Source organism: Paraburkholderia sp. SECH4, assembly GCF_030511745.1.
Taxonomy (GTDB): domain Bacteria; phylum Pseudomonadota; class Gammaproteobacteria; order Burkholderiales; family Burkholderiaceae; genus Paraburkholderia; species Paraburkholderia madseniana.
The window spans coordinates 57,672-115,219 of the sequence record NZ_JALOCP010000006.1; the positions used below are offsets into that span (position 1 = coordinate 57,672).

Sequence of the window (57,548 nt, forward strand, 5' to 3'; positions counted from 1 at the left end):
AGCCAGGCCGGTAACAGCACGTAACCATCCCGACACGCTAAGTAACACACCTCCGCCTCCCCCCGCATTACCCTTTCAGTTTCCCGCGCCCAAGCGGTCCCATACGCTAACATCCCGGCAGAGCCATGATCTCGCCCGGTCGGCAGTGCAGCCATCGGCCGCACTGCGGCGTCCAGAAGGAATCCATTGCATGCAGTTTGAACGAATCTCGCGCGCGCGGACGCTTGCGCCCCGCGCCCTGACTATCGCGGTAGCCGCGGCCCTCGCCACCGTGCTGGCTGGTTGCGTGGTCGGCCCCGACTACAAGCGGCCCGCGGCCGAGATCCCCGCGTCCTACAAGGAAGCCGCGCCCGGCTGGAAAGTCGCCCAGCCGGCCGATCAGCACGACCGCGGCGACTGGTGGACTATCTACCAGGACCCGCAACTCAACGCGCTCGAAGACCAACTGAACGCGTCGAACCAGACCGTCGCCCAATTTGCAGCCGCCTATCGCCAGGCACGTGCGCTGGTGGGCGAAGCACGCGCGGCATATTTCCCGACCATCGGTGCATCGGCAGGCGCCACGCGCTCAGGCAACGGTTCGTCGTCCAGTGGCAACTCAACCCGCTCCAGCGTCAGCAACAGCTTCAACGCGCAACTCGACGCAAGCTGGGAGCCGGACCTGTGGGGCTCGGTCACGCGTTCGGTCAATTCGCAGAAAGCCGGTCAGCAGGGCGCCGCCGCCGATCTGGCGAATGCGCGGCTGTCGGCCCAGGCTACGCTCGCGCAAACCTATTTCTCGCTGCGCTCGCTCGACTCCACCCAGAAGCTGCTCGACGACACCGTCGCGGCCTATCAGCAGTCACTGCAACTCACGCAGAACCAGTACGCGGCCGGCGTCGCCGCGCGCTCGGACGTGATCCAGGCGCAAACGCAGTTGCAATCGGCCCAGGCGGCCGCGATCGACAACGGTGTGCAGCGCGCGCAGGACGAGCACGCGATCGCCGTACTCGTCGGCGAGCCGGCCTCGACCTTCTCGATTCCGCCGATGCCGCTCACCGCCACGCCGCCCGCCGTGCCCGAGCAGATGCCGTCGGCGCTACTCGAGCGGCGCCCGGATATCGCATCGGCTGAGCGCAAGGCGGCGGCGGCGAACGAACAGATCGGCGTCGCGATCGCCGCGTTCTTCCCGACGCTGACGCTGTCGGCCACGGGTGGCTTCCAGAGTTCGGTGTTCTCGCAATTGCTGACCGCGCCGTCGCGCTTCTGGACGCTCGGCCCGCAACTCGCCGCCACGATCTTCGACGCCGGCCTGCGAGAGGCAAAGACTGAAGCCGCACGCGCTGCCTACGACCAGAACGTCGCGGCGTACCGTCAAACGATTCTGGCCGCGTTCCAGGACGTCGAGGACAATCTCGCCTCGCAGCGCATCCTCGAACAGGAAATCGTCGTGCAGCAGCAAGCGGTGGATTCAGCGCGTCAGGCGCTGGCCATCGTCACGAACGAATACAAGGCGGGTACGGTCGGCTACGTCAACGTGCTGACCGCGCAGACCACGGCCTTCCTGGCTGAGCAGAAGCTGGAGAACATCGCCGGGCAGCGCATGGTGTCGTCGGTGGGTCTGGTGAAGGCGCTTGGCGGCGGCTGGGACGCGTCGCAAATGAACCGCGAAACGGGCGACATGGCGGCGCCCGCGCCGCAGCCGGCAGCGTCGGCGACGCCGGTGGCACAAAGCGGAGCCGCGCCGCAATCGGCGCAGAGCAACTAGGCACGGGACTCGTAAAGTCAAAGCAAAAGAGGCATAGCCGCGCAATGCAGCCATGCCTCTTTTTCTTGCAACCGGCGCCTCAGTGCGCGAACGTCAACGCGACCGTATCCGGTCCGCTTGGCCGGCCCAACAGATTCAGCAGTCCCGCGAGGTTGTCGCGCGCTTCCGGGGCGGCGCTGGCCGTCCCTCGAAACGATGTCGAGGCGGCTGACACCGTGCCATTGCCAGTCAGCATCAGTGGCCCCTTCAGGGTCGTCAGATCCAGCGTGGACGACGCACCCTGCGCCTGGAACAACAGCCGGTAAGAACCCAGTGGCTTGACCAGCGAGACGCGCGAACTGACATCGTTCAGGGTCACGGTCAACTGGCCGAACGCTTCCTGATTGAAACTGCGCCAATCGGACCATGCGAGGCGCACGTCGCCTTGCAGATCGAGCGTATTGAACGGCGCGCCGAGGCCGCTCAGCAGCGAAGCCGGCACCGCCATCGCACCCGGCGTAATGGTCGCGCTGCGCAGGGTCGCATCGACGGTGATCGGGTCGGGCATCGCTTCGCTGTGCCGCATGGTCATCCGCACACGGCCGGTGAAGAGCGGCCAGAACGCCGTGCGCCATTCGATCCGCCCCGGCAGCAGGGTCGCCGCGCTCATGTCGGAACCGGCGGCGAGCATCAGCGTGGCCGAGCCGTGCCACAGCGAACCGGACGGATTGACGAGATTGACGTGGCCATGGGTTTGTCTGGCGAACTGCGGCGTAATCCAGGCGGCCGGCAACAACGTGAGCATCACGACTGCGTTCGCCAGCACCGCGACCGCCAGCCAGGGTAGCGCGACGCGCAGGCGCCGCATCCAGTAAGTCATGCGAAATCCTGTAACGGCGCGGTCATTTCGCGGTAGATGGCTGCATCGACGCCGTTAGATCCACCTGGCCGTCTTCCTTGAGCGCGGTCACGTGCGCCTCGGCGACCTGCACCTTGAACTGCTTGCGCGCATCGTCGACCCAGCTCGTCCACGCCGGGAACGCCACGTTCTTCATCTGGATCTGCACGATGTTGCCGATCACCTGGACCTGGGTCGCGGCAAGGCCATGATCGCCGAGCGAGGCGGTGAGCGCGTCCTTCAGCGCCGCGCCGGTCGGCGCGACACCTTGAGCCGCAGCGGAGAGCTGGCGCGCTTCGTTCGCCTGCGCAGTCATCTGCGCCAACTGACGCTGCAAGGTTGGCAGCGATTCACGCAGATGCGCGCGGCCATCGTGCGCCGGCGCCCACAGCACCGACCACGCGATCACCACGGCCAGCACCCCGCCGCCCCATGCCAGCAGCGTTTTTTCGCGTTCGGTGCGCTGGTCCCAGAATCCAGCCCAGCTTTGGGCGAGTTCAGCTTTCATTGTCCGTTCCTGATGGTCCACTTGCCGGTATTGCTGTCGATCGCGCCGGTCAGGCCGTTGCGCGCGAGACGTTTGGCGAAATCGGGATCGAGTTTCACCTCGGGCTTGAAGGTCACATCGAGCCGCCGGTCGTGATAGTCGAGCGCGGCGATACCGTTGACCGGCACCGGCGCCAACGAACGCGCGAGGCCATCGGCGAGCGATAGGAAATCGTCCGGCGACAACTCACCCGCCGCCACCCGCAACTGTTGCAACTGCCGCGACATCTGATCGGGCGCATCGAGCACGACCGTCGTCTTGGGGAAGGCGTTGAGGAGCAGCTCGGTCATCTGCGTGTTGATCGCGTCGCGCTGACGCGCGAGCATCAGCCACTGCACGTTCGCGCCGATAATCGCGATCACCAGCGCGCCGACAGCCAGCGCGACCGGCAGGCGCAGACGCCGCAGCGTCGCACGGTCGAGCCGCCACGGCTGCGAGGCGAACTCGAACTGACACAGGTCGAAGCGGCACTCCAGCGCGCGGCGGGCGAGTTGCTCGAACGGCAGCGGGCTGGCCCCATGGATATGAGCCGCGAGCTTCGCCGGGCTGGCTGCTGCGAGACTCGGCTCGTTGCCGGGCACTTCCGTCAGCATGTACAGCGAAATTGGCGCCGCGCCGGCGAGCGCGCTGAGCGTCGCGTTCACGGCGTTAGCCGGCACCGCCAGCCCTTCGCCTTGCACGCCGCGCGCGATAGCCAGCTCGACGCGCGGCGTACCACTGAGCGGCGCGCTTTCGACCGCACTCCCGAGCAGCAATGCGGGCGCGGTCTGGGCGACGGCGCCGAGCACGGCCGCCACCATCGGCACGACCGACGCGACGCCAGGCGCCATCACCGGCGCCACGCCCGGCAGCGACGTTGCCACGCTCGCCGAGCCCGCCATGACCGGCTCGCCTGCGTTGACCATTTCCGCGACTTCGGCGGGCGTGTCGAGCGCGACGGCTTGCGGCAGACAGCGCGTAACCGGCACAGCGCGCACGCTGCGGTGGCCGGCGGAGGCAAAGGCCTCGCAGATGAAGCGGAACCAGCCGCGGTCGATGATCGCGAGCAACTGCCGGCCGCCCGCGATCGGTTGCGGATCGACGGCGATGTGACAGGTTTGCGGGTCCTGGATCAGCTGATCCTCGACGACATTCGGCAGCGCCTGACGCAACCTCGGGCCGCGCAAGGGCGGCAGCTTGGCGGGCATCATCAGCAGGTCGCGGGCGGCGACCATCAGCACCGTCGACGCAGCGCGCGGCAGCAGCGCGAGCGCCGAGCGGCCCGCGCGTTGGGTGCGGCCCGACTTGTCGAGCAGCACGAACGGCAACTCAGGCAGTTGCCATTCCTGCGATGGCACCGCCGGATCACGCGGCGGCAGTAGGACGATCAGTGTGCTCAAAGGCCACTCTCTCTGGGAAAGGCGTTATTCATAGTTGGTCTTGTACCCGCACGATACGCGTAGTGTGAGTCAATGCGTCGCGATAGACGAGGGTCGTGCGGTCCACTTCCGCGCGTTCGTGCTGCACGCGGCCGTGGATCAGAAAGTAGTTCGTGTTGACGTCCATTTCACTCGGGTCGACCGAGACCGACTGTACGCCGGCGCCGCGCAAGGCGAGTTGCACATCGCTGACATTATGGAAAAACACTGTCTGCCGACGCGCGACGAAGGCCTGCGCGGCGGACAGGTTCATCCCCGGCACGATCGCCGCGATCACTTCGGCGGAGGCCGTATTCATGTTGACCGCCGACACCGTCGGCAGCACGGTGACGAATGGCCGCAAGCGGGCGATCATTTCCGGCGTATAGCCGGGGATATCCAACAGCGAATCGACGCTGGTCATTTGCAGCGGCGCGACGGCCGCGTTGTCGTCGCCGTCTTCCATACCGGGTTTGTCGGTGAAGCTGCCGCTCGTGGCGCCGCCACCCGCGGTAATCGGAGCTGTCGACGCGCCGGTAGTGGACGTAACGGTCTGGAAGCGTGTCGCCGATTGACCGAGGCTCGCGCGCATCTGCACGGCGGTGCTTTTTGCCAGTTGGCTGTTCACGCCGAGGGATACCAGCAGGCGCTGATAGGCGCCGATCTGCTCCGTGTTGATCTGCATGACGCCCGGCGCGGGGCTCGAGACCAGATTACGGAGGTTGAATTTCGCCTGGGCGTCTTCGATTGAACCTGAGAGATAGGTTGCCTGGCCTTGTTCGGCTCTGATTTCGCCTATTTGTCCAAGGAAATCCGACAGGCGTGTTTTGGCGATGGGGACGCCCCATAGGCCGCCCAGGTAGGTGATGCCTGCCGAGGTGTCGCCCTCGGAGCGGAGGATCAGACGCGTCCAGTCCAGCGCGCCGCGGGCGACCCATTGCGCCTGGGAGAGGAGGCGTTGGTTTTCGATCCTTCGGATTTGGACTTGCTGGCGCCAGAGCATGCCCGATACTAATATCGCTGATAGCGCGACTACTAGTAGGGCGCTGATGATGGCTGCTCCGCGTTGGGTTGCCTGCGCGGCGCTTGGGTGTTTGCCTACGGTGTTGGTCTTTGATTGGCTTTTTTGCTTAGTCGGCGCTTTTGTCTGTGCGCTTATGGCGTTGGCCTTTCCTTGATTTGTTAGTGGTCTATTAGCGTTCCCCCTGTGCGGGGGGGCACCTACTTTTCTTTGCCGGCTGCAAAGAAAAGTAGGCAAAAGAAAGCAGCTCAAACCGCTAATGCTAAGCGGGAACCGCAGCTCAGAACCGCTAGTGGCTCCGTGGAATCTGTGTTCTCTCACATTCGGCGTTAGTGACAAGGGCGTCATACTTCCGGCGGCGCTGCGCGCGCCGAAGAGTAATTCCGAAAACCAGGGGGCGGGCTCCCGCGTCGCGGGAGCCGTCGGCGTTGCACGCGCGACCCAAGCGAAAGGCGGCAATTGCGAGTGGGGCAGAACCAAGCGAACCACTGGTTTGTCGAATTGCTCTTCCGGCGAGCACGCAGTGCGAGACGGGAAGTATGACGCCCTTGTCACTAGCGCATGCAGGGGCACGAACACAGATTCCAGATGCACCACTACCCCAAGCAAACTACGGTGCCCACTTAGCATTAGCGGTTTGAGCCGCTTTCTTTTGCCTACTTTTCTTTGCGGCGGCAAAGAAAAGTAGGTGCCCCCCCGCACAGGGGGAACGCTAATAGACCGATAGCAAATCAAGGAAAGGCCAACACCGCAAGCGTGCAGACAAAACCGCCAAGCAGGCAAAGAAGACCAAACCGAAAGGCACGCGCGCACGCGCCCAAACCCAGAGCGTCGCGAAGACAACAAAAAACCCAAAACCCCAGAGCGTCGCGGAGACAAAAAAGAGAACCTCATACTCATTCTCCGACGAGAAAAACCCGCGTTACAGGCCGCGCCAACGACTTACCCCCAACACTCACTTCCAGCCCAGTCACCGACCGCGGCAGCGGCGCATTCCCCAACTGGGGCACCTTCAAATTATTATCGTTCTCCGTAATCGCACTCTGCACATCCTTCATCTGCGTGGTCCAGCCAACCTTCGGCACATACAGCCGCGCAGAAATAGCCCCGACGCCCCCCATCAAAGGCACCGCCGTCCACCCATTCCCCTCACCACCGCGCAGCGCGCCCCTTAACTCGCCTACATTCCCCAGCGGCGGCGACGCATACCGCACCACGCGCCCCTCGGACACGCGATACCTCACCACCTGCAACCGCGGCGCCGTCCCCGGCAATACCATCTCCCGTACGATCTGCAGCACGCTGCCGCTGACCGAGACGGCCGCCTGCCCAGACTCATCATCCGACGCGGCCTGCCGCACGTCGATCCGCATCTGGTCGAACAGTTGCGCAAAGACGCGCTCGTCTTCCATCGCGTTCGTGATCGTCTCCCGGCCACGAATGATCTGGTCCAGCCCGCGCCACGACAGCACGGCAATCACCGCCATGATCGCAATCGCGACCAGCAACTCGATCAGCGTGAAACCACGCGCGCCCGATCGGCCGCGGCGCTCAGAGCGAACGGTTGTTTTCATTCGCGACCACCGTGACCATCTGGGCGAGATTGCCGGAACGCCCCGGCGTCGTCACCGTCACTTCCACCCGACGAAACACCGGATTCGGCGTCGCCGTCACATGCTCGGTACAGATCAACTCCAAATTGCCCTGCGAGCAGTCAAAGCTCGTCGAGCCAACGTTCGGCCAGCCATGCGTCAAATGCAGTTGCGCCAGCGTATTGTCGGCGCTCCATCCCGCCAGCAGCCGTCGATGCAAATCGGCTTCGCCGCTCGCCAGACTCCCCACCGCGCGCAACGACGCCGCCAACGCAATCGCGATGATCGCCAGCGCCACCAGCACTTCGATCATCGTAAAACCGCGCTGCGCGCCGTGGACCATCTCGCGAGCGCCCCTGTCCCTGCAACGACGCATCTCAGTGCACCTCATAGCGGCCATTGCCAGTGCCGATGATCGTCGCGCGCCCCGCGGCAGAAAACAGCGTGATCTGCACGGGCACGTCGATCCCTTCAGTGCCGAACACGACACGGCTCGGGTGCGAGTCCGATCCGGGGTAATCGATCGTGACGCCGGTCACACCACCTTCCCAGTTGCGCGGCCCAAGCAGATCGTCACGCAGCGGACGCCAACCGTCTTCAGTACGCAGATCGAAACGAAAACCGCCATCGAGCGGCTGCCACGCGATCGGCCTTGCGCGCACCTGGGCTTCGTCGCCGGCCGATTCGAACAGCAGCGCGAGACGCTGCGCTTCTTCGTTCAGATCGGTACGCGGGTTGCGAGTCATCGTCAGCGCGGTCAGCGATACCAGAATGCCTGCGATCACCAGCACCACCATCATTTCCAGCAGCGTGAAACCCGCTGCACGCTTCCTGCCGCCCGCACTGAAATCACGTGCGCCGCGCACGCGCGCGCCGGCGCACGCCGTGTCCGGCAGCGACGCCGTACACGGAGTGTCCACACGGGACTTGCAAGCGGACAGTCGCATTGTGCCGGCCACAAACGATGAACTACTCGACTACTGCCACGACCCTACGTCGGCGTCGTTACCTTCGCCTCCCGCTTTCCCATCGGCGCCATAGCTGAACACATCGATCTCGCCATGCACGCCGGGGTTCAAATACTGATAGCTATTGCCCCACGGATCGTTCGGCAGACGTTCGAGGTAGCCGCCGTCCTTCCAGTTGTTCGGCGCCGGATCCGTGCTCGGCTTTTCGATCAGCGCGCGCAGGCCTTGCTCCTGAGTCGGATAACGGCCGTTGTCGAGACGGTAGAGTTTCAACGCCTGCATCACGGTGCCGATGTCCTGCTTGGCGGCGACACGCCGCGCTTCGTCCGGACGGCTCATGATTTTCGGCACGATCAGCGCGGCCAGAATACCCAGAATCGCGATCACGACCATGATTTCAATCAGCGTGAAACCGCGTTGACGACCGCTGCGCGGACCCGCGATTTCATGACGGCGAAGGGTCGACAATTGCATAGCTTGCTACCTCTTTTCAGGTGAAATTTCGATCGGGCGGGATTCGCGCGTCAGGCAATCAAGGTGCCATTGAACACGCCCGGCCGGTCATTTTAATGTCATGTTCTTGAAGGGTTGCGGGAAACCGCCAGGCACCCCAACGCAATTTTCACAATAGTCCGTACAATATGCGCATGAACGCTATCCAAATCCGCCTTCTGTCGCTCGCACTGTTCGCCGTGTTCTGCGCGACGCTGACCTACTGGGTCATCACGATCTCCACGACGTCCGGCGCGCCGTTGCCCGCTGCCGCCGCGCATACGCAGGTGTCGACCGATCAGGCTGCCACGCTGTTCGGCGGCCAGCTCACCCGCAGCGCCAACCAGGACGTGCATCTGTTCGGCATCCTCGCTTTGCAGGAAGGGGCCGCAGCCATCGTCAGCGTCGGTGGCGAACCGCCGCATGCGGTATCGCTCGGCAGCGCGCTCATGCAAGGCGCCAAACTCTCCGAAGTCCGCGCCCGCTCGATCATCATCGACCGCAATGGCGCGCATTCCGAAGTGTTCCTGCCGGCCAACGCGCCAGGTCCTACCATCTACGTGCGCTGACCCAGGCGTTCTGCCTGGCTTCAGCCTTACTGCACCAGGTTGTTCAACTCGATGATCGGCAGCATCACCGCCAGCACGATCACCAGCACCACGCCCCCCATCGCCAGAATCAGCAACGGCTCGAGCAGGCTCGTCAGGAACATCGTGCGACGCTCCAGCTCACGTGCTTCGCCGTCGGCCGCACGATCGAGCATGGTCGTCACGTCGCCGGTCGCTTCACCCGAACGGATCAGGTGAACCAGCACGGGCGGAAAGGTCTTCGTATTGCCGAGCGCACGCGATAAGGACGTGCCTTCGCGCACACGCACGATCGCATCGTCGATGTTCTCGCGCATCGCGACGTTGCTGAGCGTTTCGGCTGCGGCTTGCAGCGCGCGCAGGATCGGCACACCCGCCGCCGTCAGAATGCCGAGCGTGCTGGCAAAGCGCACGGTGTTGTAGCCGCGCACGAGTTTGCCGAGCAGCGGGGCGGTCAACAGCCACCGGTCGAAAGCGAGGCGCGGGCCGGGCTGTTTCAGGATCGAACGCACCAGATACACCAGCACGACCACGCCGATCAGCATCGCCCACCACCAGTGCCGCACGAAACCGGACAGCGCCATCATCATGATGGTGAGGATCGGCAGTTGCTGTTTGGTGCTGGCGAACACGTTCACCACTTGCGGCACCACGTAGCTCAACAGGAACGTGACGATGCCGAAGGCGATGAGGGTCACGATCGCCGGGTAGGTGAACGCGAGCACGATCTTCTGCTTGAGCGCGTTGCGTTGCTCGATGTAGTCGGCCAGACGCGAGAGGACGAGACCGAGCTTGCCGGTATGTTCACCGGCAGCCACCAGCGCCCGATAGATCTCGGGGAAGTCTTTGGGATGCTGCGTCAGCGCGTTCGCGAGCGAATGGCCGCCGAGCACTTCGGCGCGAATCGACGCCATCAGCTCGCGGATGTAGTCGCGCTCCGATTGCTCGGTCAACACCGATAACGCTTCATCGAGCGGCAGACCGGCAATCAGCAGGCTGGCCAGTTGCCGCGTGAGAATCGCCTGCTCGCGCTGCGACAAACGCCGTCCCAGCGACAAGCGTTGGTTGCGCTCACCACGTGTGCGCGTCGCAGCCGGTTCGACGACGAGTGGCGTCAGTCCCTGCGAACGCAGATTGGTCCGCGCGCCGCGCGCGCTGTCCGCGTCGAGCACGCCTTTTTGCGCTTTACCCGCTGCATCGATCGCTTCGAAACGAAATGCCGGCATGCGCTTATGCTCCGCCCGTTACGCGGATCACTTCTTCGAGCGACGTCAGCCCGGAGGCGAGCCAGCGGTCCGAATCTTCGCGCAGCGTACGCATGCCTTGCGCGCGGCCCGAAGTGAGAATTTCCGCATCGGATGCGTTGCGGTGAACCAGCGTGCGGATTTCGTCGTCAATCAGAAGCAGTTCGTAGACACCGCGACGTCCCGCGTAACCCGACTGGCCGCATTTCTCGCAACCGACCGGATGCCAGCGCACGCTGCCGTCCTCTTCGACGCGTTCTTCGCGGCATACCGGGCACAGGCGCCGCACCAGCCGCTGCGCCAGCACGCCGAGCAGCGATGACGCCAGCAGATAGGGTTCGACGCCCATGTCGGTCAAACGCGTGACGGCCGAAGCCGCATCGTTCGTATGGAGGGTCGCCAGCACAAGGTGACCCGTGAGCGACGCCTGCACCGCGATCTGCGCCGTTTCCAGGTCGCGGATTTCGCCAATCATGATGACGTCCGGATCCTGCCGCAGAATCGAGCGCAGCGCCCGCGCGAAAGTCATGCCGATCCGTTCGTTGACCTGCGTCTGGCCGATGCCTGAGAGGTCGTATTCGATCGGGTCTTCGACCGTCATGATGTTGGTGGTCGCGGTCTCGAGCCGCGACATCGACGCGTACAGCGTGGTCGTCTTGCCCGAGCCGGTCGGGCCGGTCACCAGCACGATGCCGTGCGGTTTGCCGATCAGTTTGTCGAACTTGACGAGCGTGTCGGGGGCCATGCCGAGCGCTTCGAGATTCAGGCGCGAGGCGTCTTTTTCCAGCAGACGCAGCACCGCGCGTTCACCGTGGCCGGTCGGCAATGTGGAGACACGCACGTCGACCGGACGTCCGCCGACGCGCAGCGTGATCCGGCCGTCCTGCGGCAGACGCTTTTCCGCAATGTCGAGCTGCGCCATGATCTTGATCCGCGAGATCAGCGCGCCGTGCAGCGCTTTTTTCGGCCGCACGACATCGCGCAACGTGCCGTCGACACGGAAGCGCACCACAGAAGAAGTCTCGAACGGCTCGATGTGAATATCCGAGGCCTGTTCGCGTGCGGCCTGCGTGAGCAGCGCGTTGATCATGCGGATGATCGGCGCGTCGTCTTCCGACTCGAGCAGATCCTCGATCTCGGGAATGTCCTGCATCAAACGCGACAGATCGACTTCACCTTCCACTTCGCCGACCACCTGTGCCGCACTGCCGTCCTGGCGCGCGTAAGCCTGGTTGATCGCGAGCGCAAGTTCGTCGGCCGGCACACGCACCACGGACAACGCGCCGAAGTTGCGTGCGACTTCGGCAAGCGCAGCATCGCTGGTGCGTTCGCTGATCCAGACTTCGAGACTATCGGCGTGCTGATGCGCGACCAGAATCTGGCCGCCTCGGGCGAAGCCGTAGGGCACGAGCCGTGCGGCGACCGCCGACGGCGCGATGCGTTCGGCATGCTCCGCCACGACAGCGGGCGAAATCGCCCCGGCTTGCGTCGATGCAGCGACGCGCGCCGCTGCGGACGATCCCGGAGCTGACGGCGGCGTGGACGGCGTGCTCACGGCTGCACTCCAGGCGACGCCGTGGACGGTGCCGTGGGTACCGGATTCGTCTGCACAGCACCGCCATTCGTGACCGGATTCGTCTGCACAGCGCCACCATTCGTGACCGGCGGCGGCGCCATCTGCTGACGACGCATCCTGTCGAGATCGAACAGATTCATCGCAGGCGAACCACCTTGGCTCGGGCCGATCGGCATCGGCGGAACCACCGGATCATCCTTGTCCTTGATCAGGTTGTTGTCCGACTTGTACGCACCCGTCACGCCCTGGACGTAGTCGTAACGGTTCGACGTCACGGCCTGCGCGGTATCGCGATCGGTGATGATCACGGGGCGCAGGAACACCATCAGGTTCGTCTTGGCGCGGGTCTTCTGTTCCGAACGGAACAACTGGCCAAGCCACGGAATATCGCCCAGCAACGGCACCTTGCTGTTGCTGACCTGGTAGTTGTCCTGCATCAGGCCGCCCAGCACGATGATTTCGCCGTTATCGGCGAGGACCGTCGACTGGATCGAACGCTTGGTGAACTCGGGACCAGCCGGATTGGTCGCCGCGTTGGTCGTGCCGTTCACGATCGCCGAGTCTTCCGTGTAGAGCTGCAGCTTGAGAATCCCGCCCTCGGTAATCTGCGGTTTGATGTGCAGCGTCAGGCCGACATCGACGCGGTCGAACGTATTGAATGCGTTGCTGGTAGTGCCGCTCGTGAGGTTCGAATACGAACCCGTCTGGATCGGCACGTTCGTACCGACGACGATTTTGGCTTCTTCGTTATCGAGCGTGATGAGGTTAGGCGTCGACAGCACGTTCGCATCCTGCGTCTGCGAAAGTGCCTGCAACAGCGCGCCGAGTCCCTGCACACCGAAAATGTTGTGAATCCAGCCGACGTTGAGGCCCTGCTGGATATTCTGGGTTGCGAGCGCCCCGGCGAGACCGCCGGTAGCGCCCGTCGCTGCGGCCGCAGCCGTCAGATTGATGATGCTGTTGCCGGTGCCGGTCGCCAGGTTGGTGCCGGCAAAGATCGAATTGTTCGCGACCTGCCACTGAATGCCGAGATTGGCGTTCGTGTTCGAGTTCAACTCGACGATCAGCGCCTCGATATAGACCTGCGCGCGCCGCGCGTCGAGCTGGTCGATCACCGCTCGCAGGTTGCGGTACACCGGCTCGGCCGCCGTGATGATCAGCGAGTTGGTCGCGGAGTCCGCCTGGATCATGCCGCCCGGCTGATTGTCGTCGCTCTTGTCCTTGTCGCCGCCGAGCAGGCCGGCTGAACCCGACCCGCCGCTCGAACCGTATCCGCCCCCGCCACCGCCCAATGGTGACGCTCCCGAGCTGCTGTTGAGTCCGCCCGACGGCAGCGGCGGCGTACCCGACGTGCCCGTCGAATTGCTGCCAAAGCCACCTCCACCACCACCGTTCTGGTTGAACGAATTCGCTTCGTTCGAGCCACCCGATGAGCCGGTGTCGCCGCCTTTACCGAGCATCCCGCGCAAGGTCTTCGCGAGCTTGGTCGCGTCAGCGTTGCGCAGCGCCACGACGTGCATGTTGCCGGGCATGGTGGTCGGCGAGTCGAGTTCCTTCGCCAGTTGCTTCGCGGCTGCTAGCCGGCCGCCGTTCGACGCGCGAATCAGCAGCGAGTTGGTGCGCGGGTCCGCGGTGATCGACACCTTCAGCGTCGCGTCGGTGCTGCCGATCGCGCCCGGGTCGAGCATCTTGGTCAACTGCGTGGCGATGTCGATCGCGTTGGCGTTCCTCAACTGCACGACCGCTACCGACTGGCCGGCGGCCGTATCGACACCCGCGATGATCTGTGCGATACGCCGCACGTTGTCGGCGTAATCGGTCACGACAATCGAGTTGTTGGCCGGGTAGGCCGCCACGGTATTGTTCGGCGAGATCAGCGGACGCAACACCGGCAACAGGTTATTGGCCGACTCGTTCTTCAACACGAACACCTGCGTGACCACCTGATCGCCTCGCGCCACCGGCGTATTGCCGACGTAGGTCGGCACGCCTTGCAGCTTGGCATCGGCCTCGGGTACGACCTTCAGCACGCCGTGGTCCTGAACCAGCGCGAAGCCCTGCATCCGCAAAGCGGATTGCAAGGTCTTGAGCGCCTGATCTTCAGGCACGGCGTTTTCCGACACGAGGTTGAGCTGACCCTTCACGCGTGGGTCGACGATGATCGTTTTGCCGGTCGCCGCGCCGATCGCCTTGGCCACCTGGTCGATATCGGCGTTCACGAAGTTGAGTGTCACCTGTGCCTGTGCTGTCTGCGCGGTGATCAATCCAGCCACCAGCAGCGCCGTTGCGACGCGACGCAATGCCATACGATTTCTTCTCATGGAATGTGGGATCGATGCCGACGGCCACAGCCGCCAACGGTCATGCAGTGCGAACATTTGAGCAGGCCGCCGCCCTGTCGGTCTGCCAGCCGGCTTCACAAGCGATCAACGCCTTGGATGCCGGACATCCAATGCCCGAAAAAAAGGAACAGTAACAGTTTTTCATGTCGGATTTGTCACAAAACGAACGGCGCCGTGCGATTACTCTAAAGACCGTCGCAGACTGTCAATCAATTGAAAGCAAACGCGCTTGTGTGCGCCGAACCGCAGAAGCGCTTCGTTTTACGCTTGATTATGTCGGTTAGCCAACTTGACGCATGTAACTCTGTCGGTATGATACGAGCCGTTCGAGGTACTGGTTGTGACTTGCCAACACGGGTTTTCCCCGATGGCCGACGAAAGCCCGGCCAGTACGCCTCACCGGCTGCCAGAGACTGAAGTATGGCCGATGTATGGCCTTACCAAATCTTACCCTTGCGATTTGTTTAGTCGTCTTGACTGATGAAACGAACCTTTGTCACCGTCGCCGCAGGACTTGCCGTGCTGATCGCAGCAGGGCAGGCACGCGCCGATTGCTTTGACGAAGCGGCGAAGTATCAGAAGGTCAACCCATTGATTCTGCGCGCAATTGCGTGGCAGGAGTCACACAATCGGCCGGACGCGCAGCACAAGAACGCAAACGGCTCGACCGACTACGGCGTGATGCAGATCAATTCGATCCATCTGCCCGTGCTCGCGCAGTACGGTATCTCGCAAGGCACGCTGATGGAGCCTTGCAAGAACGTCTATATCGCGGCATGGCATCTGCGCCGCCAGATGAACAAGTACGGCAATACCTGGCAGGCGGTCGGCGCGTATCACTCCGAGACGCCGGCACTGCGTGATAAGTATGCGATGCAGATCGCCGCGATCCTGCGCAAGTGGAATCTGATGCCGGCTGCTGCACGCTGACTCACCCGCGTCCCGATCCGGCCCGTCACGCGGCCGCCCCCCGTTTGATGCACAATGCGGCTTCGTGCTGCCGTCGGTGTTCGGCCGTCTTCCGGCCCCGGAGTCATGCGACCCCAACCCGGCACGCCTTCCAATCCTCTTGTTTTACCGTACTGCGATGAACCAGCCGCTATTGCCCGTCACCGTGCTCTCCGGTTTTCTGGGCGCCGGCAAGACCACGCTCCTGAACCACATCCTCGCGAATCGCGCCGGTTTGCGCGTCGCCGTGATCGTCAACGATCTGGCCGCCGTCAATATCGATGCAACGCTCGTGCGCGACGCCGCCGCGCTCTCGCATATCGAAGAGCAGCTCGTCGAACTGTCGAACGGCTGCATCTGTTGCACGTTGCGTGACGACTTGCTGGTCGAGATCAAGCGGCTTGCCGGTGAAAAGCGCTTCGATGCGATCCTGATCGAGTCGACCGGCGTGGCCGAACCGATGCCGATCGCCGAAACCTTCACCTTTGTCGACGACGACGGCGCGTCGCTGTCCGACGTTGCACAGCTCGATACGATGGTGACGGTGGTCGATGCGTTCAACTTCCTGCGCGACTACGGTTCAGCCGACGCACTCTCCGAGCGGGGCATCGCGGCGACTGAAGAGGACGATCGGACGCTGGTCGAATTGCTGATCGAGCAAATTGAATTCTGCGATGTGCTGGTGGTGAACAAGGCCGATCTGGTGAGCGCGGATGAACTCACGCGTTTGCAGCGCATCCTCGCCCGCATCAATCCGCGTGCAGTGCAGGTGGTGAGCCGTTTCGGCGAAGTGCCGCTGGCCGAAGTGCTGAACACCGGGCGTTTCGATTTCGACGAGGCATCTAGCGCACCGGGCTGGCTGGCGTCGCTTAACGACGAACATGAGCACGACCATGAACACGGCCATGCCCATCACGGTGAAGCAGACGAATTCGGCATCGGCAATTTCATTTACCGCGCGCGGCGGCCGTTTCACCCGGAGCGCCTGTGGGCGTTGCTGCATCAGGAGTGGAAGGGCGTCTTGCGCAGCAAGGGCTTCTTCTGGCTCGCAACGCGTAACGACATCGCCGGTTCGCTGTCGCAGGCGGGTGGCGCTTGCCGGCATGGTCCGGCGGGGATGTGGTGGGCCGCGCAGGATCGCAGCGAATGGCCGGACGGCGATGACGAGCTGGCCGCCGAAATTGCCGCCGACTGGTACGGCGATCCGGACGATCTGAGCATCGGTGATCGCCGCCAGGAACTGGTGATGATCGGCGTCGGCATCGACCCGGCTGTCTGGCAAGCGAAATTCGACGCATGCCTCCTGACCGATGAGGAATACGCGGCGGGACCGCAAGCGTGGCAACAATTCGCCGATCCGTTCCCGACATGGGACTTCGACGAAGACGACCATGATCATGACCACGATCACCATGATCACGACCACGACGGTCATGGCCACGGCGAAATCGTGCATCGCCACGATTAAGCTCGAGCGGCCTTTCCGCTTGGTGCTGACTGTTTAACCGCGACGCCCGTCGCGGCTAAACAGAAATCGCAGACGAAAAAAAACCCGCCGTTGGCGGGTGTCAACTGCCAGGCAGTAATCTGCTTAGCGCTTGTTGACTGCGTCCTTGAACGCCTTACCAGCCGTGAACTTGACGGTCTTGGCGGCCGGGATCTTGATAGTTTCACCGGTCTTGGGGTTACGACCCGTACGTGCTGCGCGCTTGCCCGAACCGAAGCTGCCAAAGCCGATCAACTGGACCGCGTCACCCTTCGACACAGACTTCTTGATCACTTCAAGCAACGTGTCCAGCGTCTCACCGGTTTGAGCCTTGCTGGCGCCGGTCTGTCCTGCGACGGCGTCGATCAGTTCCTGTTTGTTCATTAAGGTTCCTTTCTGAGTTTAGGTTGACACGAACAGCGCGAACGCGCCGATTATACGTGCGCGGGCCGCGCCGTCGAGCAGCTGCGGCTCCGGATCCCCTCCGGACAATTAGCGCCGGGCAGTGACTGCCCGTCGGCCGTGCTGCCGCTCCCTTCGCGGCGCTTGCTATGATAGCGCAGCGCAAACCCAATCAGGATAAGGGTTTCGAAGATTTAAGCGGTTCTGGGGCAGATATCGAGGGGAAACCCTCCTTTTTCCTCCTCGCAGAGCCCAATTGAAGGCTGAAACCCAGTATGGACGGGGCTTAGCGTTGGTTTTTGCCAACGTTGCAGCGCGTCTTTTTCGCCGCCCGGCGAGCTGCGCGCGCTGGCGGTAACGTCTGACTCGCTCTTTCGAGCGTCATTTCCGCCGCGCATGACCGATCCGCTGATCCCCGCCGTCCTCGCTTTTCGCGACAACGGCACGCCTTTTTCGCCGTTCTACGACGACATCTATCACAGCGCTGTCGGCGGTCTCGAACAGGCTGAATACGTCTTTCTCCGCGGCAATGGACTGCCGCAGCGATGGCAGGACCGCCGCGTCTTCACCGTGCTCGAAACCGGCTTCGGCATGGGGATCAACTTCCTGATGACCTGGGCCGCCTGGCGTGCCGATCCGGCGCGCTGCGAGCGCTTGCACTTCGTGTCGACCGAGAAGCATCCGTTTACTCAAGCCGATTTGCGCAGCGTCTATGCGACGACGATCTCGAATCCCGAGATCGCCGCGCTCGCGGAAACGCTGGCAACTGAATGGCCGATGCTCGTCCCCGGCACGCACCGGCTCGAATTCGAGGGTGGGCGAATCACGTTGACACTGGTGTTCGCTGACGCCGCGGAGAGCCTGCCGGCGTTGAGGCTGCGCGCCGATGCGTTCTATCTCGACGGCTTCGCCCCGGCAAGAAACCCAGAAATGTGGACGCCGGCGATCTTCAAGGCGCTCGCCCGGATGGCCGGCGAGAACGCCACATTCGCAACCTACAGCAGTGCCGGCGACATCAAGCGCGCGTTGACGCAAAACGGCTTTGTGTACCAAAAAGTCGATGGTTTCGGCTGGAAACGCGCGATGCTGGTCGGCCATTTCGCGCCGCGCTGGCGTGTCCGCCGCTATGAGCCGCCCGCGCCACTTGAAGTCGATGAGCGGCATGCGATCGTAATCGGCACCGGCCTCGCGGGTTGCGCGGCGATCGAGCGGCTGGCCGCACGCGGCTGGCGCGTCACGTCGCTGGAGCGGCACGCGTCGGTGGCTCAGGACGCCTCGGGTAATCCGGCCGGCGTGTTCCATCCCATGATCTCGCGCGACGACAGCGTCGCTTCGCGCGTCACGCGCGCGGGCTTTCTCTACACGCTCAGACGCTGGGCCGCGCTCGAACGGCTTGGTTACCGTCCATTGCGCGGCGCGCCAGGGCTGTTGCAGATCGCCGCGGACGACGAAGAAGCCCGCTCGATGAGCGAGGCAATCGCCGCGTTCGGTTACCCGGCGGAATATGTGACGCCCGTTTCGCTGAACGAGGCGCAAAGGCTTGCGGGCATGCCGCTCGCGCGAAGCGGCTGGCTTTTCCCCCAAGGCGGCTGGATCGACCCGGCGTCGCTTTGCACCGCGCAGTGCGCAGCCGCGGGCGGGCTGCTCGAACGCCGCTTCGGAGTAGACGTGGCGCGCCTCGAACGGTCCGGCAATCAATGGACCGTCTTCGACGCAACTGGGCAAGCCATCGCGCGCGCGCCGGTGGTCATTGTCGCGAGCGCGCACGACGCCGCGCGGCTCGCCGGTTTGCAGTACGCGCCGACCCGCAGCATCCGCGGCCAGTTGACTTTGCTGCCGCCGGGCACGGTGCTCACACTCGAGATGCCGGTTATAGGCGAAGGCTACGCGGTCCCGCTCGCCGACGGCGTCACGCTGACCGGCGCCACCTACGAACTCGACGACCCCGACACCGCGTTGCGACCGGATGGCCATCTGGAAAACCTCGAGCGCGTTGCGCAGATGCTGCCGGCCTTTGACGGCATCGTCGACCCGGCAGAGGCGGTGAAGCTCGCCGGGCGCGTCGCGTTTCGCTGCGTCACGAGCGACCGGATGCCGATGATCGGCAACTTCGCCGACGAAGCCGCCTCGGCCCGCGATGCCCAGCGCCTGCGTGGCGCATGGCCGCTCGATCTGCCACGCGTCGACGGCTTGTACGGCGGGTTCGCGTACGGTTCTCGCGGTCTGGTATGGGCGGCACTTGGAGCGGAGCTGATCGCCTCGCAGATCGAAGGTGAACCGTGGCCGCTCGAACGGGATTTGGCCGAAGACATCGATCCTGCCCGCTTCCTCTTGCGTGCGTTGCGCCAGGGTACGGTGAGTTAACCCGTAGTTAACCGCGCGCACCGAACATCGGCGCCAAGAAAAGTTATCCACTGAAACTTGTGGATAACCGCGCCGTTTACCGGCGCAACTCATGTGGAACCGTTGTGGACGTAAACGGGGTAACTTTGCCGCGGCCGAAAATCGCGAAAAGTTACCCTTGTATACCCTCCGCTGCCGCACACGCTGTGCATCCTGTTATGCGAGCGGCAAGCCGATGAATCAATTCGGTAAACCGGAGTTATCCACAGAAAACGAGTCACCTTGTTAACTGTTACTACGTATACATACGGTAAACCTGTAAACAGAAAGGCCGTCCCGAGATCGAGCGCAATCGTTGAGCCCGAAGCGTCGAAAGTTGAAGGAAAACGCCGCCGGCCGTGTGCCAGGAAACACATCTGCAACGTCGAATCTGTACGCTATGAGAGCCCGACCCGGTTTTAAAACGGTCGCTTTTTCCTCATCTCGCGAAGATAACGTACGTTTTTACCGTTTTGCCTGCATGTTCCTGTCTTTTCGGTCAAGTCTGAAAAAGCTATGGCACAATCGCCGTTCTTTTCCGCGTCGTGCCTCGCCGCTGGCCGCACACGCTGCAATGGAACGGTGCCGCGCAATCAGAATCTGATTCAAAGTCGACGGCGTTCTTTCACCGTGCCGGGCCGGTAGCTACGGCCGCCCCCAGAATGCGCTGCGCCCCTTGCGGCTGCGGCACATTCAGATCATCCGATCGTTGAAAACTCGCAACGCGGGTCACGCGAAGCGATCGCGACAGTGAGCGCCTCATGCGTTCATCCGCTCGCCGGTGTTTGCGCCGGTTCGTGTTGTCTGCCGTTGCTGCCAAGGAGAACCCATTACGATGAAGTCGGCGTTTTCATTTTTTCCAGCATGGCCACTCACACCCGACGCCATTTTTTGGGCTGGTCTTGCATTGCTCGCCGCGGGTCTGTGCGGTGAACTGTGCTACCGCGCATGGCGTTTGCCGCGCATTTCCGGGTATGCGGTCATTGGCCTGGTAGCCGGCGCAGCCGGTTTCGGCGTGATCGACGCTGATTCCGCGAGCGCCGCGCGGCCTTTGCTCGACGTAGCGCTCGGTTTGTTGTTATTCGAACTGGGCAGCCGGCTCGATTTGCGCTGGATTCGCCGCAATCCCTGGCTGATTCTGTCGAGCGTCGCGGAAGCCACGCTGACGTTCGCACTGGTTTTGCCGGTTTTGTTGTTCCTGAAGGTGCCGCTGATGGTGGCAACGGTGCTCGCCGCGATTGCCATGGCGACTTCGCCGGCAATGGTGATCCAGCTCAAAACCGAGCTGCGCGCGGAAGGCCAGGTCACGCAACGGTTGTTGACCCTTACCGCGCTGAACAGCATGTACGCGGTGGTGATCGAAAAACTGGTCTCGAGCTGGTTGCATCAGGAGGTTTACGGCAACGTCTACGCCACGATTCTGCAGCCGCTTTATTTGCTGGTCGGCTCGCTCGTGCTGGCCTATCTGCTGGCGCGCACCTGCACGTTTTTTTACCGTCGTCTGAACATGCAGGACGAGCATTCGTTCGTCGCGCTGTTCGGCCTCGTGCTGCTGGCCATTGCGGTGGCGCATGTGTTCAAGCTTTCCACCATTCTCGCGTTGCTGGCCGCGGGCATCATCGTGAAGAATCTTGAAGCGCGTCCGCAGTTGTGGCCGGAACATTTCGGCACGGCCGGCTGGTTGTTGACCGTGATTCTGTTCGTGCTGACGCTCACTTCGTTCGAATGGAAAGACATCGCGCTTGGCGGTGTCGCGGCGCTGGGTCTGATTGTTGCGCGTCTGGTCGCGAAACTGGTGGGCGTGATGGCCTTCGCCAAGCCGAGTGGCTTGAACTGGAAGCAGGGCATGGCGCTCGGTTTGTCGTTATCGCCCATGTCGGCGCTTGCGTACCTGCTCGTCGACGATACCTACAACCTTTATCCGAATTTCGATCCGCAACTGCGCGCGATCGTGATGTGTTCAATTTTCGTGCTGCAGATTCTCGGGCCGTGGCTCGTGTATCGCAGCCTGGCGCTGGTGGCTGAACGGCGCGAAGAGTAAGCGCACGGTAAGGGCACGCCGCTGTCCGATGCGCTGTCCAATGCTTTACGCGCCTGATTTGCGCGCTTTATCCAACTTATTCGATTCAAAAACGGCCGGGTGTGTGACACAGACATGTGACACACATCGGCCGACCTGACTCTGGGGACGCCATGTCACTCGAACCCTTCATCGATTCGAAACCGTTCACATTCGGTGTCGAACTCGAGATGCAGATCGTCAATACGCACGACTATGATCTGACCAAAGCCGGCTCGGATCTGATGCGCCTCATCAAGGACGAAAAAATTCCCGGCAACATCACGCCGGAAATCACCGAAAGCATGATCGAGCTGTCGACCGGTATCTGCACGACGCATGAACAGGCCGTCACCGATTTGCGCACGATCCGCGACACGCTGGTGTCGGCGGCCGACCGTCTGAACGTCGGCTTGTGCGGCGGCGGCACGCACGCATTCCAGCAATGGAGTGAAAGGCAAATCGTCGATACGCCACGCTTTCAGTATCTTTCCGAGTTGTACGGTTATCTTGCCAAGCAGTTCACGGTGTTCGGCCAGCACGTGCACATCGGCTGTCCGGATCCGAACAGCGCGCTGTATCTGCTGCATTCGATGTCGCGCTTCATCCCGCATTTCATCGCGTTGTCCGCTTCGTCGCCGTTCGTGCAGGGCGTCGACACCGGTTTTCATTCGGCACGACTGAATTCCGTGTTCGCGTTCCCGCTGTCGGGCCGTGCGCCCTTCGTGTTGACGTGGGATAGCTTCGAGGAATATTTCTCGAAGATGGTCCACACCGGCGTGGTCAACAGCATGAAGGATTTTTACTGGGACATCCGGCCGAAGCCCGGTTTCGGCACGATCGAAGTACGCGTGATGGATACGCCGTTTTCGGTGGATCGCGCCGCGGCGATTGCCTGCTACATCCAGACGCTTGCCCGGCATCTGCTGCTCGACAAGCCGATCACGCCGAAGGAAGACGATTACCTCGTCTACACGTTCAACCGCTTCGAAGCATGCCGCTTCGGTCTGGCCGGCAACTGCATCAATCCGCAAACGAGCGAACGCAAGACGATTTCCGAAGACATCCTCGAAACGCTGGATCTGATTGCACCGCACGCCGAAGCATTGGGTTCGGGCAACGCGCTCGCCGAAATCGGTGCGATTGCGCGCGGTCAGGTCAACGACGCGACGTGGCTGCGGGGCGTTTTCGAGCAGGAAAAGTCCTTGCATGAAGCTGTCAGACAGCAGTGTCTGCAGTGGCGAGCCTAGCCAGATAGAGGATTGCTTACGTTAAACCGTAAGGAAGACCCGCCTCGTGCGGGTTTTTTTTCGTAAATAAATTTCCAGCTCGCGGGCCTTCAGGTTTTTCTAAAATTTACGTATACAAACGTAGTAGTTAACAAGCATTGCATCTGCCTGTGGACAACTGAATAATTCCCTGAAAAGTCAAAGTGCTACGTAAACCATAACTGGGCTGATCCGAGGCGCATCGATGGCGGTAAACGAGGACAACTTTAGTAAGGAAAGAGGGGGCAAGCTGCTTATCAAGAATTGGCACACAGGCCATCCCCTGTGTTTTCCCATGGTTATCCACAGCTTGCGTTGGATAACTTAGCTGTACGATTGGCCGGTCTCGCATAGAATGTCGTTTCATCTGCCTTTGGCTTGCAAGGCGGTAAATTTTTGAGATAGTAGAAACCGTCTCGTCTGCTTTAGGGCGAGGCCACCCCACACAGGCTACGGGCGTGTTCGGCAGCGGTTCGCCGACATCGCTCGCAAGCTTAATAAACCAAACGAAGATTATGAGCGAAGGCGTATACGGAGAACAGGCAACCGGGCGAGTGACCCACAGCCTATTGCGATTGAGCACGGCCATGCGGAGCCAGGCTTGGGAATGGGCGGAAGGCGCAGGCCTTACGCCGACCCAGGGCGAAATCCTGGTCTTGCTGATGCAACGCAAGGGGCCGATGCGTCTTGGCGAAATTGCCCGCGAAACGGCCCTGACCGCCGCGACCACCAGCGATGCCGTGAGCACGCTCGAGACCAAAGGCCTGGTCGAAAAGCGCCGCGCACTCGACGACGGCCGCGCCCTCGCGGTCCGGCTGACGGCGCGTGGCCGCACGGCCGCGAAGCGCGCTGCGCAATGGCCGGACTTCCTGGCCAAAGCGGTCGGCACGCTGCGTGAGGAAGAACAGACGCTGTTCTATCGCACCCTGCTCAAGACCATCCATCAGTTGGAAGCGCAAGGCACGATTCCGCCGCACCGCATGTGCCTGAGCTGCTCGCACTTCGAGCCGAGCAAGAATCCGAAGAAGACGCCGCATCACTGCGCGCTGCTCGACATGAAGATGTCGGACACGGATCTGCGTCTCGATTGCTCGGTGTACGAAGTGGCCGACGTCGCTACCCAAAAGAAGACCTGGAAGATCTTCGCCCAATAAGGCGGCTTCTCCTGGGACAATCCGCTACACTGCGAAGCCGTGTTCCGGCGGGCGGCGATTGCCGTCCGCCGGCCGGTTCGCGCCGTGTAGCGGCAAGTCTTTAGGCAACCTGAAGGTGGGACAGGCTGATGAATCGGGAAGTTCTGGCCATTCGCCACGTGCACTTCGAGGATCTGGGCAGTCTTGAGCTGGAGCTCGGCGAACGGGGGCGCCCGGTGCGCTATCTCGACGTCGGCGTTGCCCGTATCGAAGCGCCGGACCCGTTTGCCGCATCGCTCATGGTCGTACTCGGCGGCCCGATCAGTGCAACTGACGACGCGCTTTACCCGACGCTCGTCCCGTTGCTCTCCATGATCGAAAAGCGCATCGCCGCCGGTTTGCCGACGCTCGGCATCTGCCTTGGCGCGCAATTGATCGCGCGTGCGCTCGGTGCACGCGTCTACCCCGCGGGCCATACCGAACTCGGCTGGACACCGCTTACGCTCACCGATGCGGGCCGTGCGTCGCCGGTGCGTCATCTGGACGGCGCCCACACGTCGATGCTGCACTGGCACGGCGACACCTTCGACCTGCCCGACAACGCCACACGTCTCGCCTCGACGCCTGCCTGCGAAAACCAGGCGTTCGCCTGGGGCGGCCATGTGCTGGGCCTGCAATGTCATCCGGAGATTCGCGCTGACCGGTTCGAACCCTGGCTGATCGGCAATGCCGGTGAGATCGCCGGCCACGGCATCGACGCGCGGCAGTTGCGGGCCGAGACCGCGCAGTTCGGTCCGGCGCTGGAAGTCGCCGCGCGCCGGATGTTCGGTGAGTGGCTCGATCAGGTCGGGCCGAAACCCTGATCTGCGCGTGCCTGCAGACAATCATCCGCGGTGCTATGCTCGATCGCTCTCGGGTTTCTACTGGGCGTAATCCATGAGCGCGCTTTTTTCCCCGCTCACGCTGCGTAGCGTGACGCTTCCCAATCGTATCGTTGTCTCCCCGATGTGCCAGTATTCCGCCGAACGTGGCGAGGCGACGGCATGGCACATGATCCATCTCGGCAGTCTCGCGTTATCCGGCGCCAGCATGGTGTGCATCGAGGCGACCTCCGTCGAACCGGATGGCCGCATCACGCCGGGCGATCTCGGGCTGTGGGACGACGCTACCGAAGCCGCCCTGAAGCCGGTTCTGGCCGCGATCCGCAAGCATTCGCCGATTCGCGTCGCCATGCAGTTGTCGCATGCAGGGCGCAAGGCGTCGAGCCATGTGCCCTGGGAAGGCGGGCAACTGATTCCGGTGTCGCAAGGTGGCTGGCTGCCACATGCGCCGTCGGCGTTGCCGCACAAGGCGGGTGAAGAGCCGCCGCTTGCTCTCGACACGCCCGCACTGAACCGGATTCGCGAAGCGTTCGCGGCCTCCGCGCGGCGCGCCGCGCGTCTCGGCATCGACGCCCTGGAAGTGCACGCGGCACATGGCTATCTGCTGCACCAGTTTCTGTCGCCGATCGCCAATCAGCGCAGCGACGATTACGGCGGTTCGCTCGAAAACCGTATGCGCTTTCCGCTCGAAATTTTTGACATCGTGCGCGCCGCGTTTCCCGCCGACAAACCGGTTGGCGTGCGCGTCTCGGCGACTGACTGGGTCGAAGGCGGCTGGGCGCTCGAGGACACGATCGCGTTCGCGCAGGAATTGAAAAAGCGCGGCTGCGACTGGATCGACGTGTCGTCCGGCGGTGTTTCGCCATTGCAGAAGATTCCACTTGAGCCGGGCTATCAGATTCCTTTCGCGAGGGCCGTCAAACGGGCAACCGGCCTGACAACCATCGGCGTGGGCCTGATTACCGATCCGCTGCATGCCGAGCAACTCATCGAAGAAGGCGATGCCGATCTGATCGCAATGGCCCGCGCGTTGCTCTACAACCCGCGTTGGCCGTGGCATGCCGCCGCGCAACTCGGCGCGACGGTCGAAGCGCCGCCGCAGTACTGGCGTTCGCAACCGCGCGACCAAAAAGCCCTGTTCGGCGAGATTTCGTTTGGACAACGGTGAAGCTGCCAACGCGCCTTGCGCGCGCACGTCTTATTGACGGTTGAACGAAGCCGTCTTGAGCGTGTAGGATGCCGGATGTGGCGCATGAGCGTCGCAGGTCGACGCGGCGCTCGCAAGGCGCCGCGTTTGCTATCCGCGTCGGAAAAAGCAGCGCGTTAGACGCGTGCATTTCTGACGGCTGCCGGATCTTCACCCCTAGTTCTTCACAAGGATTCATTCAATGAGTTCACGCAGGATCGCCGTGCGCCGTTCGGGTGTGCACGGCAAAGGCGTGTTTGCCATCGAGCCGATTGCGGCCGGCGAACGGCTGATCGAATACAAGGGTGAGCGGATCTCCTGGAAAGAAGCGTTGCGCCGTCATCCGCACAATCCGGACGAACCGAATCACACGTTCTATTTCGCGCTCGACAGCGGCAAGGTGATCGACGGCAAAGTGGACGGCAACAGCGCGCGCTGGATCAACCATTCGTGCGCGCCGAACTGTGAAGCCGAAGAGATCGACGGTCACGTGTACGTGCACGCGCTGCGCGACATCGCCGAGGGTGAGGAAGTCTTTTACGACTACGGCCTCGTCATCGACGCGCGCCAGACCAAGAAGCTCAAGAAGGAATACGAATGCCGCTGCGGGGCGCGCAAGTGCCGCGGCACGATGCTGGCGCCGGCGGAGAAAGAGAAGGGCGCTTCCAGGTCCGACAAAACGGTCAAGACGGTGAAGAAGGCGGAGACGTCCGCGAAAAAAGCGAAGAAGAAATGAAACGCGGGCTGCCTGAGTTGAACGTAAGTGAACTCAAGGCAACCCGTGGCAGTACATTGACGCACTGCAGAGTCACATATCGATCGGCGCCGAGTGCGCCGATTTTTTTGCCGGACGCCGCACTTCGGGATCGACGCCATGCTGAACGCTGATCGGTATCAGCGGAATACGCACAATAAAGCGCGCACCGCCTTCCGGCGCATCTTCGTAATGCACGCTGCCGTGATGCAGCACCATGATGTCGTGAACGATTGCGAGACCGAGACCGGCGCCGCTATCCACACCGGCGTCGCTCTGACCGTCGCCGCGGAAGAACCGTTTGAACAGGTCGGCTTGCTGCGTGAGCGGCACGCCCGGCCCGTTGTCTTCGACGACGATCTCGGCCATGCGCAGATCGTCGATCACGGTTTGCGACACCGTCACGGTGATGCGACCGCCATCGAAGCGTGAAGGCGGCACGTACTTGAGCGCGTTATCGAGCAGATTGGCGATCACTTCGTGCAGCAGCACGGGATTGCCGCGCGCCATCAGCGGATGATCGTTGCCCGGATCGTCGAGGCGCTGGAAGCCGAGGTCGACGTGAAAAGTCAACGCACGCGGCACCCATTCCGCACCCGTATCGAAAGCGAGTGCGGCCATGTCCACGTTGACGAAACGTGCCGCCTGTTCGCCCGGCTCCGCGCGGGCCAGTGAAAGCAACTGATTCGACAGCCGCACGGCGCGGTCAGCCGCCGCGCGCAGTTCACGGACCGCGGCGAGCGTTTGCTGCGGGTCACGCGCGACCGCGGCCTGCTCCGCGTGCAGCTTGACGGCGGTGAGCGGCGTGCGCAACTGATGCGCGGCGTCGGCGATAAATTTGCGCTGGCCGTCGAGGGCGGTTTTCAGACGATCGAGCAGCGCATTCAACGCGCCGGTAAGCGGCCGGATCTCAACCGGCACATAGGTCTCGTCCACGGGTTCGAGCGACGTGTGGGTCTGCCGGTTCAGCGAGTCCGCGAGATCGGTGAGCGGATTGAGCTGCTGATTGACGACCCGCCACACGATCACCCAGCCCGCCAGCAGCAGCAACAGTAGCGGCATCATGATCGCGACCAGAAACTCGGCGGCGATGCGAAAACGGTGATGCACCGGTTGGCCCACTTCGACGACGATCGGATTGCCGGTCGGCTGGTCGACGCGTACCTGGGCCACGCGCACCGTCACGCCTTCGTGTTGCGTTTCGAAGACGTACGCATAGTGCATGCGCCGTACGCTGGTGCCTTGCAGCGGAAGATTATGGTCGCCGGCGATCTCGGTTTCGCCGTTGCTGATCCGATAAACGAGTTGTTCGACCGGATCGGAGAACATGGCCTGCGCGAGCGGCGGCACCGTCACCTTGGCATCAGGGCCGGCAATCTGGATCTGTTTGGAGATCGCGGTGGCGAGATCGGCGAGCGAGCGGTCGACCACGTGCTGCGTGTATTGCCACGCCAGCCAGTAAGCGATCAGGCCGCTCATCAATGCGAGCAGCGAAAGGGGAGCAGCGAGGCGCCGCAGCAGCGTGCGGCGCAGACTATTGGCGGCCGGCTGGGGCATGATCGAACGCGCGGGAAAGGAGCAACGGCTTAAAGCACCGTGGCACCGTGAAAATTCGCCGGAAGCCGGCGAATTGCGCACTGAGTGCGCGGCGCCGGCCCGGCGCTGTCGGGCCGCAATTCGGATTGCGGCCCTTGCAACGATTATGCGGCCTGACGGATTTCCTGCAACAGGTAACCGAAGCCACGCACCGTGACGATTTCGACACGGCAGTTTTCGAGCTTTTTACGCACCCGGTGCACATAAACTTCGATCGCGGTATCGCCGAGATCGCCGCCGAAGTGCGTCAGATGGTCTTGCAACTGAGCCTTGCTGACCACGCGGCCGTGGCGCAGCAGCAGCATTTCGAGCACCGCGAATTCGCGCGGCGACAGCTCGAGCGGCTTGTCGTCGTTAAAAATGCGGCGATCGACGCCCGACAGACGCACACCGCCCAACGACACTTCCGGGCGCGGCATGTCGCCATGCGGACCGCTGCGGCGCATCACGGCGCGGATGCGCGCTTCGAGTTCGGTGGGTTCGAACGGCTTTAGCATGTAGTCGTCCGCGCCGGAATTCAGGCCTTGCACGCGGTCGTTCAACTCGTCGCGCGCGGTGAGGATAATCACCGGCGTGTGACGATTGCTCTGACGAAAGCGCGCGAGCAGCGTCATGCCGTCGATACCGGGCAGGCCCAGATCGAGAATCACCAGCTCGTGGCGGTTTTGGGTGAGGGCCTGTTCGGCGAAAATGCCGTCATGGACCATGTCGACGGTGAAGCCGGCTTGTTCGAGACTACTTTGGATGCCGCGTGCGATGGGGCGGTCATCTTCGATCAGAAGGAGTCGCATGGATTTCGCTCAAGTACAATGGTTTTAGGCGTTTGGGCAAGCGGTTCGCCGGAGCGCCTGCTGCACAGGCAGTGTGCCGCGTGGCCGTGCCGAACTGGCACCAGGCGGCCACGAAACAGCTGTCGAGCAGCCATGAAGTAGCCATCAAGCAGCCACTGAGCGACCACGAAGTCATGTCCGAGATAACGATCCACGAACTGGAAGCCGCGATCAACTTCTGGCGCGCCCGCTCACCTTCGAGCGGCGACGAACTCGTTCTGTGCAAGGAGGCAAGCGCGCTCTCCAAGCCGTATGCGCTGATGATTGTACAGCGTCAGCAGACGCTATCACCGGATCGTTTAGACGGCTTTGCGAGGCAAGCGTGGGATTCTTACGTGCGCCTTAATAATAGCCTGTAGAACTGAAGGTTTGGGCGCCAGATTGCCTGCAATGCCCTTTCATTACCGTCGAATCGTTCGATCCAGCGTGCGTCAAGGCACCTGATCGCTTGTATTACGCAGTAATACTGTCGATAAATCGGGCCAATTTGATGTCCCGCTCGGTCAAGCCATTAGCCTCGTGCGTCGACAGGGTGATCTCCACCTTGTTGTACACGTTGAACCATTCCGGATGGTGATCCATTTCCTGCGCCTTGATCGCCACGCGCGTCATGAAGCCGAATGCTTCGTTGAAGTCGGCGAACTTGAAGTGGCGCTGGATCGCGTCGCGCCCCGCCACGGCTTGCCAGCCGTGCAGTTCGGCGACCTGAGTGGCGCGTTCTTCGGAAGTCAGTTTGTTAATCATGGTGCTACCTCGTTGATCTGAACAGGCGCGCCGGCAGGCGTGCGCCTCCGCTATTTTTTCACGGATGCAATTAACCTGCTGTCGGCCCGCTCAGGCTGTGTTGTCAGATATCGCCGTCGGCTTGCCAGCCTTCCCGCGAGCCGCGCGTCATCACGCGATCTTGTTCGAGCACGTCGCCTGCCGCGAAAGCCGGCTGCGCGGCGAGACTGGCCAGCAATGGCGCGAAGTCGGTTTGCGCGACGCTGAACAACTGCGCGAAGTCGTCGATCACGAAGTAGGTTTTCTGGAAGGTGTCGATGCGGTAGCGCGTGCGCATCACGCGTTCGAGGTCGAAGTCGAGCCGGTTCGGCGCCGCGCTTTGCTGGCTGTAGAGCGTCTCGCCTTTGCTCGACACGATGCCCGCGCCGTAGATCTTCACGCCGTTCGGACTCGCCGCGTCGCGGATCAGGCCGAACTCGACGGTGTACCAATAGAGCCGGGCGAGCAGCGGCAGGGCGCCGGTATCATTGGCGGCAAGCGCCGCGCGGCCGTACGCGTGCATGTAGTCCGCGAACACCGGATTGATCAGCAGCGGTACGTGGCCGAACAGATCGTGAAAACAGTCCGGTTCCTGCAGATAATCGAGTTGGTCGGGGCGGCGCATCCACCATGTCACGGGAAAACGGCGGTTCGCCAGATGCTCGAAGAACACCTGGTCGGGCACGAGTCCGGGCACGGCAACGATTTGCCAGCCCGTCGCGGGCGTCAGCTTGGCGTTGATTTCGTCGAACGAGGGCACGCGGTCGTGCGGCATGCCGATACAGTCGACGCCTGCCAGAAACTCATCGCACACACGGCCCTTGAGCAACGCAGTCTGGCGTGCATAAAGCTGCTGCCATACAGCGTGGTCGACTGAGCCGTATCGTTCGGTCGGCTGGTCGATGGTGAAGTCGGCGTGGGTTTCGAGGCCGGCGTCGAATTGCTCTTTGAGTTTGGCGGTGTTGGCGGTGGACATGATGCTGCGCGCTCTACGGTGTCTGCGGGTTGAAACGGTGATGCAAGTGTAGAGCGGTAGGCGTGCGGAAAGGGCGCAATGATGGCGTTATGGCGTGTCAATATGCAATAATCGTGCATTAATTGCCGATTCAATGCGGATATCAATCATGTTAGAACTCGATCACTTCGATCTCGCGCTGCTGGACATGCTTCAGCGCTTCGGCCGGGCGACCCATCAGCAATTGGCTGAGCAGGTGCCGCTGTCACCGTCGCAGATTGGGCGGCGCTTGCAGCGCCTGGAGCAGGTGGGTGTGGTGGACGGTTATCGCGTCGTGCTGCGCCCGGAAAAACTCGGGCTCGGCGTGACGGCGTTTACGAGTCTGAAGTTGAAGCATCACGGCGACTCGATCATCGAGCAATTCCAGCAACAGATCGAGGTGCTGCCGGAAGTACTGGAATGTCACGCGGTGGTCGGCGACGCCGATTATCTGCTGCGCATTGTCGCGCCCGATCTGAATTATCTCTCGACGTTCGTGATGAAGAAGTTGATGCGTGTGCCGGGCGTCGACAGTGTGCGCTCCAATATCGTGTTGACCACGTTCAAGCGCAATGGGCCGTTGCCGCTCGGTCATCTGTCGCCGGGGGCGGCAGCCGCTTGATGCAGGGGCTTCCCGGACTTTCTGGTGTTTGGGGTCTTCGGGGCCGCGGTTCCATGATTGACGTCGCCGCGGCCCGTGATGCTTAAGTTTTACGCAGCCTGCTTCGGGTTGGTGTCCGGGCTCAACAAATCCACATAGGCCACGGCCACCAGATCCGATTCCGGTACGCCGAGGGTCTGGAACATCGCATGTGCTTCGGCGTGGCCGCCTTCTTCGTCGTCGTCCTGAGCCAGCAGCACTTCGAGTTCGACGAAGTCGCCGAGGCCATCGACCCGGTCCAGATGGATCCGCGTACGTCCAGTCAGATAAACGTGACGTTCCTTCGTGACGATGCCACGCGTGGTTAGCGCCGTGGCGAGCAGCGCGTGCATCGCTTCAGGGTTGGTCACCGGGCTGCGCGTGTAATACGACGCCTTCGGACCGTCGCGGTCGTCGCGCTGGTAGAAGATCAGTTCGGCCGGCGTGCCGTCGTCGAACTGGCGCAGCTTCAGGCGGCCACGCGGCACGTCGTAGAAAAAGTCCTGCTGGCGGAAGATCAGCGGCGCGTCCGGCGCAAGCTTCGCGGCGCGTTCGCGCAGTTGTTCGAAATGCTGGGCGCGGGCTTTGATTTCAATGTTGCGTGCCATGTCAGGCTCCTGTCGAAGGATGGCGTGGTCGGCAGCTTCCGGTGTTGCCGGGGCGAAGCTGCCGGGAAGGACGAAGTCAGACGGAACAGAAACGATGCGGGGCCGGCGCGTGAGCGCGAACCCTCAATCTAACAAAAAGTGCGTGACGGTGTGGTTTCAGATGACGGGGCCAGAAAATGTGGGCTTCGAGGCGAACCTCGATGGACCGCCAGCGAGGGTGCTCCGCTTGCGCCACCAGCCGAAAGCGGTCTGCGAGGAAACGCGACGAGATGACGATCGGTCGCATGGTGCATGGCTGTCATGAGAACAGCTCATATCGCCCTTGCGGTTGTGGTGCCCTCAGGCATGGTTCCATGCCGACCTTCATGCAATCTTCAAGTCGCCCATTGCTGCTCGATCAGCTTCAACGCCGCTGCAATTGCCGGTTCGTCCTTCCGCTCGGCGAGCGTAATGAAGCTGAGCTGGGTCGGCACGGTGACGCCTTCGACGATGGTCAACGCGTGGGCATGCGCTTCGGCGATCGCGGTGGCATCGCGCGCGAGCGTCAGACCGACACCTGACTTGACCAGATCGAGCATCGACGGCTCCTGATCCACTTCTGCCACCTTAACCGGTTTGACGCCGGCCTCACCAAAGCAGCGCGACAGCAACCTATTGTGGGCGGACGCGGGCGGCGTCCAGATCCACGGCAGTGCGGCGAGCGAACGCCAGTCGCGCGCGCCCTTCACGCGATCTTTCCATCCTGCCGGCGCCAGCACGCGGTACTGGAAGTGCGTGAGCGTGACGGCATGAAAGGTGGCGCCGTCGCGGGCATCGTCATCGGCTGGAAGGCCTATGTAGTAACCCACATCCAGTTCACCCGCACGAACCTGTTCGAGCACCCACCCCGACATCCCGTGGCGTAAGGCCGTCTCGATGCGCGGCCAGGTTTCCACCAGTTGCTTGAGAAAGCCGCCGAGGCGCAGAAACGCCGGGTCGAGAATCGTGCCGATCCGCAAACGGCCGCGCACTTCGTGGCGCAGCGACGCCGCCGCACGCTGCACGTCGCTCGCGGCGCCCAGCGCGCGTTCGGCGTGGGGCAACAGGGCCTGACCGTCGCGTGTCAGCGAAAGCCCGTGCGAGGTCCGCGTGAACAGTGTCACGCCGAGCGTCTCCTGCAAATGCTTGATTTGCAGGCTGACGGCAGGTTGGGTCAGGTGAAGCTGCACCGCGGCACGCGTGAGGTTGCCCTCGCGTGCGACGGTGACGAACGCCCGTAGCAGAGTCAGGTCCATATCCTGATATTAGCTCGGCTTATAGCGCAGTTGAGCATTACTCATTGGATTTGTCGCCCCGAAGCGCCGTACGCTTGCGTTCATCAAGCCGTTCGCGGTGGGCGGAAGACCTTCATAGGAAGAGGACAAGAAAATGAGCGAGACATATCAGGACGAGACTGTCCGGAGCGAGACGAGCGCACGCGCGCTGACCCATTTCATTAATGGCAAGACGGTCGACGGTACGAGCGGCCGCTTCGGCGACGTCTTCAATCCCGCGCTTGGCAGCGTGAGCGCACGCGTGCCGCTGGCAAGCGTCGCTGAAGTGGATGCGGCGGTTGCTGCCGCCAGTGCTGCGTTTCCTGCATGGAGCGAAACCGCGCCGATCAAGCGGGCGCGTGTGCTGTTCAAGTTCAAGGAATTGCTCGACCGTCACCATGACGAACTGGCGGAGTTGATCACGCGTGAGCACGGCAAGGTTTTTTCCGATGCGAAGGGCGAGGTGATGCGCGGCATCGAGATCGTCGAGTTTGCGTGCGGCATTCCGAATCTGCTGAAGACCGACTTCACCGACCAGATCGGCGGCGGCATCGACAACTGGAATCTGCGTCAGCCGCTGGGCGTGGTCGCCGGCGTCACGCCGTTCAATTTCCCGATGATGGTGCCGTGCTGGATGTTCCCGGTGGCGATCGCATGCGGCAACACGTTTGTGCTGAAGCCATCGGAGCGTGATCCGTCGGCATCGAACCGTCTAGCTGAATTGTTCAAGGAAGCCGGTTTGCCGGACGGCGTGTTCAACGTCGTGCATGGCGACAAGGTGGCGGTGGATGCGCTGCTCGTGCATCCCGAGGTGAGCGCGTTGTCGTTTGTCGGTTCGACGCCGATTGCCGAATACATCTATACGGAAGGCACGAAGCACGGCAAGCGCGTGCAGGCTTTGGGCGGGGCGAAGAATCACCTCGTGGTGATGCCGGATGCGGATCTCGATCAGGCTGTCGATGCATTGATTGGCGCTGCCTACGGTTCCGCTGGCGAGCGGTGCATGGCGATTTCGGTGGCGGTTGCGGTCGGGCATATTGCCGATGAATTGATCGAGCGACTGACACCGCGGGTGAAGAGCCTGAAGATTCTGAACGGTATGAAATCGGAAGCCGAGATGGGGCCGTTGGTGACGGCGGCGCATCGCCAGAAAGTGGCGGGTTATATCGATGCGGGCGTTGCGGCTGGTGCGAAGCTGGTGGTCGATGGGCGTGGCCATCAGGTGGCCGGACATGAGAAGGGGTTCTTTCTTGGCGGCACGTTGTTCGATGATGTTTCGACCGATATGAAGATTTATCGCGAGGAGATTTTCGGTCCGGTGTTGTGCGTTGTGCGGGTGCCGGATTTTGCTTCTGCTGTTGAGCTGATTAACGCTAACGAGTTTGCTAATGGGGTGTCGTTGTTTACCTCCGACGGTGGCGTGGCTCGGGCGTTTTCGCGGCAGATCCAGATTGGGATGGTGGGGATTAATGTGCCGATTCCTGTGCCTATGGCGTGGCATTCTTTTGGTGGGTGGAAGAAGTCCCTCTTCGGGGATCACCATGCGTATGGGGAAGAAGGTGTGCGCTTCTACACGCGCTATAAAAGCATCATGCAGAGGTGGCCGGATAGCATCGCCAAGGGGGCTGAGTTCACTATGCCAGTGGCCAAATAGCCGTTTTTGCCTGTTCGGCGCTTGTTGTCAGTGTTCTTGGGGTGTTGGCCTTTCCTTGTTTTGTTAGTGGTCTATTAGCGTTGCCCCTGTGCGGGGCGGCACCTACTTCTCTTTGCTGCTGCAAAGAGAAGTAGGCAAGAGAAAGCAGCTCAAACCGCTAATTCTAAGTGGGCACCGTGGTCTGCAACGGGTAGTGGTGCGACTGGAATCTGGGTTCGTGCCCCTGCACGTGCTTGTGACAAGGGCGTCATACTTCCGGCGGCGCTCCGCGCGCCGACGAGTATTTCATAAAACCATCCGCCCACTCAGTCCCACCCCATTCGCAATCGCTGCCTTCACATCGAGCGCCTAGCACTCGCCACTAACTAGTCAAGCACCTCGCCGAGGCAAAGCCGACGGCCCCCACAAACCTCAACCGAAGCCCCTGGTTTCCCATGCAGACTCGTCCGCGACGCACGCAGTGCGGAGTGGGAACTGATGAATCCTTCGTCACTAACGCGGAATGTGCGAGAACACGGATTCCAGATGCACCACTACCCGTTGCAGACCACGGTGCCCACTTAGCATGAGCGGTTTGAGCTGCTTTCTCTTGCCTACTTCTCTTTGCAGCCGGCAAAGAGAAGTAGGTGCCGCCCCGCACAGGGGCAACGCTAATAGACCACTAGCAAATCAAGGAAAGGCCAACGCCCCAAGAACACTGACAAAAAGCGCCGCGAAGGCAAAAAAGCTTAGGAGACGAAACGATGAACACCCCAGAAAACACACAAACAAAACCCCACCGCCTGGAAGGCGAATTCGACTACATCATAGTCGGCGCCGGCACAGCAGGTTGCGTCCTCGCCAACCGCCTATCGGAAGATCCAGAAGTACAAGTCCTCCTGCTAGAAGCCGGCGGCAAAGACGACTACCACTGGATCCACGTGCCGGTAGGCTACCTCTACTGCATTGGCAATCCCCGCACAGATTGGCTCTACAAAACCCAATCAGAACCCGGCCTGAACGGCCGCTCCCTCTCATATCCGCGGGGCAGAGTACTAGGCGGCAGCTCCTCGATCAACGGCATGATCTACATGCGCGGCCAACGCGAGGACTACGATGAATGGGCCCGCGTCACCAACGACGCCTCCTGGTCCTGGAACGCCGTCCTCCCCATCTTCAAACGCAGCGAAGACCACCACGCCGGCGCCTCCGAATCGCACGGAGCAGGCGGCCCATGGCGCGTCGAAAAGCAACGCCTGAAATGGAAGATTCTCGAAGAGTTTTCACAAGCCGCGCAACAAACCGGAATACCCGCCACGGATGACTTCAATCGTGGCGACAACACCGGCGTCGGCTACTTCGACGTCAATCAGAAACGCGGCATCCGCTGGAATGCGTCGAAAGCCTTCCTGCGTCCGGCGCTCAAGCGCCCCAATCTCACTGTCATCACCGGTGCCCACACACAGCGCGTCGTGTTCGAAGGACGTCGCTGCACCGGTGTCGAATATCGCGGCGACAACACCGACTATCTCGCCAAAGCCCGTTGCGAAGTGATCCTCAGTTCCGGTGCGGTCAACTCGCCGCAATTGCTCGAACTCTCCGGTATCGGGAATGGCGCGCGTCTCCAGAATCTCGGCATCGAGGTGGTGAAGGATCTGCGCGGCGTCGGCGAAAATCTGCAGGACCATCTGCAGTTGCGTATGGCCTACAAAGTCGACGGCGTGCGCACGCTCAATACCGCTTCCGCGCATTGGTGGGGGAAGCTGATGATCGGCATGCAGTACGCGCTGTTTCAAAGCGGCCCCATGTCGATGTCGCCATCGCAACTCGGTGCGTTCGCCAAATCCGATCCGGATGATAGATCGCTCACGCGCCCCGACCTCGAGTATCACGTGCAGCCGCTCTCGCTCGATCGCTTCGGCGAACCGTTGCATCGCTTCAATGCATTCACCGCGTCGGTGTGTCAGTTGCGGCCGACCTCGCGTGGCAGCATTCACATCGGATCGGCCGATGCTTCAGCGCCGCCGTTGATCGCGCCTAACTATCTTTCCACCGATTACGACCGGCACGTCGCTGCCAACGCATTGCGCCTCACGCGCCGCATTGCCGCGGCGCCTGCGCTCGCGCCCTATCGGCCGGAAGAGATTCTGCCCGGTATCCAGTACCAGACCGAAGAAGAACTTCAGCAGGCCGCGAGCGTGGTCGGCACCACCATCTTTCATCCGGTCGGCACCTGCCGGATGGGCACCGCCGACGATCCCGGCGCGGTCGTCGACAATCGCCTACGAGTTATCGGTGTTGACGGTTTGCGGGTGGTCGACGCATCAATCATGCCGTCCATCACTTCGGGCAACACCAATTCGCCGACGTTGATGATTGCCGAACGCGCCAGCGACATGATCCGCGAAGACCGCCGCGCACGCTTGGGCGGCAATGTCCTGGTTCAGACTAGCGGTGCGCCGTCCATGTCAGCCGTGTGACACTCGGCGTGACTGTGGGAGCCGAGGCCGCGGTGCGCGCCTCGGACTTTCCCTGGCATGCCTCGAGCGCGATGGACGCATCGCTCGCGGATCCCCTTGGCGCGTGCCGAGCAAGGTTGACGCATCGCGTGCGCATCCTTCAGGCGGGCCCCGAGCAAGGGTGACGTGCCGCTTGAGCACGCCTCGGGCCCGCTTCAAACAGTCGTCATCCACTAAGTGCAAATCCCAATGAATGCGCTGCATCATTGGCGCGACAATGGCAGCCATGCTGCGTGCCGCCCATGGATTACCGTCCGGATTGGTGCAGTACGCCAATGAGCGGCACGGGGTGCCGCCGTCATATAAAAGTCGCGCAGCCGTTCGCGCGGAAGATCGTAATGCTTCGCCTTACTCCGTATGGAAGGGAACATGATTCTCGGCGATACGATTCTCGAAACGCGCGGCCTCACCCGCGAGTTCAAAGGCTTCATCGCCGTGAACGGGGTGAACCTGCGCGTGCGCCGTGGCTCGATCCATGCGCTGATCGGCCCTAATGGGGCAGGCAAGACCACCTGCTTCAATCTGCTCACCAAATTCCTTGAACCGACCGCGGGCCAGATCGTGTTCAACGGAATCGACATCACCAGTGAACGTCCCGCGCAAATCGCCCGGCGCGGCATCATCCGCTCGTTCCAGATTTCTGCTGTATTTCCGCATCTGACAGCATTGCAGAACGTGCGCATCGGTTTGCAGCGCGTGCTCGGCACGGCATTTCACTTCTGGAAGAGCGAACGCACGCTGCGCCAACTCGACGATCGGGCAATGGACTTGCTCACCCAGGTCGGATTGACCGATTTCGCCGACGTGCTCACGGTAGAACTGTCCTACGGCCGCAAGCGCGCGCTTGAAATCGCCACCACGCTCGCGATGGAGCCCGAGTTGATGCTGCTCGACGAACCGACGCAAGGCATGGGCCATGAAGACGTCGATCGCGTCACGGCCTTGATCAAGAAAGTATCGAGCGGCCGCACGATCCTGATGGTCGAGCACAACATGAACGTGATCGCCGGCATCTCCGACACCATCACCGTGCTGCAACGAGGCGAAGTGCTCGCAGAAGGCAGCTATGCCGAAGTGTCGAAGAATCCGCTCGTGATGCAAGCCTATATGGGCAGCGCCGACGCGGCGCTCGCCGGAGCCCACGCATGAATACGATTGCCGAGCGCGAAAGTCTCGAAGTGAGCGACACGGCTGGCGGTGCCCCCGCGCTGGAAATCACGGGTTTGCAGGCATGGTACGGGGAGTCCCATATCCTGCATGGCGTCGATCTGACGGTGAACCGCGGCGAAGTCGTCACGCTGCTGGGCCGTAACGGCGCGGGGCGCACCACCACACTGCGCGCGATCATGGGGCTGACCGGCCGGCGCACCGGCTCGATCCGCATCGGCGGACGCGAAACCATCAACCTGCCCACACATCGCATCGCGCATTGCGGCATCGGTTACTGCCCGGAAGAGCGCGGGATTTTCTCGAGCCTCTCGTGTGAGGAAAACCTGCTGTTGCCACCGCCCGTCGGCGACAAGGCGCACATGATGTCGCTCGAAGAGATCTATTCGATGTTTCCGAATCTGCAGGAGCGCCGCATGAGCCAGGGCACGCGGCTCTCGGGTGGCGAGCAGCAGATGCTGGCGGTCGCGCGCATTCTGCGCACCGGCGCGAGTTTGCTGCTGCTCGACGAAATCTCGGAAGGCTTGGCGCCAGTCATCGTGCAAGCGCTCGCTCGCATGATCATGACGCTCAAGGAGCGCGGCTACACGGTCGTGATGGTCGAACAGAATTTCCGCTTTGCCGCGCCACTCGCCGATCGCTTCTACGTGATGGAGCATGGTGCGATCGTCGAGCACTTCGAGGCCGCTGAGCTCGAAAGCAAGATGCCCGTACTGCACGACCTACTGGGCGTATAGACAGAAAGTAACGAGAAACGTCCGATTGCCTCTGATAACCACAAGCGAAGAAACCAGGAGACAGGAATGAAAAAGAACCCACTCGCGCGACTTGCCACACTATGTTTCGCGGTTGCCGCCGGCGCCGCGTTGACGATGGGCAGCGCGCAGGCCGCTGACGATGCCGTGAAGATCGGCTTCATCACCGACATGTCGGGTCTGTATGCGGATATTGATGGCCAGGGCGGTCTCGAAGCGATCCGCATGGCCGTGGCCGACTTCGGCGGCAAGGTCAACGGCAAGCCGATCTCGGTGGTCTATGCCGATCACCAGAACAAGGCCGACATCGCGGCGTCGCGGGCGCGCGAATGGTTCGATCGGGATGGCGTCGATCTGCTGATCGGCGGCACGAATTCGGCAACCGGGCTGTCGATGAATACGGTGGCCGGTGAGAAGCACAAGGTCTATATCAGCATCGGTGCAGGCGCCGATACCCTGACCAACGAGCAATGCACGCCGTACACGATCCACTATGCATACGACACGACGGCGCTCGCCAAGGGCACCGGTTCGGCGGTGACGAAGCAGGGTGGCAAGACGTGGTACTTCCTGACTGCTGACTACGCGTTCGGCAAGGCACTCGAAAAGAATACGTCGGATGTGGTGAAGGCCAACGGCGGCCAGGTGCTGGGTACCGTGCGTCATCCGCTTTCGGCATCGGATTTCTCGTCGTTCCTGTTGCAGGCGCAAGCTTCGAAGGCGCAGATCCTCGGCCTCGCCAACGCGGGCGGCGACACGATCAACTCGATCAAGGCCGCCAAGGAATTCGGCATCACGAAGACGATGAAGCTGGCCGCACTGCTGATGTTTATCGACGACGTCCACAGTCTGGGTCTGGAAACGACCCAGGGCCTGGTGCTGACGGATAGCTGGTACTGGAACAAGGACGCCACCACGCGCGCGTGGGCGCGGCGCTATTTCGACAAGATGAGGAAGATGCCGTCCAGCCTGCAGGCCGCCGACTATTCGGCGACCATGACTTACCTGAAGGCCGTGCAGGCAGTCGGCTCGACCGACTCCGACAAGGTGATGGCACAACTGAAGAAGGCCAAGATCGACGACTTCTACGCGAAGGGCTACATCCGTCAGGACGGCAGCATGATCCACGATATGTACCTGATGCAGGTGAAGACGCCGGCCGAATCCAAAGAGCCGTGGGACTACTACAAGATCACTGCGACGATTCCTGGCGAGCAGGCGTTCACAACCAAGGCAGAGACGCGCTGCGCGATGTGGAAATGAGTGCAGGTTGGTAACCAGATGACCGTCTGTCTGCTTTGCCTGGCGGGAAATACATAGCGCCGTTTTGGTACACAGACTGACGGCAAGCTGCTTCATATGCCGCGCGCGGTCGGGCGGATGGCTCGCCGGTCGCACGCCGGCGGGATCGTACGTAACCGATCTCACCCGGACGATGGCTTAAGGGATTAAGGCTTCAATGGAAATCTTTGGCGTTCCGCTACCGGCGATGCTGAGCCAGTTGCTGCTGGGGCTCGTGAACGGCTCGTTCTACGCGATTCTGAGCCTGGGTCTGGCGGTGATCTTCGGCTTGCTTAACGTGATCAATTTCGCGCACGGCGCGTTGTTCATGCTCGGCGCGATGCTCGCGTGGATGGGCCTGTCGTATTTCGGCCTGCCGTACTGGGTGATGCTGGTGCTCGCGCCGCTGATTGTCGGCGTGTTCGGCATCGTGATCGAACGCTCGATGCTGCGCTGGCTGTACAAGCTCGATCATCTATATGGGCTGCTGCTCACTTTCGGGCTTACGTTGGTTGTCGAAGGCGTGTTCCGGTCGATCTATGGTTCATCCGGCCAGCCATACGACGTGCCGTCGGCGCTCTCCGGCGCAACCGATCTCGGCTTCATGTTCCTGCCGAACTATCGCGCGTGGGTGGTGGTGGCGTCGCTCGTGGTCTGCTTCGCCACGTGGTTCGTGATCGAGAAGACGCGCCTCGGCGCTTACTTGCGCGCGGGCACCGAGAACCCGAAGCTGGTCGAGGCGTTCGGTGTCAACGTGCCGTTGATGATCACGCTCACCTATGGCTTCGGCGTCGCGCTGGCTGCGTTCGCCGGCGTGCTTGCCGCGCCGGTGATTCAGGTCTCGCCGTTGATGGGCCAGCCGATGATCATCACCGTGTTCGCGGTGGTCGTGATCGGCGGCATGGGTTCGATCATGGGCTCGATCCTGACCGGCCTGCTGCTTGGCGTGATCGAAGGGCTGACGCGTGTGTTTTACCCGGAAGCGTCGGCGACCGTCGTCTTCGTGATCATGGCGCTCGTGTTGCTGGTGCGCCCGGCGGGTCTCTTCGGCAAGGAAAAATGATGCAGAGAAAAGTGCTTTACGGTCTGCTGCTGATCGCGCTTCTCGCGGTGCCCGTGCTCGGCATCTATCCGCTCTTCGTCATGAAGGTGCTGTGCTTCGCGTTGTTCGCGGCGGCCTTCAATCTGCTGATTGGCTACACGGGTCTGCTCTCGTTCGGTCACGCAATGTTTCTCGCCTCGGCCGGTTACGTTACCGGTTATGCGATGCAGACGCTTGGCTTCTCTCCGGAGCTCGGCGTGGTGGCCGGCACCGCCACGGCAACGTTGCTTGGGCTGGTGGTCGGGCTGTTCGCGATCCGCCGGCAGGGCATCTACTTTGCAATGGTGACGCTGGCGCTCGCGCAGATGGTCTACTTCGTGTTCCTGCAGGCGCCGTTCACGCACGGCGAGGACGGCCTGCAAGGCGTGCCGCGCGGCAAGCTGTTCGGCTTGCTGGATCTCTCGTCGGACGTGACGCTGTACTTTGTCGTGCTGGCCGTGATGGTGCTGGCATTCCTGCTGATCGTGCGGATCGTGCACTCGCCGTTCGGGCAGGTGCTGGTAGCGATCAAGGAGAACGAGCCGCGTGCCGTGTCGCTCGGTTACGATACCGATCGCTTCAAACTGCTGGCGTTCATTCTGTCCGCTGGGATCGCCGGTTTGGCGGGCTCGCTCAAGGTACTGGTGCAGGGCTTCGAGACGCTGAGCGACGCGTACTGGACCATGTCGGGTCTCGTGATCCTGATGACGCTCGTCGGCGGCATGGGGACGCTGTTCGGGCCGCTGCTCGGCGCGGCGCTGATCGTTGCGCTCGAAGACCGGCTCGGCGATATCGGCACGGCCCTGGCATCGTCGACGGGCGTCGAATGGTTCCGCTCGCTGGGCGAATCCGTGACCATCGTGACAGGCGTAATTTTCATTGCCTGCGTGCTGGCGTTCCGGCGCGGTATTGTCGGTGAGATCATCGCGAGAGTGCGGCCATTGCGGGCCTGAAACGGCACTGGAGCGGCACTGAATTTTAAATTGCTTTGGCATCCGATATAATTCGGCGCTCGTGAAGTCGGCCAGACTGGATCTTGCGTTGCGCGCGGGTCGGGCTCGCGCTAAATCGGCACAAAACGTGCCCCACATTTGTGCCGCAGTGCACCACTAGGGTAATTGCTAGTTGTAAGGGGGAGGGTGCTCGTTTAATCTTCATGCAGTTCTGATGCACCACGAATTTTGCAGGTGGAGAACGAGGAGACAATGAGGCACTCAGTGCCCAGACGAAAGCGCTGTTGGATTGATATCCAACAGCGCTTTTTATTTGTGCTTTTCGTTATTCGCCATTCAATTCCTCCGCTAATTCGGTGCCCCTTTTTTGTTCGCCGAGCCACCCCGAATTTCATCTGCCATTACCCTGCAAAATGCTTGCAGCACGGGGCTTTCGTCCGCTAAACTTGCCATTCACCGACCGATCGGTCGGTGATTTGAATCTGCGGATTTAAATTCAAATGAATAACGCGGTAGATAGAGGAGCGGGATGAAGTCGGCATTGCGTTGGATGAGCGCGGCACTAGTCGCCACCGGGGTATCCGCGGCATGGAGTGGCCACGCATTCGCGGACGTGAAAATCGGCGTCACGGTGTCGGCAACGGGGCCGGCTGCGTCGCTCGGTATTCCGGAAAAGAACACGATCGCGCTGCTGCCTAAAGAAGTGGCAGGGCAGAAAATCGACTACATCGTACTCGACGACGCCACGGATTCGACCCAGGCCGTCAAGAACGCGCGCAAGCTCACCAGCGAAGATCATGTGGATGCGTTGATCGGCTCGACCGTCGTGCCGAACTCGCTGGCCATGATCGACGTCGCCGCCGAAAGCACCACACCGATGATCTCCATGGCCGCCGCGGCGAGCATCGTTGAACCGATGGATGCGAAGCGCGCGTGGGTCTTCAAGACGCCGCAAAACGACATTCTGATGGCCACCGCGATCGCGCAGCATATGTCGAATCACGGTGTGAAGACGGTCGGCTTTGTCGGCTTTGCAGATGCGTACGGCGAGAGCTGGTTCAAGGAATTCGGCAAGGCTGCCGATCTCGCGAAGATCAAGATCGTCGCGAACGAACGCTTTGCGCGCAACGATGCTTCGGTGACCGGCCAGGTGCTGAAGATCATGTCGCAGAACCCGGATGCGGTGCTGATCGCCGGCGCGGGCACACCGGCCGCGTTGCCGCAGAAAACCCTCAAGGAACGCGGCTACAAGGGCAAGTACTATCAGACGCACGGCGTCGCCAATAACGACTTCCTGCGCGTGTGCGGCAAGGATTGCGAAGGCACCTATCTGCCGGCTGGTCCGCTGCTGGTTGCTGATCAGTTGCCCGATTCGAACCCGGTGAAGAAGACTGCGCTCGCGTACAAGCATGCGTATGAAGCTGCGTACGGCGCCGGTTCGGTGTCGACATTCGGCGGTCACGCATGGGATGCAGGCTTGCTGTTGCAACGCGCGATCCCGCTTGCGCTGAAGAAAGGTCAGCCGGGCACGCCTGCGTTCCGCGAAGCGCTGCGTGCGGCACTCGAAAACACGAAAGACATGCCTGCTTCCCACGGCATCTTCAACATGAGCGTGAACGACCGCGCTGGTCTTGACCAGCGGGCGCGTGTGATGGTGGAGATCGCTGGCGGCAAGTGGAAGCTGTCCGGCGACTGAGCGAAGGCGAAGCGATACGGAACCTACTCAAAAGGACGCGTGCAGTTGACGCGTCTTTTTTATTGCCCGCATTTGATGAGTGGCGGTGCTTGAAGTGTGTTGGACAAGCGAAGGATCGGAGATGAAAACGTGGTCGAAGCGCGGCCTAAGCGGCTCGTTTCAGGACAAACCCGCATTCGGGCGACAGTCTATTGACCGTGAATGATGCAGAACGCAATACTACTAACATGTTAGTGTTTCGGGCATTGGAAATCGCAACAGTGGTTCGCAGCAGGGGAGTGGCACCAGAGCGGCGACGGCATTGATATTGAGCAGGGAAAACCATGCTTGGCATGCCAGAACCCTATAACTAGATTCAGACACCCGGCCCGTGCGCCGGATTACAGATACGCGCTTCAAAGCGTTTGGAGACTTGCATGAAAAAGACAAAGCAGTGGGTACGCACCGGTATCGCGATGGCGTTGATGTGCGGCGCGGGCGCTGCCTTCGCGCAGGTGAAAATCGGCGTCACGCTGTCCACCACGGGACCGGCCGCGTCGCTCGGGATTCCTGAGAAGAACACGATCGCGCTGCTGCCGAAAGAGATCGGCGGCAAGACGGTGCAATACATCATCCTCGACGATGGATCGGACACCGGCAAGGCCGTGCAGAACACGCGCAAGCTGATCGACGAAGACCACGTCGACGCCATCGTCGGTTCGACCGTCACGCCGAATTCGCTGGCGATGCTCGACGCAGCGTCCGAAGGCAAGACGCCGATGATCTCGCTGGCGGCATCGGCCGCGATCATCTCGCCGATGGACGCCAAGCGCACATGGGCCTTCAAACCGCCGCAAAACGACAGCCTGATGGCTGACGCGATCGCCGACTACATGGAGCGTCACGGCGTGAAGACGGTCGGCTTCATCGGCTTTGCTGATGCGTACGGCGACGGCTGGAACAACGTCTTCACTGCGGCGGCCGCGGCACATCATCTGAAGATCGTCTCCAATGAACGCTTTAACCGCACCGATGCCTCGGTGACCGGCCAGGTGCTGAAGACGATGGGCGCGAACCCGGATGCGGTGCTGATCGCGGGCGCGGGTACGCCGTCGGCGCTGCCGGCCAAGACGCTCAAGGAGCGCGGCTACAAGGGCAAGGTCTACCAGACGCATGGCGTCGCCAACAACGACTTCCTGCGCGTGTGCGGCAAGGATTGCGAAGGCGAACTCCTGCCGGCCGGTCCGATCCTCGTGGCGGATCAACTGCCGGAATCGAATCCGGTGAAGAAGTCGTCTGAAGCCTACAAGGATGCGTATGAGAAAGCGTATGGCGCGGGCTCGGTGGCGACCTTCGGCGGTCATGCATGGGACGCCGGCCAGATGCTGCAAGCTGCGATTCCGGTCGCGTTGAAGACCGCTCAGCCGGGCACCGAAGCATTCCGTATGGCACTGCGTGGTGCACTGGAAAACATCAAGGAACTGCCGGTCTCGCACGGCATCATGAACACCACGACGACCGACCACAACGGCCTCGACAAGCGTGCACGCGTGATCGTGCAGATCGTCGACGGCAAGTGGAAGCTGCTGAACGACTAACAACAAAAACGATACGCGCCTCTCGCGCAACATGCGGCGCAAGACGCCGCATTGCCATTCTGTTCGATGACAATGGCAACGACCGCTGCGCCGTATTCCGGCGCGGCGGTCGCTTTTTCAGGCATCGCTGGTGAGTGGCCGGCCGCGGGTTCTGCCGCCACGACTGTTCCCGGTTTTGACTTCGACGCTTCAGGACGAGGAAGTATGGATCTATCAATTGCGGCGATCCTCGCGCAGGACGGCATCACCACCGGCGCGATCTACGCGCTGCTCGCGCTTGCGCTAGTGCTGGTGTTCTCCGTGACGCGGGTGATCTTTATCCCGCAGGGCGAGTTTGTTTCGTACGGCGCGCTGACGCTCGCCGCACTGCAGACACAAAAATTTCCAGCGACGTGCTGGTTGTTGATGGCGATGGGCGCGGCATGCTTTGTCGTCGAGATAGCGGGGCTGGTGCGGCATCCCGAAAGACGCCGGCATGCGGCGCGCACGCTGGTGATGCTGGTCGGCAAATATCTGCTGTTTCCGATTGCGGTGTACGCGCTTACGCAAGGTGTTTTCCTGCATCCGCTGCCGATGATCGCGCAGATCGCGCTGACGCTGCTGATCGTGATTCCGATGGGGCCGTTCGTCTACCGGCTCGCGTACGAGCCGATCGCGGAGGCGACCACGCTGTTGCTGTTGATCGTCGCGGTGGCGGTGCACTTTGCGATGGTCGGCCTCGGGCTCGTGATGTTCGGTGCGGAAGGCTCGCGCACCACGGCGTTCTCCGATGCGACCTTCAACCTCGGCACGCTGTCGATTTCCGGGCAAAGCCTGTGGGTGGTCGGCACGGCGGTGGTGCTGATCGGCGGGCTGTACCTGTACTTCGATCGCTCGATCTCCGGCAAGGCTTTGCGCGCGACGTCCGTGAACCGGCTCGGCGCGCGGCTCGTCGGCATCGGCACGACGCAAGCGGGGCGCCTCGCGTTCACGCTCGCGGCGGGCCTCGGTGCGCTGTGCGGCATCCTTGTCGCACCCCTGACCACCATCTACTACGACTCGGGCTTCCTGATCGGTTTGAAGGGCTTTGTGGGCGCGATTATCGGCGGCCTGGTCAGCTATCCGCTGGCAGCCGCGGGTTCGATCCTCGTCGGTCTTCTGGAGTCGTATTCGTCGTTCTGGGCGAGCGCCTATAAGGAAGTGATCGTGTTCACGCTGATCATTCCGGTGCTGTTGTGGCGGAGTCTGGCCAGTCCGCACTCGGAAGAGGAAGAGGAGTGACACGATGAAACGGATCATGCAAAACAAGTTCTTCTGGTTGTTCCTCGTTGTGCTGTTCGCGTTGCCGGTTCTGCCACATCCGATTCATGTGCCCGAGTACTGGGTGACGCTGCTCAACTACATCGGCCTGTATTCGATCGTCGCGATCGGTCTCGTGCTGCTGACGGGGATCGGTGGGATGACGAGCTTCGGGCAGGCGGCGTTCGTCGGCATCGGCGCGTATGCGACCGCGTATCTGACGACGGCGTACGGCGTGTCGCCATGGCTCGCGCTGATCGCGGGCGTGGTGGTGACGGCGCTGATTGCGCTGATGCTTGGGCTCGTGACGATGCGGCTATCGGGCCACTTTCTGCCGCTCGGCACGATCGCGTGGGGGCTCGCGCTGTTCTATCTGTTCGGCAACCTGGAGATGCTCGGCAAGTACGACGGCATCAATGGGATTCCGGTGCTGAATGTTTTTGGTATCAATCTGGAGTCCGGCCGCCATATCTATTACCTGATCTGGGTGGTGGTGCTCGGCGCGGTGATTTCTGTTCAAAATCTGCTTAATAGCCGGCCAGGGCGGGCGATCCGCGCCTTGCGCGGCGGCGGCATGATGGCCGAAGCGATGGGCGTCAACACGGGCTGGATGCGTGTGGTGATCTTTGTCTATGCCGCGGTGTTGGCGTCGATTTCAGGGTTCCTGTATGCGCACCTGCAACGTGCGGTGAATCCCACGCCGTTTGGTCTGAACCACGGCATCGAGTTTCTGTTCATGGCGGTGGTGGGGGGCGTGTCGCATGTCTGGGGCGCTGTGCTCGGTGCGGCGATCCTGACCGTGTTGCAGGATTATCTGCAAACGCTGTTGCCGAAGCTGCTCGGCGAGAACGGCAACTTCGAAGTGATCGTGTTCGGCATTCTGATGGTGCTGTTGCTGCAATACGCTCGGCAGGGTGTCTGGCCGTTTGTCGCGCGATTTTTCCCGAAGGGACCGCGCGCGCACCTGTCGGATCATGCGGAGCCGTTGCCGCAACGCAGCAAGCCGGACGCAGGTGAAGATCTGCTGACGGTGAATAAGGCGCGCAAGCAGTTCGGCGGGTTGGTCGCGGTGAACGATGTCAGCTTCGAGGTGAAAGCAGGACAGATCATCGGTTTGATCGGCCCGAACGGCGCCGGCAAATCGACCACCTTCAATCTGGTGACGGGCGTGCTGCAGGCGACGAGCGGCGAAATCACCTTTCGCGGCGAGCGTATCGACTCACTGAGTTCACGTGAAATCGTCAAGCGCGGCATTGGCCGAACGTTCCAGCACGTCAAGCTGCTACCGGGGATGACGGTCTTGGAGAACGTTGCAATCGGCGCGCATCTGCGCGGCCAGGCTGGCGTCTGGCGCAGCGTCGCGCGCCTGAACGGTGCGGAAGAAGCGCGCTTGATGGCTGAAGCGGCTCGCCAGATTCGTCGCGTCGGACTCGAACAGCATATGTATGACGAGGCGGGTAGCCTGGCGCTAGGACAACAGCGGATTCTCGAAATTGCTCGCGCGCTGTGCTGTGACCCGACCCTGCTACTGCTCGACGAACCTGCCGCCGGCCTGCGGTACCAGGAAAAACTGCAATTGGCAGACTTGCTGCGCCGCCTCAAAGCCGAAGGCATGAGCGTGCTGCTGGTCGAACACGATATGGATTTCGTGATGAATCTCACCGATCGACTGGTGGTGATGGAGTTCGGCACGCGTATCGCCGAAGGCTTGCCGCAAGATGTCCAGCAGGACCCGGCTGTGCTCGAAGCGTATCTGGGCGGGGTGGAGTAATGGAGAACACGATGAATGATGCTGCGCCGATTCTCGACGTGAACGGTTTGTCGGTCCGCTATGGCAAGGTCGAAGCGCTGCACGGCGCGGCAATCAGGGTGCGGCCCGGTCAGATCGTCTCGGTGATTGGTCCGAACGGCGCGGGCAAGTCCACGTTGCTGAACGCGATCATGGGCGCATTGCCGACGACGGGCCATGCGAAGGGCTCGGTCCTCTATCAGGGTGAAGACGTCAGCGCGGTTCCGGTTGAAAAGCGGGTCGCGCGCGGCATGTGCCTGGTGCCGGAAAAGCGCGAGCTGTTTGCGTCGATGACTGTTGAAGACAACCTCGTCCTCGGTGCGTATCGGCGCAAACGGGCAGGAGAGCGCAACTTTCTCGATCAGCTCGAGCCGGTCTTTACGCTTTTTCCTCGCTTGAAAGAGCGACGGAAGCAGGCGGCCGGGACGTTGTCCGGTGGCGAACGGCAGATGCTTGCGGTGGGCCGTGCTTTGATGGGCAAGCCCGATCTGTTGATGCTCGACGAGCCGAGCCTGGGTCTCGCGCCGCTGATCGTGAAAGAAATTTTCCACATTATTAGTGCGCTGCGGCAGACGGGTGTGGCGACGCTGCTGATCGAGCAAAACGCACGCGCTGCGCTGCAGATCTCCGACTACGGCTATGTGCTTGAAACCGGAGAGTTGGCGCTGGAAGGGCCGGCCGCGGATCTGGCGCAGAATCCGCGCGTGATCGAGACGTATCTGGGGTTGGCCAAGAAAGTGGCTTAGTTCTCCATTTTCGTTCTGATCGCTGCGCTTCAAAGCGGTGTGTTTCACGTGAAACACACCGCTTTTTTCTTGTCTGAGCATTCGGTCGAAATTCGGGCCTAAACCGAACCCGTTATAATTCGCCCATACATTTTCCTTTGAAAGGCTCACGCGACGATCTGGCGTGAGATCCGCGATGCTTTTTCCCACAGAATTTGACGTAATCGTCGTCGGCGGCGGTCATGCGGGCACTGAGGCCGCCTTGGCCTCGGCACGCATGGGCAATACCACCCTCCTACTGACGCATAACATCGAAACCCTCGGTCAGATGAGCTGCAACCCGTCCATCGGCGGGATTGGTAAAGGCCATCTGGTGAAGGAGGTCGATGCGCTCGGCGGTGCGATGGCGGCCGCGACGGACGAGGGCGGGATCCAGTTCCGCATCCTCAATTCGTCGAAGGGGCCTGCCGTTCGCGCGACGCGTGCGCAGGCGGACCGTCTGCTGTACAAGCAGGCGATCCGGCATCTGCTGGAGAATCAGCCGAATCTGTGGCTGTTCCAGCAAGCGGTCGACGATCTGATGGTGGAAGGGGATCGTGTGGTCGGTGCGGTAACGCAGGTGGGAATTCGTTTTCGCTCACGCGCAGTCGTGCTGACGGCCGGGACGTTCCTCGACGGCAAGATTCACGTGGGTTTGAACAACTACACCGGCGGCCGTGCTGGCGATCCGGCAGCGGTGTCGCTGTCCGGTCGTCTAAAGGAGCTGAAGCTGCCGCAAGGCCGCCTGAAGACCGGGACGCCGCCGCGCATCGACGGTCGGACGATTGACTTTTCGAAGCTCGAAGAACAGCCGGGCGATCTGGATCCGGTGCCGGTTTTCTCGTTCCTAGGCCGCGTCGAGCAGCATCCGCGCCAGGTGCCGTGCTGGGTCACTCATACGAATGAGCGCACGCACGACATCATCCGCGGTGGTCTAGACCGTTCTCCGATGTACACCGGCGTGATCGAAGGGGTGGGGCCGCGGTACTGCCCGTCGATCGAGGACAAGATTCACCGTTTCGCATCGAAGGAGTCGCATCAGATCTTCCTCGAACCTGAGGGGCTGACGACGAACGAGTTCTATCCCAACGGGATTTCCACCAGTCTGCCGTTCGACGTGCAGTTGGAACTCGTGCGTTCGATGCGTGGTCTGGAGCACGCGCATATCCTGCGGCCGGGCTATGCGATCGAATACGACTACTTCGATCCGCGTGGGTTGAAGGCATCGCTCGAAACCAAGGTGATCAATGGGCTGTTCTTTGCGGGCCAGATCAATGGCACGACTGGCTATGAAGAAGCGGCTGCGCAAGGCTTGCTGGCGGGGATCAACGCCGGCTTGCACGTGCAGGGCAAGGATGCATGGTGCCCGCGCCGCGATCAGGCCTACCTGGGTGTTCTGGTCGATGATCTGGTGACGCAAGGGGTGTCCGAGCCGTATCGCATGTTCACGAGTCGAGCCGAATACCGTCTGAGTCTGCGCGAAGACAACGCCGATATGCGTCTAACGGAGATTGGCCGCGAACTCGGAGTAGTCGATGACGTCCGTTGGGACGCATTCAGCCGCAAACGTGATGCTGTTTCACGTGAAACAGAGCGCCTTCGTACGACGTGGGTCAATCCCAAGACGTTACCGGCTGAAGAAGCGACCGCATTGCTCGGCAAACCGATCGACCATGAATACAGTTTGGCCGATCTGCTGCGCCGCCCGGGCGTGACTTACGACGGTGTCTGCGGTTTGCGCGAGGGTGCATGTGCTGCGCGTGAGACGCTGGCTGAAGACGGCGTTCTGCTCGCCCAGATCAAGGAGCAGATCGAGATCGGCATCAAGTATCAAGGCTACATCGACCGCCAGGCCGATGAGATCGAGCGGAATGAATCGCACGAAAGCACGCGTTTGCCTGAGGGGTTGGACTACGCCGAGGTAAGGGGACTGTCGTTTGAAGCGCGTCAGAAGCTGACGCAATTCCGCCCTGAAACCATTGGCCAGGCGTCGCGTATCTCCGGCATTACACCGGCGGCGATCTCCTTGCTGATGGTCCACCTCAAGCGTGGCTTGGGACGCCGTTCGACGAAACCCGCCGAGCCCGGCACCGACAACACGCCGGTGGTGCAATGACGGTGGGTCAGAAGGGAAGCACTAGTGAGGCATTGGCGCCGCTGTTAGCGGACGGCGTCCGAGAGCTCGGCCTCGATCTCAGCGACGCGCAGCTCGGCAAACTGCTCGACTACGTTGCGCTGCTGTCCAAATGGAATGCCGTCTACAACCTGACGGCGATTCGCGATCCGCGGCAGATGCTTATCCAGCACATCCTGGATTCGCTTTCGATCGTGCCGCATCTCGCTACGCGCGGTGCGTCTTCGGTGCTGGACGTGGGCTCCGGTGGCGGCTTGCCTGGCATCGTGCTGGCCATCGTCCTGCCTGAGTGGACCGTCACCGTGAACGACATCGTGCACAAGAAGACGGCTTTTCAGGCCCAAGCCAAAGCGGAGCTCGGCCTTGCGAATCTGTCGGTTGTCACGGGCCGGGTCGAGACTTTGCGGTCGGGCGCCGAAGTACCGGCAAAGTTCGACGTAATCGTGTCGCGCGCATTCGCAGAGCTCGCGGATTTCGTTACACTGGCCCGTCATCTCGTTGCGGAGCAGGGTGCGATCTGGGCGATGAAGGGTGTGCGTCCGGATGGTGAAATCGAGCGCCTGCCAGCGGGTGCCCAGGTGGAACAGATCATCCGGCTGAATGTGCCGTCGCTCGACGCTGAGCGGCATCTGATCAAGGTGCGGGTGGACGAGGGCCGCTGAGGGCCGCCTCCAGTAGGTGCCAGGTACGCACCGCATACCACGAGCGCTTTCTACTTTATTCAAGCAGCAAAAGGGACACACCAACGATGGCAAAAATCTTCTGCGTTGCGAACCAGAAGGGCGGCGTCGGCAAGACGACGACGGCAGTCAATCTGGCCGCGAGCTTGGCAGCGCAGGGACAGCGAGTCCTTCTCATCGATCTGGACCCGCAGGGCAACGCCACGATGGGCAGCGGTGTCGACAAGGCTGCGTGTGCGAATACCGTCTACGAAGTGCTTGTGGACGGCGTATCCGTGGCGGATGCGCGAGTGCGCCCGGAAGCCGTCGGCTACGACGTGGTGCCCGCGAACCGTGAACTGGCGGGTGCCGAAGTCGAACTGGTCAGCGTCCAGCATCGCGAGCGTCAACTGAAAGTCGCCTTGGCGGAGGTCGAAAGCGAATATGAATTCGTGCTGATCGACTGCCCGCCGGCTTTGTCGCTGCTGACGCTCAATGGTCTGTGCGCCGCCCATGGCGTAGTGATCCCGATGCAATGCGAGTACTTCGCGCTTGAGGGGCTGTCCGACCTTGTCAACACGATCAAGCAGGTGCACGCGAACCTGAATCGCGACCTGAAGGTGATCGGCCTGCTGCGCGTGATGTTCGATCCGCGCATCACCTTGCAACAGCAAGTTTCAGACCAACTGAAAGAGCACTTTGGCGACAAGGTGTTCGATGTGGTGATTCCGCGCAATGTGCGCCTTGCCGAGGCGCCTAGCTATGGGTTGCCGGGCGTCGTGTTCGATAAGGCCTCGCGCGGTGCGCAGGCGTATGTGCAGTTCGGTGCAGAGATGATTGAGCGGGTGCGCACATTGAATGACGCGCCCCAGGCGTCCTAAGCGGATCGAGGAAGCACGATGAACGCAGTAGCAAGAAAGAAAGGGTTGGGCCGGGGTCTGGAAGCACTGCTGGGTGGCAGTGCGGATATTACCGAGGCCGTCGTGATCGAGGGTGCGCCGAACGTGCTGCCGCTCAGTAAGCTGCAGGCCGGCAAGTACCAGCCGCGCACGCGCATGGACGAAGGCGCGTTGCAGGAATTGGCCGCCAGCATCCGTGCTCAGGGGCTCATGCAGCCTATCCTGGTGCGGCCGGTATCGGCGGATAGGTACGAGATCATCGCCGGCGAGCGGCGCTTCCGCGCGGCACGCATCGCCGGTCTGAATGAGGTGCCGGTGCTGGTGAGGGACGTGCCGGACCAGGCCGCCGCTGCGATGGCGTTGATTGAGAATATTCAGCGCGAAGATCTGAATCCGCTGGAAGAAGCGCAGGGTATTCAGCGCTTGCTCGACGAGTTCAATTTCACGCACGAACAGGCGGCCGAATCGGTTGGTCGTTCGCGCAGTGCTGTATCGAACTTGCTGCGTTTGCTGAATCTGGCGTCGCCGGTGCAGACGATGCTGCTGGCCGGTGACCTCGACATGGGGCATGCGCGCGCGCTGCTGGCCGTCGATGCCGCGACGCAGATCACGTTGGCCAACCAGGTCGTCAACAAGCGTATGTCGGTACGCGAAACCGAAAAACTGGTGACGACGACGACCAAGGTTGCGCCTGCGGTCAAAGCGCGAGCGAATCAGGACGGCGGCCGCGATACGCGACGGCTTGAGGAGGAATTGTCCGATCTGCTCGCCGCAACGGTTAAGATCAAGCTCGGCCGACGCGGCCGTGGTCAGGTGCTGGTGGACTTCGGCGATCTGGACGCGTTAGAAGGGATTCTCGTCCGGTTGCGTGGTAACGCTACGGCCTGATCGTGGCGGGTTGATTGTTGAGGGATGTTGAGCATGCTTGCGGGCTGGCTGGGGGTGGTTGTCGGTTCTCGCCTCTCGCTCGCAAGCCGTTTGGCGCGCCTGGTGTGTTTTTCGGCGGTAGCGGTGGGGCAGCGGTCGTATCCGCCGCAAACATGGCTCGTTTGATGGTCTCCCTGTTCGACCGATAGCCCATGTGGATACCAGTTGGATACCTAACTATATGTCGCGTGTAATAATAAGGATTGCGATGTATCAGCTTCTGCGGATATTTCCGTGGTGACGCAGACGAGGCCGGGTTGTGCGGTGAGTTGAGCTGCTCGTGCAGGCTTGGCCTTACTGCTGCGATGTTGCAACGGGTTCCGCATGCTCCGTCCTTTCACGTGCCCGGATTCGGCAGCGGGTGTTAGGTGCCAACGCGGGGATTGTTAAGGTGCGAGGGCAGGGCGGGATCGGCATGAAGTGGCAGGCGCCTGACTGCACGTTGCGTCGACCGTCAGGACCGAGGGTGGCCTCCGGTGATGTTTGGTCACCATAGGAAGGACCACGGCCTGCAGTCGCCGTTGCGCTTCTACCCGGCGCCGTCCTTCATGTCTACCAAAGGTGGTAAAAAACATCGTCTGTTGCATTTTTGAGACGTCCGTAGCAGCGTCGAAACGACACATCCACGCGCTTCAAGCGACCTGATTCATCGCGCATGTTTTGCCATCCCCCGACCGCCTTACATTTGCCGTGTACACACCGCCCGAGATCGCGGTCCCGCATCGTGGCGGCCGTTTTCATGCTGGTTATTGAACGGCCTAAAGTCTTGAATTGCCTGCAACTATCGCTTACAATCGCCCGGATTTAATTGCACGGCAACCCCGTAAGCGCAGCGTAAGCTCGCGGGCTGGAACAAGACTTTCGGAACACTGCGATGGCGGTTAAAACGTCGAATCAAGCGCCGAAGAATGGGCGTGACGACCACCGCGCTGAACGCACCGTTTCCGATGCGTCCACCGGTCAGCACGTTACAACTGACGATGCGTGGGATGTCGAGCAACAAGATAACAATATCGTTCCGCTCACGCGGGTCGAGGCCGAAAAGCTGTTTGGCCCGAATGTGAGTCGTCCATCGCGCGTCACGCCTTTCAAGGTCGTGGTGGCGCAAATGGTTTTGTCCCTGGGTGCTACGCTGGTGTGGTGGCTGTTCTACAAGCCGCCGGGCGCTGCTGCGCTGTCCGCGTTCCTGGGGGGAGCGATTTGCTGGGTGCCGAGCGCGTTGTTCGCGGCACGTCTTAGAACGCTGAGCGGCGCCGAAACAGCGATGAGCTGGATGATCGGCGAAGCGCTCAAGATGGGGACAACGATCGCGATGTTTGTAGCCATCGCCTTCTGGTATCACGACGTACGCTGGGTGCCGCTGCTCGTGACTTACCTCATCGCGCTCAAGACCTACTGGATCGCCCTCGCGTGGCGCTAAGGTAGGAGCAGAGAGTAGCAACACAAAATTCAGGCTGGCGCGCAGCGCTGGCGTAAGGAGTGCGGATATGACACGATCCGCACCCGGCGTGTTCCCGCAATACAGAATTGCGGCGGGAACGGCCTAAGACGATTTTCGACAATTTGGGTGGCATTAACGATATGGCAGCTAGCGAAGGCACGCGCGCTCTGGATCCGTCCGAGTACATCGCGCACCACTTGCAGAACTTTTCCACCGCGCACCAGACGTCGATTTTCGACATTCACGTGTGGAATCTGGACACCCTTTTCTGGTCGATCGTTTGCGGTCTGGCCACGATCGCCATCCTGCATCTGGCGGCTCGCAAGGCGACGTCCGGCGTGCCGGGTCGTTTCCAGTGCGCGATCGAAATGCTGGTCGAGATGGTCGAAGATCAATCGAAGTCGATGATCCACGGCACGCGTACCTTCATTGCACCGCTGGCACTGACCGTGTTCGTCTGGGTCGCGTTGATGAACTCGCTCGACTTCATCCCCGTCGATCTGCCGGGCCGCGTAATCGGCTGGCTGGGTTTGTCGGAAGCCATCCCCCACCATCGCATCGTGCCGACGGCCGACCTGAACGGTACGCTCGGTATCGCACTCGGCGTGTTCGCGCTGATGATTTACTACAACTTCAAGATCAAGGGCGCAGGCGGCTTCGTGCATGAACTGCTGTCGGCTCCGTTCGGCGCGCATCCGCTGCTGTGGATCCCGAACCTTGCATTGAACATCATCGAGTTCGTCGCAAAGACGGTTTCGCTCGGCATGCGGCTGTTCGGCAACATGTACGCGGGCGAGCTGTTGTTCCTGCTGATTGCTCTCCTCGGCAGCATGTGGGGTTTCGGCGCGGACGCGTCAGTGCTCGGCTTTATCGGCCACGTCATTGCAGGCACGGTCTGGGCGATCTTCCACATCCTGATCGTTCTGCTGCAAGCGTTCATTTTCATGATGCTGACGCTGGTGTACATCGGACAGGCACACGACAGCCACTAATCACGGCGTGTCGAACGACGAATTGTTTTAGTTTTGTTTTTATTAAATCCCAGTTCCAACCAGTTCTAAAAGACTTTTCACAAAGGAGTGATCATGCAAGCTTTCATCGCCAACATCCAGGGTCTGACCGCCATCGGTATCGGCATCATCATCGGCCTGGGTGCAATCGGCGCCTGTATCGGTATCGGCCTGATGGGTGGCAAGTACATCGAAGCATGTGCTCGTCAACCGGAACTGATGAACCCGCTGCAAACCAAGATGTTCCTGCTGGCTGGTCTGATCGATGCTGCGTTCCTGATTGGCGTTGGTGTGGCAATGCTGTTCGCGTTCGCGAACCCGCTGCTGTCGAAGCTGGCAGGCTGAGGTTCCTCGGAAGTTTGCGCCTGAGCTAT

51 protein-coding genes are annotated in these 57,548 nt (G+C 61.6%); 33 read left to right on the top strand and 18 right to left on the bottom strand.

Going from position 1 to position 57,548, the window contains the following annotated elements; genetic code table 11:
* Positions 1-190 precede the first annotated feature (190 nt).
* Positions 191-1,747, top strand: a complete 1,557-nt coding sequence (locus tag M0D67_RS11030) for an efflux transporter outer membrane subunit (protein ID WP_154558758.1) — start codon at positions 191-193, stop codon at positions 1,745-1,747.
* A 79-nt stretch (positions 1,748-1,826) separates the two neighbouring features.
* Here the strand turns inward: M0D67_RS11030 and M0D67_RS11035 are convergent, their stop codons facing one another.
* The 8 genes from M0D67_RS11035 to gspG all read right to left on the bottom strand — a co-directional run bounded on the left by M0D67_RS11035 (position 1,827) and on the right by gspG (position 8,623).
* Positions 1,827-2,606 (bottom strand): type II secretion system protein N, encoded by a 780-nt coding sequence (locus M0D67_RS11035; RefSeq protein WP_154558757.1) that lies wholly within the window; start codon positions 2,604-2,606, stop codon positions 1,827-1,829.
* Positions 2,607-2,628: 22 nt separating this feature from the next.
* On the bottom strand, positions 2,629-3,132 hold the full coding sequence (locus tag M0D67_RS11040; protein WP_266238839.1) for a type II secretion system protein M: 504 nt from the start codon (positions 3,130-3,132) through the stop codon (positions 2,629-2,631).
* Complete coding sequence (gene gspL / locus M0D67_RS11045; protein WP_266238840.1) at positions 3,129-4,550, bottom strand: type II secretion system protein GspL; 1,422 nt, start codon at positions 4,548-4,550, stop codon at positions 3,129-3,131. The genes M0D67_RS11040 and gspL overlap by 4 nt, the downstream gene beginning before the upstream one ends.
* Positions 4,551-4,578: 28 nt before the next feature.
* Positions 4,579-5,937 carry a type II secretion system minor pseudopilin GspK gene (gene gspK, locus M0D67_RS11050; protein ID WP_266238841.1) on the bottom strand — a complete coding sequence of 453 codons (1,359 nt, stop codon included), beginning with the start codon at positions 5,935-5,937 and terminating at the stop codon, positions 4,579-4,581.
* Positions 5,938-6,485: 548 nt separating this feature from the next.
* Positions 6,486-7,163, bottom strand: a complete 678-nt coding sequence (locus tag M0D67_RS11055) for a type II secretion system protein J (protein ID WP_266238842.1) — start codon at positions 7,161-7,163, stop codon at positions 6,486-6,488.
* A complete protein-coding gene (gene gspI / locus M0D67_RS11060) occupies positions 7,141-7,557 on the bottom strand; it encodes a type II secretion system minor pseudopilin GspI (RefSeq protein WP_171925283.1) in 417 nt (138 codons plus the stop codon). The genes M0D67_RS11055 and gspI overlap by 23 nt, the downstream gene beginning before the upstream one ends.
* A 1-nt stretch (position 7,558) precedes the next feature.
* Entirely contained in the window at positions 7,559-8,128 is a 570-nt protein-coding gene (locus M0D67_RS11065) for a GspH/FimT family pseudopilin (RefSeq protein WP_266238843.1), read from the bottom strand.
* Positions 8,129-8,158: 30 nt separating this feature from the next.
* The gene (gene gspG / locus M0D67_RS11070) at positions 8,159-8,623 is read right to left on the bottom strand and encodes a type II secretion system major pseudopilin GspG (protein WP_266238844.1); all 465 of its coding nucleotides are present in this window, start codon (positions 8,621-8,623) and stop codon (positions 8,159-8,161) included.
* Between the two features lie 173 nt (positions 8,624-8,796).
* Here gspG and M0D67_RS11075 point away from each other — a divergent pair, with 173 nt between their 5' ends.
* Positions 8,797-9,210, top strand: coding sequence for a type II secretion system protein N (locus M0D67_RS11075; protein ID WP_154558751.1), 414 nt, complete (start codon positions 8,797-8,799; stop codon positions 9,208-9,210).
* A gap of 26 nt (positions 9,211-9,236) precedes the next feature.
* Here M0D67_RS11075 and gspF read toward each other — a convergent pair whose 3' ends face one another.
* Genes gspF through gspD form a run of 3 tightly spaced genes read right to left on the bottom strand, consistent with a single transcriptional unit; the run spans position 9,237 to position 14,354 of the window.
* On the bottom strand, positions 9,237-10,454 hold the full coding sequence (gspF, locus tag M0D67_RS11080) for a type II secretion system inner membrane protein GspF (protein ID WP_093634517.1): 1,218 nt from the start codon (positions 10,452-10,454) through the stop codon (positions 9,237-9,239).
* Positions 10,455-10,458: 4 nt separating this feature from the next.
* Positions 10,459-12,027 (bottom strand): type II secretion system ATPase GspE, encoded by a 1,569-nt coding sequence (gene gspE, locus M0D67_RS11085; RefSeq protein ID WP_301717709.1) that lies wholly within the window; start codon positions 12,025-12,027, stop codon positions 10,459-10,461.
* On the bottom strand, positions 12,024-14,354 hold the full coding sequence (gene gspD, locus M0D67_RS11090) for a type II secretion system secretin GspD (RefSeq protein ID WP_154558750.1): 2,331 nt from the start codon (positions 14,352-14,354) through the stop codon (positions 12,024-12,026). The genes gspE and gspD overlap by 4 nt, the downstream gene beginning before the upstream one ends.
* Between gspD and M0D67_RS11095 the strand changes: the two genes are divergently transcribed.
* The 3 genes from M0D67_RS11095 to M0D67_RS11105 all read left to right on the top strand — a co-directional run bounded on the left by M0D67_RS11095 (position 14,348) and on the right by M0D67_RS11105 (position 16,806).
* Entirely contained in the window at positions 14,348-14,524 is a 177-nt protein-coding gene (locus M0D67_RS11095) for a hypothetical protein (protein WP_171925286.1), read from the top strand. The genes gspD and M0D67_RS11095 overlap by 7 nt on opposite strands.
* Before the next feature lie 346 nt (positions 14,525-14,870).
* A complete protein-coding gene (locus M0D67_RS11100; protein WP_093634514.1) occupies positions 14,871-15,320 on the top strand; it encodes a lytic transglycosylase domain-containing protein in 450 nt (149 codons plus the stop codon).
* A 157-nt stretch (positions 15,321-15,477) separates the two neighbouring features.
* Positions 15,478-16,806 (top strand): GTP-binding protein, encoded by a 1,329-nt coding sequence (locus tag M0D67_RS11105; RefSeq protein WP_171925287.1) that lies wholly within the window; start codon positions 15,478-15,480, stop codon positions 16,804-16,806.
* 123 nt (positions 16,807-16,929) lie between these two features.
* Here M0D67_RS11105 and M0D67_RS11110 read toward each other — a convergent pair whose 3' ends face one another.
* Positions 16,930-17,208: an HU family DNA-binding protein gene (locus M0D67_RS11110; RefSeq protein ID WP_006050811.1), complete on the bottom strand. Its 279-nt coding sequence runs from the start codon at positions 17,206-17,208 to the stop codon at positions 16,930-16,932.
* Positions 17,209-17,622: 414 nt separating this feature from the next.
* On the opposite strand from M0D67_RS11110, the gene mnmC reads away from it, so the two are divergent.
* From mnmC to M0D67_RS11145, 7 genes are all read left to right on the top strand, one after another.
* Positions 17,623-19,590 carry a bifunctional tRNA (5-methylaminomethyl-2-thiouridine)(34)-methyltransferase MnmD/FAD-dependent 5-carboxymethylaminomethyl-2-thiouridine(34) oxidoreductase MnmC gene (gene mnmC / locus M0D67_RS11115; RefSeq protein ID WP_171925288.1) on the top strand — a complete coding sequence of 656 codons (1,968 nt, stop codon included), beginning with the start codon at positions 17,623-17,625 and terminating at the stop codon, positions 19,588-19,590.
* Between the two features lie 853 nt (positions 19,591-20,443).
* On the top strand, positions 20,444-21,649 hold the full coding sequence (locus M0D67_RS11120; RefSeq protein ID WP_097390783.1) for a cation:proton antiporter: 1,206 nt from the start codon (positions 20,444-20,446) through the stop codon (positions 21,647-21,649).
* Between the two features lie 152 nt (positions 21,650-21,801).
* A complete protein-coding gene (locus M0D67_RS11125; protein ID WP_097390782.1) occupies positions 21,802-22,917 on the top strand; it encodes a YbdK family carboxylate-amine ligase in 1,116 nt (371 codons plus the stop codon).
* Between the two features lie 533 nt (positions 22,918-23,450).
* Entirely contained in the window at positions 23,451-24,089 is a 639-nt protein-coding gene (locus M0D67_RS11130) for a MarR family winged helix-turn-helix transcriptional regulator (protein WP_154558747.1), read from the top strand.
* A gap of 128 nt (positions 24,090-24,217) precedes the next feature.
* On the top strand, positions 24,218-24,931 hold the full coding sequence (locus M0D67_RS11135) for a glutamine amidotransferase (protein WP_154558746.1): 714 nt from the start codon (positions 24,218-24,220) through the stop codon (positions 24,929-24,931).
* Between the two features lie 73 nt (positions 24,932-25,004).
* Positions 25,005-26,117, top strand: coding sequence for an NADH:flavin oxidoreductase/NADH oxidase (locus M0D67_RS11140; protein WP_154558745.1), 1,113 nt, complete (start codon positions 25,005-25,007; stop codon positions 26,115-26,117).
* A gap of 220 nt (positions 26,118-26,337) precedes the next feature.
* Positions 26,338-26,871, top strand: a complete 534-nt coding sequence (locus M0D67_RS11145) for an SET domain-containing protein (RefSeq protein WP_266238845.1) — start codon at positions 26,338-26,340, stop codon at positions 26,869-26,871.
* Positions 26,872-26,943: 72 nt separating this feature from the next.
* On the opposite strand, the gene M0D67_RS11150 is transcribed toward M0D67_RS11145, so the two are convergent.
* Complete coding sequence (locus tag M0D67_RS11150) at positions 26,944-28,446, bottom strand: sensor histidine kinase (protein WP_154558743.1); 1,503 nt, start codon at positions 28,444-28,446, stop codon at positions 26,944-26,946.
* 143 nt (positions 28,447-28,589) lie between these two features.
* The gene (locus M0D67_RS11155; protein ID WP_028197606.1) at positions 28,590-29,276 is read right to left on the bottom strand and encodes a response regulator transcription factor; all 687 of its coding nucleotides are present in this window, start codon (positions 29,274-29,276) and stop codon (positions 28,590-28,592) included.
* A gap of 173 nt (positions 29,277-29,449) precedes the next feature.
* Here M0D67_RS11155 and M0D67_RS11160 point away from each other — a divergent pair, with 173 nt between their 5' ends.
* A complete protein-coding gene (locus tag M0D67_RS11160) occupies positions 29,450-29,674 on the top strand; it encodes a DUF3717 domain-containing protein (RefSeq protein ID WP_054042765.1) in 225 nt (74 codons plus the stop codon).
* Positions 29,675-29,768: 94 nt separating this feature from the next.
* Here the strand turns inward: M0D67_RS11160 and M0D67_RS11165 are convergent, their stop codons facing one another.
* A complete protein-coding gene (locus tag M0D67_RS11165) occupies positions 29,769-30,113 on the bottom strand; it encodes a 4a-hydroxytetrahydrobiopterin dehydratase (RefSeq protein ID WP_266238879.1) in 345 nt (114 codons plus the stop codon).
* A gap of 49 nt (positions 30,114-30,162) precedes the next feature.
* The gene (gene phhA / locus M0D67_RS11170; RefSeq protein WP_154558741.1) at positions 30,163-31,053 is read right to left on the bottom strand and encodes a phenylalanine 4-monooxygenase; all 891 of its coding nucleotides are present in this window, start codon (positions 31,051-31,053) and stop codon (positions 30,163-30,165) included.
* Positions 31,054-31,201: 148 nt separating this feature from the next.
* On the opposite strand from phhA, the gene M0D67_RS11175 reads away from it, so the two are divergent.
* On the top strand, positions 31,202-31,693 hold the full coding sequence (locus M0D67_RS11175) for an Lrp/AsnC family transcriptional regulator (RefSeq protein WP_266238846.1): 492 nt from the start codon (positions 31,202-31,204) through the stop codon (positions 31,691-31,693).
* A gap of 89 nt (positions 31,694-31,782) precedes the next feature.
* Here M0D67_RS11175 and M0D67_RS11180 read toward each other — a convergent pair whose 3' ends face one another.
* Positions 31,783-32,319, bottom strand: coding sequence for a class IV adenylate cyclase (locus tag M0D67_RS11180; RefSeq protein WP_154558740.1), 537 nt, complete (start codon positions 32,317-32,319; stop codon positions 31,783-31,785).
* A 374-nt stretch (positions 32,320-32,693) separates the two neighbouring features.
* Positions 32,694-33,593 carry a LysR family transcriptional regulator gene (locus tag M0D67_RS11185; protein WP_154558739.1) on the bottom strand — a complete coding sequence of 300 codons (900 nt, stop codon included), beginning with the start codon at positions 33,591-33,593 and terminating at the stop codon, positions 32,694-32,696.
* 133 nt (positions 33,594-33,726) lie between these two features.
* Here M0D67_RS11185 and M0D67_RS11190 point away from each other — a divergent pair, with 133 nt between their 5' ends.
* The 19 genes from M0D67_RS11190 (at position 33,727) to atpE (ending at position 57,519) form a co-directional block, all read left to right on the top strand.
* Entirely contained in the window at positions 33,727-35,265 is a 1,539-nt protein-coding gene (locus M0D67_RS11190) for a CoA-acylating methylmalonate-semialdehyde dehydrogenase (RefSeq protein ID WP_171925291.1), read from the top strand.
* 743 nt (positions 35,266-36,008) lie between these two features.
* Positions 36,009-37,724: a GMC family oxidoreductase gene (locus tag M0D67_RS11195; protein WP_266238847.1), complete on the top strand. Its 1,716-nt coding sequence runs from the start codon at positions 36,009-36,011 to the stop codon at positions 37,722-37,724.
* 408 nt (positions 37,725-38,132) lie between these two features.
* A complete protein-coding gene (locus M0D67_RS11200; protein ID WP_054038612.1) occupies positions 38,133-38,912 on the top strand; it encodes an ABC transporter ATP-binding protein in 780 nt (259 codons plus the stop codon).
* The gene (locus M0D67_RS11205; protein WP_154558736.1) at positions 38,909-39,667 is read left to right on the top strand and encodes an ABC transporter ATP-binding protein; all 759 of its coding nucleotides are present in this window, start codon (positions 38,909-38,911) and stop codon (positions 39,665-39,667) included. The genes M0D67_RS11200 and M0D67_RS11205 overlap by 4 nt, the downstream gene beginning before the upstream one ends.
* A gap of 66 nt (positions 39,668-39,733) precedes the next feature.
* The gene (locus M0D67_RS11210) at positions 39,734-40,948 is read left to right on the top strand and encodes an ABC transporter substrate-binding protein (protein WP_154558735.1); all 1,215 of its coding nucleotides are present in this window, start codon (positions 39,734-39,736) and stop codon (positions 40,946-40,948) included.
* A gap of 196 nt (positions 40,949-41,144) precedes the next feature.
* On the top strand, positions 41,145-42,029 hold the full coding sequence (locus M0D67_RS11215) for a branched-chain amino acid ABC transporter permease (RefSeq protein WP_054038594.1): 885 nt from the start codon (positions 41,145-41,147) through the stop codon (positions 42,027-42,029).
* On the top strand, positions 42,029-43,000 hold the full coding sequence (locus M0D67_RS11220; RefSeq protein ID WP_154558734.1) for a branched-chain amino acid ABC transporter permease: 972 nt from the start codon (positions 42,029-42,031) through the stop codon (positions 42,998-43,000). Before M0D67_RS11215 ends, M0D67_RS11220 begins: the two co-directional genes overlap by 1 nt.
* Positions 43,001-43,529: 529 nt before the next feature.
* Positions 43,530-44,696 carry an ABC transporter substrate-binding protein gene (locus M0D67_RS11225; protein ID WP_171925293.1) on the top strand — a complete coding sequence of 389 codons (1,167 nt, stop codon included), beginning with the start codon at positions 43,530-43,532 and terminating at the stop codon, positions 44,694-44,696.
* Positions 44,697-45,112: 416 nt separating this feature from the next.
* Positions 45,113-46,273 (top strand): ABC transporter substrate-binding protein, encoded by a 1,161-nt coding sequence (locus tag M0D67_RS11230; RefSeq protein ID WP_154558732.1) that lies wholly within the window; start codon positions 45,113-45,115, stop codon positions 46,271-46,273.
* 204 nt (positions 46,274-46,477) lie between these two features.
* Positions 46,478-47,533, top strand: a complete 1,056-nt coding sequence (locus M0D67_RS11235) for a branched-chain amino acid ABC transporter permease (protein ID WP_054038592.1) — start codon at positions 46,478-46,480, stop codon at positions 47,531-47,533.
* 4 nt (positions 47,534-47,537) lie between these two features.
* On the top strand, positions 47,538-49,322 hold the full coding sequence (locus M0D67_RS11240; protein WP_154558731.1) for an ATP-binding cassette domain-containing protein: 1,785 nt from the start codon (positions 47,538-47,540) through the stop codon (positions 49,320-49,322).
* A gap of 11 nt (positions 49,323-49,333) precedes the next feature.
* The gene (locus tag M0D67_RS11245) at positions 49,334-50,086 is read left to right on the top strand and encodes an ABC transporter ATP-binding protein (protein ID WP_154558730.1); all 753 of its coding nucleotides are present in this window, start codon (positions 49,334-49,336) and stop codon (positions 50,084-50,086) included.
* A gap of 175 nt (positions 50,087-50,261) precedes the next feature.
* Entirely contained in the window at positions 50,262-52,220 is a 1,959-nt protein-coding gene (gene mnmG / locus M0D67_RS11250) for a tRNA uridine-5-carboxymethylaminomethyl(34) synthesis enzyme MnmG (RefSeq protein WP_266238848.1), read from the top strand.
* Positions 52,217-52,900 carry a 16S rRNA (guanine(527)-N(7))-methyltransferase RsmG gene (gene rsmG, locus M0D67_RS11255; protein WP_154558728.1) on the top strand — a complete coding sequence of 228 codons (684 nt, stop codon included), beginning with the start codon at positions 52,217-52,219 and terminating at the stop codon, positions 52,898-52,900. The genes mnmG and rsmG overlap by 4 nt, the downstream gene beginning before the upstream one ends.
* A gap of 86 nt (positions 52,901-52,986) precedes the next feature.
* A complete protein-coding gene (locus tag M0D67_RS11260; protein ID WP_154558727.1) occupies positions 52,987-53,778 on the top strand; it encodes a ParA family protein in 792 nt (263 codons plus the stop codon).
* Between the two features lie 18 nt (positions 53,779-53,796).
* Positions 53,797-54,684: a ParB/RepB/Spo0J family partition protein gene (locus M0D67_RS11265; protein ID WP_154558726.1), complete on the top strand. Its 888-nt coding sequence runs from the start codon at positions 53,797-53,799 to the stop codon at positions 54,682-54,684.
* A 913-nt stretch (positions 54,685-55,597) separates the two neighbouring features.
* Entirely contained in the window at positions 55,598-56,143 is a 546-nt protein-coding gene (locus tag M0D67_RS11270; protein WP_154558725.1) for an ATP synthase subunit I, read from the top strand.
* A gap of 161 nt (positions 56,144-56,304) precedes the next feature.
* Positions 56,305-57,156, top strand: coding sequence for a F0F1 ATP synthase subunit A (gene atpB / locus M0D67_RS11275; protein ID WP_093634487.1), 852 nt, complete (start codon positions 56,305-56,307; stop codon positions 57,154-57,156).
* Positions 57,157-57,249: 93 nt separating this feature from the next.
* Complete coding sequence (gene atpE / locus M0D67_RS11280) at positions 57,250-57,519, top strand: F0F1 ATP synthase subunit C (RefSeq protein ID WP_007180033.1); 270 nt, start codon at positions 57,250-57,252, stop codon at positions 57,517-57,519.
* Positions 57,520-57,548 lie beyond the last annotated feature (29 nt).

Excerpts from the sequence above, each read along its gene's own strand:
- M0D67_RS11215 (WP_054038594.1), top strand. The coding sequence starts at position 41,145 with ATGGAAATCTTTGGCGTTCCGCTACCGGCGATGCTGAGCCAGTTGCTG.
- M0D67_RS11265 (WP_154558726.1), top strand. The coding sequence starts at position 53,797 with ATGAACGCAGTAGCAAGAAAGAAAGGGTTGGGCCGGGGTCTGGAAGCA.
- M0D67_RS11035 (WP_154558757.1), bottom strand. The coding sequence starts at position 2,606 with ATGACTTACTGGATGCGGCGCCTGCGCGTCGCGCTACCCTGGCTGGCG.
- M0D67_RS11100 (WP_093634514.1), top strand. The coding sequence starts at position 14,871 with ATGAAACGAACCTTTGTCACCGTCGCCGCAGGACTTGCCGTGCTGATC.
- mnmC (WP_171925288.1), top strand. The coding sequence starts at position 17,623 with ATGACCGATCCGCTGATCCCCGCCGTCCTCGCTTTTCGCGACAACGGC.
- atpB (WP_093634487.1), top strand. The coding sequence starts at position 56,305 with ATGGCAGCTAGCGAAGGCACGCGCGCTCTGGATCCGTCCGAGTACATC.
- M0D67_RS11095 (WP_171925286.1), top strand. The coding sequence starts at position 14,348 with ATGCCATACGATTTCTTCTCATGGAATGTGGGATCGATGCCGACGGCC.
- M0D67_RS11260 (WP_154558727.1), top strand. The coding sequence starts at position 52,987 with ATGGCAAAAATCTTCTGCGTTGCGAACCAGAAGGGCGGCGTCGGCAAG.
- M0D67_RS11110 (WP_006050811.1), bottom strand. The coding sequence starts at position 17,208 with ATGAACAAACAGGAACTGATCGACGCCGTCGCAGGACAGACCGGCGCC.
- M0D67_RS11225 (WP_171925293.1), top strand. The coding sequence starts at position 43,530 with ATGAAGTCGGCATTGCGTTGGATGAGCGCGGCACTAGTCGCCACCGGG.
- gspF (WP_093634517.1), bottom strand. The coding sequence starts at position 10,454 with ATGCCGGCATTTCGTTTCGAAGCGATCGATGCAGCGGGTAAAGCGCAA.
- M0D67_RS11130 (WP_154558747.1), top strand. The coding sequence starts at position 23,451 with ATGAGCGAAGGCGTATACGGAGAACAGGCAACCGGGCGAGTGACCCAC.
- M0D67_RS11230 (WP_154558732.1), top strand. The coding sequence starts at position 45,113 with ATGAAAAAGACAAAGCAGTGGGTACGCACCGGTATCGCGATGGCGTTG.
- M0D67_RS11155 (WP_028197606.1), bottom strand. The coding sequence starts at position 29,276 with ATGCGACTCCTTCTGATCGAAGATGACCGCCCCATCGCACGCGGCATC.
- M0D67_RS11240 (WP_154558731.1), top strand. The coding sequence starts at position 47,538 with ATGAAACGGATCATGCAAAACAAGTTCTTCTGGTTGTTCCTCGTTGTG.
- M0D67_RS11185 (WP_154558739.1), bottom strand. The coding sequence starts at position 33,593 with ATGGACCTGACTCTGCTACGGGCGTTCGTCACCGTCGCACGCGAGGGC.
- M0D67_RS11150 (WP_154558743.1), bottom strand. The coding sequence starts at position 28,446 with ATGCCCCAGCCGGCCGCCAATAGTCTGCGCCGCACGCTGCTGCGGCGC.
- M0D67_RS11055 (WP_266238842.1), bottom strand. The coding sequence starts at position 7,163 with ATGAAAACAACCGTTCGCTCTGAGCGCCGCGGCCGATCGGGCGCGCGT.
- M0D67_RS11120 (WP_097390783.1), top strand. The coding sequence starts at position 20,444 with ATGAAGTCGGCGTTTTCATTTTTTCCAGCATGGCCACTCACACCCGAC.
- gspD (WP_154558750.1), bottom strand. The coding sequence starts at position 14,354 with ATGGCATTGCGTCGCGTCGCAACGGCGCTGCTGGTGGCTGGATTGATC.
- M0D67_RS11065 (WP_266238843.1), bottom strand. The coding sequence starts at position 8,128 with ATGCGACTGTCCGCTTGCAAGTCCCGTGTGGACACTCCGTGTACGGCG.
- M0D67_RS11200 (WP_054038612.1), top strand. The coding sequence starts at position 38,133 with ATGATTCTCGGCGATACGATTCTCGAAACGCGCGGCCTCACCCGCGAG.
- phhA (WP_154558741.1), bottom strand. The coding sequence starts at position 31,053 with ATGTCCACCGCCAACACCGCCAAACTCAAAGAGCAATTCGACGCCGGC.
- gspG (WP_266238844.1), bottom strand. The coding sequence starts at position 8,623 with ATGCAATTGTCGACCCTTCGCCGTCATGAAATCGCGGGTCCGCGCAGC.
- M0D67_RS11030 (WP_154558758.1), top strand. The coding sequence starts at position 191 with ATGCAGTTTGAACGAATCTCGCGCGCGCGGACGCTTGCGCCCCGCGCC.
- M0D67_RS11270 (WP_154558725.1), top strand. The coding sequence starts at position 55,598 with ATGGCGGTTAAAACGTCGAATCAAGCGCCGAAGAATGGGCGTGACGAC.
- M0D67_RS11160 (WP_054042765.1), top strand. The coding sequence starts at position 29,450 with ATGTCCGAGATAACGATCCACGAACTGGAAGCCGCGATCAACTTCTGG.
- M0D67_RS11075 (WP_154558751.1), top strand. The coding sequence starts at position 8,797 with ATGAACGCTATCCAAATCCGCCTTCTGTCGCTCGCACTGTTCGCCGTG.
- M0D67_RS11175 (WP_266238846.1), top strand. The coding sequence starts at position 31,202 with ATGTTAGAACTCGATCACTTCGATCTCGCGCTGCTGGACATGCTTCAG.
- atpE (WP_007180033.1), top strand. The coding sequence starts at position 57,250 with ATGCAAGCTTTCATCGCCAACATCCAGGGTCTGACCGCCATCGGTATC.
- M0D67_RS11210 (WP_154558735.1), top strand. The coding sequence starts at position 39,734 with ATGAAAAAGAACCCACTCGCGCGACTTGCCACACTATGTTTCGCGGTT.
- M0D67_RS11220 (WP_154558734.1), top strand. The coding sequence starts at position 42,029 with ATGCAGAGAAAAGTGCTTTACGGTCTGCTGCTGATCGCGCTTCTCGCG.
- M0D67_RS11040 (WP_266238839.1), bottom strand. The coding sequence starts at position 3,132 with ATGAAAGCTGAACTCGCCCAAAGCTGGGCTGGATTCTGGGACCAGCGC.
- M0D67_RS11145 (WP_266238845.1), top strand. The coding sequence starts at position 26,338 with ATGAGTTCACGCAGGATCGCCGTGCGCCGTTCGGGTGTGCACGGCAAA.
- mnmG (WP_266238848.1), top strand. The coding sequence starts at position 50,262 with ATGCTTTTTCCCACAGAATTTGACGTAATCGTCGTCGGCGGCGGTCAT.
- M0D67_RS11180 (WP_154558740.1), bottom strand. The coding sequence starts at position 32,319 with ATGGCACGCAACATTGAAATCAAAGCCCGCGCCCAGCATTTCGAACAA.
- M0D67_RS11235 (WP_054038592.1), top strand. The coding sequence starts at position 46,478 with ATGGATCTATCAATTGCGGCGATCCTCGCGCAGGACGGCATCACCACC.
- gspK (WP_266238841.1), bottom strand. The coding sequence starts at position 5,937 with ATGACGCCCTTGTCACTAACGCCGAATGTGAGAGAACACAGATTCCAC.
- M0D67_RS11140 (WP_154558745.1), top strand. The coding sequence starts at position 25,005 with ATGAGCGCGCTTTTTTCCCCGCTCACGCTGCGTAGCGTGACGCTTCCC.
- M0D67_RS11245 (WP_154558730.1), top strand. The coding sequence starts at position 49,334 with ATGAATGATGCTGCGCCGATTCTCGACGTGAACGGTTTGTCGGTCCGC.
- gspI (WP_171925283.1), bottom strand. The coding sequence starts at position 7,557 with ATGCGTCGTTGCAGGGACAGGGGCGCTCGCGAGATGGTCCACGGCGCG.
- M0D67_RS11205 (WP_154558736.1), top strand. The coding sequence starts at position 38,909 with ATGAATACGATTGCCGAGCGCGAAAGTCTCGAAGTGAGCGACACGGCT.
- M0D67_RS11105 (WP_171925287.1), top strand. The coding sequence starts at position 15,478 with ATGAACCAGCCGCTATTGCCCGTCACCGTGCTCTCCGGTTTTCTGGGC.
- M0D67_RS11135 (WP_154558746.1), top strand. The coding sequence starts at position 24,218 with ATGAATCGGGAAGTTCTGGCCATTCGCCACGTGCACTTCGAGGATCTG.
- M0D67_RS11125 (WP_097390782.1), top strand. The coding sequence starts at position 21,802 with ATGTCACTCGAACCCTTCATCGATTCGAAACCGTTCACATTCGGTGTC.
- rsmG (WP_154558728.1), top strand. The coding sequence starts at position 52,217 with ATGACGGTGGGTCAGAAGGGAAGCACTAGTGAGGCATTGGCGCCGCTG.
- M0D67_RS11190 (WP_171925291.1), top strand. The coding sequence starts at position 33,727 with ATGAGCGAGACATATCAGGACGAGACTGTCCGGAGCGAGACGAGCGCA.
- M0D67_RS11195 (WP_266238847.1), top strand. The coding sequence starts at position 36,009 with ATGAACACCCCAGAAAACACACAAACAAAACCCCACCGCCTGGAAGGC.